The organism is Streptomyces sp. NPDC042336, from assembly GCF_055581985.1.
Genome location: NZ_JBVJEA010000039.1, coordinates 1 through 45,363, shown reverse-complemented (window position 1 = coordinate 45,363; position 45,363 = coordinate 1). Strand labels below are relative to the sequence as shown.

Sequence of the window (45,363 nt, the reverse complement as noted above, 5' to 3'; positions counted from 1 at the left end):
GACGTCAGACATCTCGATCAACAGCCCGGGGGCCTCGCTCGTTGCGCTTCACCGGCCATCACCTGATCGGTGGCCAACTCGAAGAAGCTCACTGATCAAGATGGAAAAGGCTCCTTCTCCCGTATGAAGAACTACAAGATCCTCCGTGACTGCCGACAACGCGGCCTGCCCAGCCCCTCTAGCAGGTCCCCTTGACGTCCTTTAAGACCTGCTGAGGCGCTGGACCGGCATCCGCACCACCTGCGGCCGACCACTCACGCCACGGACCGGGGAAGCCCTTTCTGCGAGTCCTTTCGCGCCCCATTGCCAAGGGGCTGGGCGTTGACCGAGGTCAGGCGCGGCGGACAGAGCGTCGTTGCAGATCTTGGCGGGGAACTTGTGGACGGGTTGTCGAGGCCGGAGTGCTAGCACCTTGCTCGGTCATGGAGCGGAGACTGCCGGGCGCTGATTGTGACCTGGTCCGGGTGGTAGGGGGTGCGGAGGTAGAGGGCGCTATGGGTGACCTGGGGAGAGACAGAGACACCCTTCCCGTGATCGGGTTGCGTGGTGTGTTGTGGCTCTTGGTCACTTCTGCCGCCCGACCGAAGGGCAGTCGTTGATTGGCCGCTTCCGCGACGGTGGTGCCAGGCACAGGCGCGGGTGCGGACAGCCTGGGCAGGGCCGTCTCCTGTCGGGTCGCCGGTCCGCTACCAGACTGTTCCGGAGTTGCCTCGAGCGGGGAATCCCGAGTGAGCGACTCCAGGTAGGGGTAGGTGAGCCGCGCGAACTCTGACAGAGCCACAGTTCCTGCGCCGGCAGCCTGCCACGAGTCGTTGTCCATCCCGGCACCGACCGCCCAGACGAGTGCGCCAGCCCCGTGGCCCACGAGGCCTTTGTCTCGCTCCTGCACCGCATCCCAGAAGAAACCTGATCCTGCGGCTGAGAACGCGATGGCGCGCGCCACGGGATTATCCGTCATCCCCGCGCCCGTGAACGCAGCCATCTCGGAGACATCAACCAAATCCCTGGCCCAACCAGCTTTGCCCTGACTATATTTCAGCGCAGCTGAGGTGAGGTTCGCCGCGGCATTCACAGCGGGTCCCACAGTGAGGGCGATCTTGCTTCCTGTTCCGATTCCGCCCGCCCACACAGCGGTACCGAGGGCATTGGCGATGCTCGTTGCCGCCGTCTCGCGATTCGGCCAACTCTCCGCTGCTTTTTCTGCGTTGTACGCAGCGAGATGCCCGAAACCAATGGCGCGATACACGCTATTTACTCTTGCGTAACCTCCGGACACCCAGCCCATGGTGGCCGTCAGGGTGAGTTTTTTGGCCAGGTCCCAGAGCTTACTCTTCTCCACGCTCGCTTCGTACTGCGACCCAGCACCGGTCGTCGCGGCCGAAGGCGCGCGCCCCTGTGGTGCTCCCGACTCCAGGTCCGGCTCCCGGTCGTCGCCCGCGTGATGTGTTGGGGTTGCGGAGTCAGTCATGACGGCACCTCTCGCGTTGCTTCTAAGCCAGGATTGCTGTTACCCCGCCCCGGAAACTGCGAATCCGTGATCAGATCATGATGACCACTGCTCGTCTGAACCGGTAGACCTGCAGAGCAGCTGTCCCGATACGTCGGCGAGCGTCGGTGGCCGACGCGGGGCATCGGTTCGGCCTCGCGCGCACGCTTGCCACGGCGGGCCAGGCGCTGTTCAGACAGGCGACCTCGCGGTGCGGGTGCCGCAGGGAGACTGTGCGGTGCCTTCGGCGACGAACGCCCCCCTGACGCAGCCCAGATGAAGCGGATCGCCGTGCCTGCCGCGTCCAGGGCGCAGATCATCGCTAATACCTCCTCCTCCGCCCAGGAGCGCCTCCACAGAGTCGTCTTCGGCTCCAGCCGGGCGATTGTCAGCGGCAGCCCCTGGGTTGCGCCCTGGTTGAGGGTGCGGCCTCCGACCCGCGTGCCGTCCTGCGGGATGCGAAGCGCTCTAGTGGCGGAAATTGTCACGGGTGTAGCCGTGCGCGCCTTCCTCCACGCCAGCAGCCGGTCGACCGTCACGGATCGCGTTCCCCGGGGCTGGCGTGGTGTGCCCTTGCCCGAGGGTCGGCGCAGCGGCGCTTCCGCGTGGAGCGAGCGCCGCCGCAGCAGTGACGCGAGACAACGGCAACATCACCTTCAACGACATGGAATGGCTGAATTGCGATCAGCACCACCACGGTCTGGTCACGGCGATCCAGGATGACTGGATCACTTGGGTGCAACCCGGTGAACGGCCGTGGTCAGACGATGGGCCCGAACGGGTCGATGGCGTCCACTTTGGGTATTTCCTTCGAGCGGTGGACTCCCGGTTTGCAGCCCGCGAACGGTCCCGTGGGGTTTCGTAGCGCGCTCATGATCGGCCCTAGGTAGTCGCGGTGCCAGTTGGCGGGCCCGGACAACTTCGAACCGGGACCGGTCAGCTCACCCCAGGCGAGCCACAGTCCATGGAGCTGCGCAACGGCCTCGGGGTGCTCCCACCAGCGGGAGCACCAAGGTTCCGCCGAGGTGGTCTCTCGGCCGTAGACAGGCAACAGCACATGATGCGTCCAGAGCGTCAGTTGTCTCAGCGTCTGCCCATACTCGTCGCCCTCCATATAGAGGATGAAGTGGGGTGGGCTCAGCAGCGATTCTTGGGATGGGTCGGCTTCCCCCTCCACGCCGGCTTCCTGGGTGACCGGGGCGCCTTCAATGGTTGGGTCGATCTCGCCAGCCTCAGTAGACATGGGCTTCCGCTTCTCACTCGGCTCAGACTTCGCCTGTTCAGCGGCCACAACGTGCACGCACCGCGTACGGTTCACCGGCGTTTCGGGCACGTGCCATGCCTCAACACGTGGAGCGCGCCGGGTGAACCGTTCAGATTGCTCACACGTCGTGCCTGCGCAGACAATCCTTCGCCCGAGAGGCATGCTCCATGCCCGTGAGATCACTTTCATCACGTCGATCATTTCAATCGATTCTGCTTGCTTTCCTCCTGGTCGTCGGTGTGTCGGCGGTGACCTTGTTCCGTGGGGAGGAACGCCCCCGGGAAGACCACGTCACGAGTGTCGCCGCCAGCGGCACCGAGCACACCGTCACGCTGAGGAACGAGACGGACGGCACCATCTGGGTCGGCAGTGTGGCCAGTGCAGACGGCTCGTCCCCGCTCGCCGGACTGCCGATGCTGGAGCGGGGCCAGTCCACCACCCTCACCATCCCCGAGCGTGCTGGTGCCGGCCACTGGCGCGGTACCTTCTTCGCCCGCCAGGGCTGTACCGGTGAGCCGGGCAGTACTTTCCATTGCGCAGTCGGTGACTGCGGACCTTACGTCGACCGCTGTGTCACCGGCGAACAACCCGTAAGCCTGGCGGAGTTCAATTTCGACACGGCCGATGCCGCGGCCCCGTGGTACGACGTCAGCTATGTGAACGCGGTCAATGTGCCCGTCACCATCACCCCTGACGGCGTCTCGCCACCAGTTGATGGGGGAGAGTGCGCTGAGATGGGCTGCCCCGGGGCACTCCTGTCCGCGTGTCCTCCTGAGGACCTGGTCAGGGAATCGGGATCGAACAAGCCCCTGGTGTGCGTGAACCCCAATCGGGACGCGAAGACTGCTTACAGCGAAGCGATCACGCAGCAGTGTCCCAAGGCGTACTCGTGGTCCAAGCACGACGCCGAGGCGGGCAACCAGGTCATGCGTCAGTGCAGCCAGTGCAGTGGACTGACCGTGACTTTCCATGGAGGTGACCCTTTCGGGAAGGCTTCCGACGGCCCTGACAAGACCAAGCCCGACGAGACCGGCCAGGGACAGCCACTCAGGCCGGGGGCTTCGCTGTCAGCCCAGAAGGGCGTCGCGCTGAACCCTGTCGGCAATGCCTCCCAGGCACTGGCCGACTCCGGTGCGTCCTGGTTCCATAACTGGGCGTCTTCCAGCGGCAACCTTGCCAAGCCGGGGAGTGTCGAGTTTGTCCCGATGATCTGGGGACCAGACTCGGTCAACGACGCGGAGTTGGCCAGTGCCACTCGGGAGGGTAGGAACCTGCTTGCTTTCAATGAACCTGACCACCCCGGACAGGCCGACATGACCGTCGAGCAGGCCCTCGACTTGTGGCCTCGACTGGAGGGCACCGGTCTGCGCCTGGGAGCTCCCGCGGTTTCCGCCGGCGCCGACAAGCCAGGAGGCTGGCTCGACCGCTTCATGATGGGAGCCTCAGATCGCGGCCTGCGCGTCGACTTCATCCCGGTGCACTGGTACGGCTCCGATTTCAGTTCCAACGCCACCGAGCAGTTGGTGGACTACTTGCAGCGCGTCCACGACCGCTACAAGAAGCCGGTCTGGCTGACGGAGTACGCACTCATCGACTTCACCGGGGGCACTCCCCGCTACCCAAGCGAGGAGGAGCAGAGCAACTTCATCAGCACATCGGCGGAAGGGCTGAAGGCCCTGGACTTCGTGGAACGATACGCGTGGTTCGCCCTCTCCACTGAGACAAGCCCGACCGGCCTCTATTCCGGCAGCAACGCGACTGACAGCGGCCGCGCCTACCGGGAGACGAGCTGACCAACCGCCCACCGAGGGTGCGGGCGGTGCCGTCCCAGCCGGACGGAGGATGCGAATCGTATCCCTTCGACGGCACGGTGGGCAGGCACCGGTACCGGTGCCTGCCCACCGTGCCGTCAGGGCAGTAGCAAGAGGAGTGGGCTGCCCGCAGAGGCCAGGTGTCGGGCCGAGTCGCGGGAGACTCTCCCTCCCCGTAGAAGTGCGCATTGTTCCCCTCGTCGAGTGACGAACAGGGCAGCTCCCGTGCCGTCCTGAGTTCAGCCGACGCGGTATCGACTCTACTTACCTGCTCCGCTTGGTTATGTTGACGTTCCGTACGCTTGAGGGGTCCGCGACCGGGCTGTGTGCACTGCTGCCCGAATCTGTGGCTCCAGTGGTCACCCGACGCTGATGCAACAGCCCCGTCGATTCGGGCAGCAGGGCGACGGCGGCTCGCCCTGGCGGATGCCATGCTGGGGAGGTCCGCTCGTTCTGGGCATCCGCCTCCTCTTGCAGCTCCTCGGGCCGGTTCGGCAGACCGCGGAGCTCCTCTGCAGGGGTCTGGACGTTGTGCCGGGGCAGTACTTGAGGTTCGTACGACGTCTGCTGGAGCTTGGTGAACGGCGTGGTGAGCGAACTGATTGCGCTGACAAGTGCGCCCACACCTTGGAGGCCCTGCGCCCAATGGGGGTCTTTTATCGAGCCGCTCGTACCGATACCATTCATTACGTCTCCGAATGTACCGATTACGTTCATCGCTACATTTAAGGAGTTCACGCCTGGCTGCGCTTGATCGGGGTGGCGGTAGATTCCGTAGGCCTTGGCTGCTTCCGTGGCCAGTTCGTTGATCCGGGCCAGCGCGGTCAGGGCCACGCCGAAACCGAAGACCTTCTGACCGGTCGTGTCGGGAGGCAGGTGCGCGGACTGTGCCAGGGCTCCGATCCCTCTGAGCGCGGGGGGAATGCCGCCTACGACCCCCTCCAAGAACTCGCCGCGGTGTTCCGCGGCCCACCGGGCTGCCGTTCCGGCTTTGCCGGCCGTAGCGGAAAGTATCTTGTAGCCCTCCGCCATGTAGTGCCATGCACCCGTCTGGGGCGAGTACCAGGGCTCGCCGTGCGGATACGACTCTCGGATGGCCGACTGCAGAGTGGGAGCCCCGGTCACGATGTCGGGCCCCGGAGGCCGCTCTGGCAGCGAGTCGAGGTTCTCGAGGGCGAGTTCGACAGTCGATGGAGCCGGCCCTTCGATGCCGCGCTCACTGTTCTCGGGGCGCGTGGACCGTGGGCTGTCAGCTGTAACGATGCTCTCATCGGAGCTACTGGTTGACGAGGTGGGGGAGTTCCGTTCTGGCTCCTGCATGCCGGCCATGTTGGGTTCCTCTCTTCGATGGCACCCTTGCCCCCGACGAAGGCGCCGACGGCCGAGGAACACTCCTTCGTGACCGGCGAGCCCCGTGCGCGGAGCGTCAAGTAGAACGGCTCACAGGCGCGAAGGGTTCAGGTGACATGGCCCCTCGGGCGCTCCTGCCTCTGGCCACCAGTACTCAACCGGATCCTCTTCAGAGCTCCCTGGTGCCGAGCGTGGTCCGTCGTTCCAGGAACGGGTAGGCGTGAGCGCTGCACGCCTGTCCGTTCCCCGCGGCATCGGCTGTTCGGCGCCGCGGGGAACGGAGAGCGTTTTTAGCAGGAGAGGTCGCTCCCGGGATCGACTCCGAGGATCCTGGTGAAGCCTGTGTAGGAGTCCACGCGGCTCTGCACCTCCGCAGGGTACTTCCCGTCGCACTCCAGGGCGCCGTTGATGGAGCGGATCGTCTGGCCGAAGCCTGCACCGTTCACGATGGCGTCGTGCGGTGTCGTCGAGCCGGGGCCGGTCTGTGTGTTCCAGTACCACAGACCGGTCTTCCAGGCGACGGACGAGTCGCTGGCCACGAGATCCGGATTATTCAGCAGGTCAATGCCCAGTGCATCACCTGCAGCTTTGTAGTTGTAGTTCCAGCTCAGCTGGATGGGGCCGCGGCCGTAATAGGCCGACTGGCCGGATGGGCAGCCGTAGGGCTGGCCGGCGTCGCAGTAGGAAGAGTAGTTGGCCGTGTTCTGCTCGACGATGTGCGCCAGACCGCCTGTCTCGTGGCTGACGTTGGCGAGGAAGGCGGCAGCCTCCTGCTTCTTCACCGTGTCGCTACCGGAGTTGGCGAAGGCGGGGTAGGCGCTCAGTGCCGCTCTCAGGCCGCCGTAGGTGTACACGGGATTGCGGTTCGGGAACATTTGATCGAACTGTGCCTCGCTGACGGCGAACTCGGATGCGGGGGCGTCGCTGTGGCGCTCTGGGAGCGGGGCGGGCTTTTCTCCCACGACCGTATCCGTACCGCCTCCTGCGACCTCCCACTTCTCGTTGGCGGCGCCCTGGCAGGGCCACAGCTGAAGGGGCGTGCGGTTCGCGCTGTTGTAGGCGCGTACGTCCAGGCACTTGTTCGCCGCCGGATTGACGATGTCCTTGGCCTGAGTGATCACCCACTGCTGGGCGGGGCTGCCGTTGCAGTCCCAGAGCTGCACGTCGGCCGCGTCGGCCGTGCTGCCGTCCCGGACGTCCAGGCACTTGTCGAGCGCTCGCAAGGTTCCGTCACCGGGTTCGGTCCACTGCTGGGCGGAGGTGCCGTTGCAGTCGTAGAGCTGGACCTGCGTGCCATTGGCGCCGTTCCCATCTGCCACGTCGATGCACTTGCCCGCAAGGCCGGTTATCTGCCCGCTCGCGCTGTCGCCCGCGAGGGTCATCCCGGAAGAGTCAGCGAACAGGAACCCTGCTCCGACGGCGCTCACCGCGAGCCCTAGGGCCGCGCCGGCCCGAATGTTCCGCGCGGTCAGGTTCGCTCTCATGCGTGAGGTGATAGAACTCATGGATGACGCTCCTTGGTCGGAGGTGTTGATGTCGGGCTGAGGACCGCAAGCACCGCAACGGACGCCGAGCAGGAAAGGGTTCAATGGAGGGCGGGCCGACGGGCGTGCCGCCGTCCTGGGCCTGTCTGATGTCCCAACCGGCGAGGCCGAGGAACTCGACGGGCCGTTCGTTGGCGGCTGCGGATGGGGCTCTCATGTGCCTGCCCGGACTTGCCCCTCAGCTCTGCTCAAGCCTGCCTGCTCGGCAACACCCTCATCAGCACCTCCGCCTACTTGTTCCACCGCTTGTTGGTGTTGTTGACTTCCAGCTCCGCGGCTGTCAGGTCGACGTGCAGGGGGATTCCGGGGCGGCTGCCCACTTTGATCAGGAAGTTGCCGAGTCCCGGTGGGTCGGCACGCCGCCCGCTCACGCCGTCCCACGCGGGCGGGGTGGACCAGTCGACCAGAAGACGTCTTTCTGCCTCGGTCAGCTCAACGACCTGGCTGAGCTGCGGCATCTCGGCTGGAGGCAGGCCCGCGCAGATCACCATGCCCGCGCGCTCCACGAAACCCTTCGCCTTGGTGCGGTCCTCCTCCGTGGGCAGGGCGAGGAGGTCGTCGATGCTGTGGGTGATCATGGCGAGGCCGACGCCTCGCTGCCGGTCGAGGCGGGTAAGAGCGTTGACGCGGTCGACCAGCCCTCGGCCCGCCTGGAGGACCCGCCACAGCTCGTCCATGACAAGGAAGTAGTTCCTCTGTGGCTCCAGACCGGCGTCCGCGAGCGCGTGTGCCGCGGAGACCGCGCCGAAGCCGTACGACCAGCAGGACAGGAGCGCCGCCGCCTGGAGCAGGACCTCGCTGTCGTCGATGCCACTGATGTCGAAGCAGACTGGACGGTCCAGCTTCATGGCCTCCGTCGTCGGACGGGCGAAGGTGCCGCCCAGACGGCCGTCGACCAGCAGGGCGGTGAGCGACGCCTCCAGATTCTCGGTGATGTCCCGGTAGCGGGTGATGTCTCCGCGGTCCAGCGCCACCGAGCGCACCGATTCCGGGGCGTCCTTGATGACCTGCACCAAGTCGCCGAGGACCGGGACGTCCCCTTTTGTGTGCCGGTCGTCCAGCACGTTCAGGGCCGCCGAGAGGATGGTCTCCTCACGGTCCGTCGGGGGCGCCGAGCGCAGAATGGTCACCAGCGCGGACACCATGTGCAGGCGGCGACCGTGGATGTCCGCGAGGAGGCGGTGGCGTGCTCCTCCGGTGAGGCGGGCGGCGGCCTGGATGGATTCACCGGGATCCAGGACGTTGAGGTTGCCTCGGCCTCTGCCCAGACTGATGACCTGGCCGCCGATAGCCCGGATCAGGTCCGCGTAATCCGGTTTGAGGTCGCCGAAGATGAGAGGGTGCACGCCATAGCCGGACAGGCCGAGGGCCATGCGGCGTACGACAGTCGACTTGCCGAGACCGGGACGGCCGAGAACGAACATTGAGGGGTTGGCGAGCAGACCTGTGCGCATGAACCACGACACGGGGTCGCAGCACACCGTGGCCCCCGAGTCGAGGTCGCGGCCCAGTGGCACCCCGACCATCGGCGTACCGGCTCCGGCGCCGAACGGCCACAGGCCACAGACTTGTACGGACGTGCCCCGCCACTCGGGAGCAGGGTCGACGTAGCCGACCATCCCGCCGCCGGGCCCGGTCCAACCCCGTGGGGTGGAGTGGGGCCGACGGCTCTCCTTGGTTGTGCGTACCACTTGCGTTCTCCTCCTCATGCGCTACATCGCGTCGCGTACCGTCTGCGGCAGCGCCGTGTGCAGTGGCAATACCAGTCCGAGGGGCAGCGCCGCCGCGAACGCCGCTGCTTGGGATCCGTAGACGGGCCTTACGGCAATACGGGCGGCCGGCGCGAGGTTGTCCACGGTGGCGGCTGCTTTCGTCAGTTCCTCGGCGGAGCTGACGGTCGCGGTGATCAGCAGCCCGAAACGGATCACTCCGTGGCCCTGAGCCTGTTCCTCGGTGGTCCTGCGTGCCGACGCGACCTCCGCATCGTCGCGTGCTTGCCCGATCTGCGACTGCTGGGCGTTGAACAGGGCATTTTTGTAGTCCTGTTGGACGACGCGCGCTCCTTCGGCACGGGTGTGCGGCCGGTAGAGGAGAGTGACCCGCTTGCGGGCGATGTCACGGTTGGGCTGGACCAGGCCGGTCAGGACGTTGGAGAAGACCTCGCCCTGCGGGGCCTCCGACATGGCCCAGGTAATGCTGAAGGCGCCGTCGTGGCGGTATTGGCCCCAGGTCTCCTGAGCTGCCATGGGTCCGGCCTGGTCCCAAGTGAGGCCCGTGCCGCCCGTTGCCCTGGCCTCCTCAACCAGGGATGCCACGGTTGGGTCGTAGGCGACGCGCACCGCCTCGGCGAGTTCGGTCGCGGTCATCGGTACGGCGGTTCCGGCACCGGTCATGGCCAGTCCCGCGGTCAGTCCCGGCAGGCGGGTGCCGATGTGCAAGGCCATGTCCTCGACACTGCGGCGGGACGCGCCGGGACGGGCGGCGCCTGAGTATGTCAGTGCGATGCGTGTGGTGATCTGTGCCGAGCCCGCTGGATAGGCGGACAGCACCTCCCGCAGCATCGCCCCGGCCAGTGGAGGGGCATCGGGCACCGCGTTGGCGGTGATCTCCTGCTGGAGTCTGAAGCCTGAGTCGGGAGCGGTTTCCACGGTGACGCTCGCAGCAACGAGGTCCGGCTCGCTACCCAGCGTGGACAGCCACTGGCCCCAGTGGGCCACCCAGGTGTCGACCTGCTGTTCGTCGACGAGCGCCGCGCCGTCGGCGTCGCAGGAGATGACGGCGGTATGGTGCCCGGTCGCCGGGATGGTGATCACGGCGAACGGACGTCCGTAGCCGTCCTGCGCCTCCGTCAGCACGGACTCGGCAGCCAGACCTGGCAGTCGGCACCTGCCGTGGCCGGACCGCCCGAGCGGGCCGGAGCGGTACAGGTGACCGCCGGAGGAGGTGGTGCGCCACCAGGCCAGGCGGACGGCGCCGCGCTGCATCAGGGTGCGGCCATGTCGGTCCTTCACGGCGAGCGGGACCGTGAGCACTCCCAGACCGGCTGCCAGGGCGAGCGCGACCCATATGGAGATCAGCGTGGCCAGGACCACGGCGACCAGCCCCGCAAACAGCAGCATGGTCGCTCCCAGTGACAGACCGCGCAGGCCCGAAGTGCGGGGCTTGCGGAAGTTGCCGTAGGTGCGGGGATGGTGTGTTTCACTGCCTGCCACGAGGCTTCTCCAGTTGGGCGTCGTCGGAATCATGGTCCGGTACCGGAACGGGGGACGCCGGGTCCTCCCATTCTTGGGGGTGTGTCCGTCCGGTATCCGTTGGGCGGGCTTGGCCGCCCAAGGCGCGTTCGGCATCCGGTACTCCGCGTGCCCCCTCCGCGCCACGCGCGGGCACCGGTACCGGTCGGGACGCGCCGCCCGCGCCGGCGCCGCCCGGCACCTCCCGGCCGACTGCTGCGCCCGACACCGACCGGCCGGCGGCCAGGTTGCGCAGGTGCGGTACGGGCAGTGCCCCGGTGACCGCGGTCTGTCCGCCTGCTCCCTCGGACGGTCTGGCCACGCGTCCCGCGCCAGAGGTCGCCGCCTGCACGACGGGGGAGGCGAAGCGCAGCAGCGCCGGCAGGGTGAAACAGGCCAGGACGATCAGTACGACCCCGGACACCATGGAGACGACCTCGTTGTCCTGTCTCCGGCCGGTCATCGCGAATGCGGCCGCATACACGACCGCCGCGGCCGGCTTGTAGAGCACGAAGGCGAGCAGCCAGCTCACGGACTTGCGGAACCACGTGCGCCCGCCGGCTGTGGAACTGGCAGCCGCCGACAACGGCAGCGTTCCGGTGAGAATCACCAGCACGGCTATGCGGGCGATCATCAGCGCGATCTGGCCCAGACTGCTCACGGTCACCAGAATGGCCATGATCAGGATGAGGAACGACGAGTCCGTGCCGCCCAGAGCCAGCATGGCGGAAGTACGTTCGTCGAACTCGGCAAGACAGCTTTCCACGGGAATGCCGGTGGCGCTGATCTGCCGGCATCCAGTGGACCGGTCGATGATCCACACGCTGAACTTGTCGCTCGCCACTGCCAGCAGGTTGACCGCAGCGACGCCGGCGGAGGAGACCACCACCAGGTTGAGCAGCCCCTGGAGGGCCTGCCGGGCGGGCTCGCCACGGCGTTGCCAGGCCAGCTGCCCGGCTGCGATGAGCAGGCACAGCACTGCCGTGAAGGAGGTGAACCACAGCGTGGAACCGCGCAGGAAAGCTACCGGGCCGCTGTCATCGGCCAAGTCGGGCACGCCCAGATCCATCCAGGCACTGCCGAGTGCCTTCACCGTGGTGCTCGCTGCCTGGGCAGCGCTTTCTGCGATGTCGTCGAACGCGCTGCCGCCGAGATCCTTGGCTGTGGCGCCTGTTCCGTTGCCCACGCAGTGGCCACCGACTGTCGGGGCCACCCATCCGAAGTCACAGCCGGCCATCACAGGCCTCCCCACTCGACGTATCCGGCGAGGGAGTCGACCGGGACAGGTGCTGTGGGGGCGGCCGGGTATTCCAGCTTCCAATCGTCGCGCTGCCACAGCACGGTCGTGGTGGCGGCCTGCATGCGACCGTCCGGGAACCGCCAGACGGTCTGGAGCACCGCTGTGGTCTCGCTGTAGGTGACGAACCTGAACCCGGCGATCTGCCCGTGGGCACTGTTTTCCTGGTTGGGTGACGCTGTCTGCTCCGCCTTGGTCCGCTCGGCGACATAGGCGTCGCGGCCCACGCCGACGGTCTGGGTGCGGGTCACCGAAGCCCAGTCCTCGGCGGCCAAGTAGCGCACGCTGATCTGGGTGGTTGCCAGGAGGGCGCCGACCGGGGTGCGCGCATAGCAGCGGGCCACGTCTCCGTTTGTCACCGCCGGGCCTGCCGCCTCGGAGGAGGGCAGGGCAACGGCGTGGTACAGGGCCCAGGTCACTCCACCGGGTGCGGCGTCCGGCACGTTCTGCTCTGTGTCGACCAGTGCTGGGCAGGACGCTCCGCTGCCGGTCGATGCGGGGCGCGGCGGGCCGTCCGTGTGGGCGCTGGAGGCCTGCGGCGTGGTGTCGCCGGTGCCAGAGCCGCTCGGGCCGAGGGCGACCGCCGCTCCGATGACGGCGACGAAGCCGACGAAGGCGGCGGCGAGGACGAAGCCACCGCGCAGCCACGGGCTGCGCGGCTCGTCGGCCGCGGCCCGGCTGGCGGGCTCTGTCATGATCGCTCCCTCATGCTCAAAGGTTCTGGGTGATCGACTGGGGGACTGCCGGGCGCCTTTCGCTCATCAGATCAGCGCGCCGACGATGCCCGAGGCGGAGCCGACGAGCATGCATGCCCCCAGGACGAAGCTGAGCCCTCGTGCATGTTCGCGGCTGCCTCCCCGCGAGTGGTCGATCGCCATCCTGGCGGCGACGCTCAGGATGCCGCCGACGCACAGAGCGGTGACGCTCCAGGCCACCCATCTCAGTACCTTGAGCAGGTCATCAGCGCCCGGCGGCGCCTCTCCACCGCCGACATCCGGTACCCCCGAGGGTTGCGGAACGGCTGCGGTGAGGCGGGCGAAGTGGGCTGCGTATGGTGAGGCGTCCGACAGAACGGCCGCCAGCAGGCTGGACAACGCGGTTCCCCTCTATGCGGGTTGGGTGAGTCGTGTCAGATCGTGCGCGAGCGGTGCGCATTCCTTCGGCTGGTGCGACGAGGGCGGCTCACCGAGCCGCCAGGCTTCGACCCACGGAATCTGCCACAGCCGGGGCACCGCACCGGAGACGAGCCGCACCAGGTCCTGCAGGATTTTGGGGCGCCGACCAGGTGCGTCGGCGACGACGACCAGGCCGAGCAGATCGATGCCGGTCACCATTCCTGACGCCCACTGCTGCGCGGCGCTCTGTGCGGCCTTGAGCCCGCCGGCGCTGGAACGGGCGACCAGCACGACGGAGTGGGAATGCGAGGAGGCGGGCCAGGCGCGCTCTGCGTCCCGGCCACCGGGTACGGCCTGTTCCAGCGTGCTGACCCCCGCGCCGCCGTGCACACCAAGCCACCACCAGGTCCGACCGGAGCCTGGGTGCGCTCGGGCGACGGGCAGTGAGCGCTCGGGCTGTGGAACTCCCGCACCCTGAGGAGCTCTCGGGCCCGTGAGGTCCGCCAGCGTGGCCTGAACCGTTCCTTGCGGTTTCCCGTTGGTACCCCCCGCAGGGTGCGGCGCCGGCAACCAGGGATTGACGACCGGTACATCCCTCATCACGGCACTCCCTCCCAATATTGGATCAACCGGACCGAGTATACATAAAAAACATTATCGAAGCACAAATGATGAAACATCAAAAGCGCGACGAATAAGGACACTTCGCGCCTATTTCGTAATGCCGTGCTTCTCGGATTCCATAACTCCTGGGGGTTGAACATGAGGGGCCACACCACACGGGCGAGACCGGCGCTGCTGGTCATGGTCTGTGGCGCGCTGGTACTGCTCGGTTCCCTGGTCGGCTTGGCCGTACTGGGAGGTCTCGAGAAACGGCAGGGCGCCGCCAAGATGGGACTCGTCACCACCCTCAACGCCAAGCCCGTACCGACCGAGTTCGTGCCGTGGATCGAGCGCGCCGCACAGCAGTGCGCGGAGGTCAGTGCGCCGTTGCTGGCCGCGCAAATCAAGGCGGAGTCCGGCTGGAACCCCACCGCGGTCAGTCCCGCCCAGGCCCAGGGACTGAGCCAGTTCATCCCCAGTACGTGGGCGACATGGGGCGTGGACGCCGCGGGCAAGGGCGGCAGCCCCCAACCGGACGGTGTGGCGGACCCTTTCACCCCGGGCGACGCCATCATGACTCAGGCCCGCTACGACTGCTGGCTCGCGGACAAGGTCAAGGACCTCGGCATCGGCGGCGACCCCACCCGGCTGATACTCGCGGCCTACAACGCGGGCCCGGGCGCGGTCCAGCAGTACGGCGGCGTACCGCCGTACCCGGAGACTCAGGCCTACGTCACCCGGATCATCACGTCGATGGCCGGCTTCTCAGCCGAAGCCTCGGCTGAGGACGGCAGCGCGTTCGGCGACCGAGTAGTGGCAGGCGCCAAGGAATGGCTCGGCACACCGTACTCATGGGGTGGCGGCGGGCCAGAGGGCCCCGGACGGGGGTTCGCGCAGGGCGCGAACACCGTGGGCTTCGACTGTTCCAGTCTCGTTCAGTACGCGGTCTACCACGCGAGCGGTGGCCGCGTACTGCCGCCACGCGTATCCCAGCTCCAGGTCACCGCGGGCGAGGCTGTGCCGCGCGAAGAGCTGCGGCCCGGTGACGTGATCGGCTTCAACCTGGGTGGCAGCTACGACCACATCGGCATTTACCTAGGCCGCGGGCAGTTCATTCACGCGCCGAAGACCGGGGATGTGGTCCGGATCAGCAACCTCAACGACCCCTATTACGCCTCAAAGCCTCAGAAAGCGAGGCGCTTCGGATGACTGTCCCCACGATACGCGCCGCCGCGGCAGCCGCGACGGCACTGGCGGTGGCCCTCGCCGCGAGCGGCTGCGCCTCCGGCTCCGACTCCGGACCCGGCTCCGACTCCGGCGCAGTGACGCGCGGGCACTCGTCGCCGTCGCCGCCCGCCGCGACCGGAAGCGGGCCATACCCCACTCCCTCCGATGCCATCGAGGCCGTGCCCCTGCCCGAGAGTCTCCGGGCTACGCCCCGGGGGAATGCCTCCCCGCCGGACACCATCGACCACACCGATGCCGACGCCGTCGGCAGAGGCGTGCTCACGATGATGTGGACTTTCGACACCACATCCGACACCGCACCGTTCGACGCGAGTGTGCGTGCCGCGCAGACGGGTTGGCTGACCGAGGCGTATGCAGCGCTCCTACGCACGCACCGGCCCCGTGCGGTGCCCGGCGCCCAGTGGCAGGAATGGGCCAGTCACCGGGCCCACACCACCGTCACCCTGCACAAGGCCGAAGACGCCGCGAAACCGGCCGACACCGCAACCGAGGCCTGGCGGCAATGGGTGGTCACCGCTACTCCGCACGGACGCGACCACTGGACGGCTGAACCCGTCACTGCCCTCGCGTACGTGCGTCTTATCCGCAAGGACACCGGCACGGCGTGGCTGGTCGACAAGGTCTTGACCCGGTAGCGGGTGCCAAGGCTCAGACCCGAGGCCGCACAGCCGCGCATCCGGAGGAACGTCACATGCATACGACCCATGCACTCGCACAGGTGCCGGCGTGGCCGGTCTACGTGTTGACCGCGCACGAAGACGGCCATTTCGTGGCCTCGGGGCCGCTCGTACCCGCCTCCAGGCACCTCACCCGAGCCGCAGCCGTCGGCACGGTGGCCGCCGCGGCCGCCCGGCTCGGCCGTCCAGTGCGGGCCCAAGCCACAGAGCAGAACGGCACCGTCTGGAACCTAGTCGTCTCACCTGACGGTGCAGTGGGGGAGCTTCCCGGAGGCGGGCACAACACCAGGGCGCTCAGGGGGCGTGACACGAAGTCTCCACCCCGATCCGCGGATGCGGCCCCAGAACCGGAACAGCAGCCGGAACACGGTGCGTACGCCGAGCCTCTGGCCCTGGTCGCACAACATCTTGAGGCCGGCCGCGAAGCACAGGCCGCCGCGCTCACCGTACGGCTCGACGAGGAGGCCGCCGACCGCTTGGGAGTCTCTCACCCCGATGCCCTGCACATCCGTGAGGTCCGGGCCCGCGTCACCGCCCTGGCCGGGGACGTCCTCAACGGCGTGCGGCTGTCCCGGGACGTCGCCGAGCGCTGGCACCACCGGGGCGAGCATGAGCGGGCCGAGGCTGCAGCCACCTACGCCGAAACACTGTGGATGGGCATCACCGACGTGGACACCGCGCTGTCTGTCGGCATAGCACTGGTCCGTCTGCGTCACCAGATCCCGGGTGAGAGCGGCGGAGCGCTCGGTGCAGTGCTGGAGCACCAGGCCTGGCTGACTTCTCTCCGTGACCAGAGCCGGCCACAGCAGCCTCGTCCAGTGGCACCGGTTCTGCCCCGGCGGGGACCGGCCAACCCGGCACGGCTACAGCGTTCCGGCCCGTCCTGGGAGCGCCCCGCGCAGGGCACCCAGGAAGCGACGTGAACGGAGAAGCCGGACATGTGTCACGCGGCGGGGGAGTGCGCCCAGTCGGGCTTTCCCTCAGCCCCCTCGCCGGCGGTCTCCGCGATACCCAGGGCCGCGCGCAGCGCCCGCATCGCATGGTGCAGACGTGACTTGACGGTACCCGGAGGCACGCCGAGCACGAGAGCCGCCTCGCGTGACGATCTGCCGGTGTAGTAGGTCTCGTAGAGCACTTCACGGTGTTTGGGCGACAGTTCCCGGATCGCCTCCTTGAGGATTATCGAGGACAGCATCCTGTCGACGCCGTCGGGCCGCGCCAGCAGTTCCTCCAGCCATGCGGCGCCGTCGATCTCCCGCGGACGGGCCATGCGCAGCCGGTGCTCATCGATGACGATGTTGCGGGCCACCCGGAACAGCCATGGCCGCAAGTGCTTGCAGTCGCCCAGGTCCTGCGTGCGCCAGCATCGCAGCAGGGTCTCCTGTACCACGTCTTCGGCCCGGTACCGGTCCCCGCCCAGCAGCCGCACCACGTAGGTGAACAGAGAATGCGCCTGTTCGTCATATAGCGTGCGCATCGCGCGCTCCCGTGCGCTGACCGCCCCCGAGGAACCCATTCCCGTCCAGCTCACGATTGCTCCCTCGTTCCGTGACCACATGGGTCAGTCCGTGAGGCCGGGTTTAGCGACCTTGCTTCGTGGGGAGTCTCACGACGGGAATTACACGTCGAATTGACGTTCTATGCATGACGGGAGCGGTGGCTTCGTAGCCGTTGAGGGTGGAGGTCGCGGCGACCAGAGCGTCCGCACCCTGTGCTCGTGCTCGCAGCCCCTTCGTTGACCTGTGCCTCTTCTCAAGCAGCGCCTGTTCGGTGGGCGGCCGCAGCAGCAGCCAGGGTGTATATACGGCGATTGACGCCGCGCAGCAATACAGCATCTTGGGCGGACGATTCGCCCCGCTCCGCGAGAACGGACCACACGGTGAGCAGGCTTCGGCCGAAGTCGACAGCCCACGGCATGTCGTCGGCCAACTGCCAGGCTGCGACGGCACGCCTCAGTTCCTCATGTGCCCGGCCGTCGCCCATGTCGCCGCGGAACCGAGCAAGTTCAAGGGACTTGGTCGCCGCGAATCGGTGATTGCCGCTTCGGTGGGCCACGAATGCTTCCAAGGCGTGTGCTTCGAGCGTCTGGGGATGCCCGGCGCCGAAGGTGCGCTCGGTGATCTTGCTCAACCGGAAGGCGAGTGCCATCGCGCTCTCCAGGTTGCCGGTGTCCAGCGCCGACGTGATCTGTCCGACGAGGTCTCCGAACTGCTCCGGTACTGCCGGGGCAGGGGTGTCCATCTCGGTGGGGGAGGCTGTGGACGGCAAGGCCTCGGGGGCCGGTGAGGCATCGGTCGCGCCACTGGCCGATGACGGGGTGACCGGCGGCGGTGACTGCGGTCCGACGTGCAACGGTTCGAGGCCGGGCCCCGAGGCAGCGAGGCCCAAGTCCGGTTCCTGTTCTTCTCCCTCGTGCCGCAGGACCCGGCTCGACCCGTCAGGAGCGACTTCAACGTGTGTGGTGTACCTCTCCTGCCTGTCATGGATCGTCGCTTGCACAGGCTCGCCCCGCGCTTGCGCCTGACGGTGCATCGCGTCGAGGACGGCGACATGCACCGGTTCGCCGTCCGGTACGGGGAAGCCGACGCCGTCGATGACCGCGCTGCCGTCACCAAGGATCAGTACCTCGCAAAGGAGCGAGGGCTGCATCGTCGTGTTCGTGTGATCTGGAAAGTTCTGCTGTTTGCCGCGGCTGCGTCTACCGAGCATGTGATGACTCCTTGCCCTGATGCCTGTGGTTGTCATGACTCAGGTTTCCGGGCTCCGCTGGGCCACGGTGGCGAGGTCATGCTGGGGTAGTCCTCTCCGTCCTTCGCCAGGGTGCCGGCGTAGTACGGGAAGGACGCCCGGATGGCTGTGACGTAGCCCTTCGCGGAGGCTCCCTCAGTGCCTTCCGGGAGCCCACCGGCCTGCTCGATGGTCTCGAACCCGATGTTGTAGGCGGCCAGGGTCAGATCGAGGGGGTCCCCCTCGATCGCGCCGGCGTCGAGCTGTGTCCCGACGTCCTTGCTGAGTGAGCACATGTACCTGCCCTGCGCCATGATCGAGTCCTCAGGATCCATGGCCGAGGTCTTGTCGTTGTCGTCCTCGTCCTCACCGAACTCCTCGAACTTGTCCGGTGGCAGCTGTGAGATGCCCTCCTCCCCGTCGTCTCCGACGAGAGTCCTGTTCCAGCCGGATTCCAGCTGGATTTGGGCAGCGATGACGACGGGGCCTATCTGCGTGCACTCCGCCCCGGCCTCGCGGATGGTCGTCGCGAGGTCCGAGGGCACGCTCGTGGAGTACAACTCCTCACGCCCGTCGCCGTTCATCACCATCGAGACCTCGTCCCTGGCCCCGCTGCCGCCGTGGTCGGTGCCGCAGAAGTTGAAGATGTCGCAGAGGAGCACAAGGGGCCAGAAGAAGAAGCCGATGGCGCAGACGATGAGCGTGGCGGCGATGAGGAGCAGGATGATCAGCGGAGAGAGAAGGCAGCCGACCGTCCCGCCACTGAGACCGATCCACATGAGCAACTGCTGCGTCCCCGACCCGCCGGAGGAGCCGGAGTCACGTCCACTCGCCACCAGTCACGCTCTCTTTCACTCGACCCTCGACCTACAGTGCGGCGCCCGCACGACGCGGGCGGGCAGAAACCTTGAACCAGGCCACCCGAATTCCCGTAGTGGCTGCCCGACGGATCACCGTCGGCTCGCACGCCCCAACGGCCACAGCGACCAATCAGTTCAAAGCGGGATCCGTCGTCCTAGCAAACCAGGCAAAACGAGGGAAGGGGGACGCACATGGGTATCCCGCCGACGGCATCCGCCGACTCGCGGATGTGGGTCCGGGGACCTACCGCCCGTCCGGCTGATACGGCGCCGATGGGACCGCCAGCTCCCGTGCCGGCACCGGTCACGCCCGCGCAAGGCCCGACTCCGCAGGCGCAGGACGCTCGGCTGACTCCTCCCGCGAGCACGGCACGGACCGGCTCGTCGTGGCCCTCCGCACCGTCCGAGCGGGTGCCGTTACAGCACAAGGGCCACAAGGTCTCTTGGGTCAGCGCGCACGGTGGATCGGGCGCGAGCACACTCGCGCGGGTGCTGGGCGGCGTGGACGTGGGTCGTCGGTGGCCTGTTCCCGGCCGGGGCGAACCGGGCCAGGTGCTGCTCGTCGCACGCACTCATGCCGAGGGCATGCGCGCAGCGTCCCAAGCACTGAACGCGCTGCGGCTGGGAGACCATCCCGCGGGGATTCAGCTCCTCAGCGTCGTACTCGTCGCGGACGCGCCGGGCCGTCTGCCGCGCAAGCTCGGCCAACGCGTGCGCGTCATGCGTTCGGCGGTCAAGGTGTACCGCGTTCCCTGGGTGCCGGCCTGGCGCTTCGGCGAAGAGGTGGATGCACCGCCCAGGGAAGTGCGAGCCCTGGACAGACTTCTCTCCGGCTCGACCGGACGCACGGGGAGACCTCGATGAGTCTGGTGTCCGGATCGATCCCGGAGGAAGTCATCGATCCAGATGACTTCGCCCCCGCAGGCGAGTTCGATCCGACTCGGCATGGGGGCACCGAACTGCTCGGCTACCTCTCCTGGGCGGTGACAGCCGCAGCCGTAGCAGGCCTGCTCATCGTCGGCATCCAGATGGCCATGCAATTGCGGCGCGGTGAAATGGGTGAGGGGGCAACTTATTACCGAGGAGTGGTTTTCGTCCTCGGTGCCTGCATCATCGGTGCCACTGCGGGACCGATTGTTCAATTCGTCATTGTGCCGTGGCTGGCCAAGTAGCCGTGACACGACTTGAAGCGGTGTGGCTCCGTTCTTCGTGCTGTATGTAGCACACTCTTTCTGAATCTTTATCGAACCGGAGAAATTCGTGAAGGACACCCTCCTCTCTCTCTACGTGAATGGCAACATCCACCTGGCGGCCGGTGATACCAGCGACGTGCCCGATGTGGACAGCAAGGCGCCAGGTGAGCTCAATGACGCAGTCGAAGTCGTCCTCGGGATCGCTGCGTGGGCCGGAACCGTGGCCGGGGTGGTGGGGATTCTGGCCACCGGCATCATGATGGCCGTGTCCGTGAAGCGTGGTGAATCCTCCGAACACTTCAGCCGGCTGGGCATGGTGTTGGGAGGCTGCATCCTCGTGGCCGCTGCCGGTCCCACGGTCACCTTCTTCTTCAAGAATGCCTAGGGACGCGCGGGGAGCAGGATCAAAATGTTCGGTGCGAGACGGAAACAGGCGCCCACCGACGGGCCGTTTTACAAACAGCGAGGCTGGCTGAACGCGGCCGGTTTCCTGGCGTTCCTCGTGACCATGTCGCTGGTGGCCTTTGCGATGGACGACGGCGAAGCTGCTGAGACCAGCACGGCTCCCGGAAGGGAAGCCCTCGCAGGGATCAGCGGTCCGCTGTCCCCAGGCGATCCCCAGCAGGCCCGGCGAGGCCCCGGCGGGCGCCCGGAGAACTGTCGCACCGACGACCGCAACACTGCGCAACCAGTTGCCGCGCCAGCGGATGTGCACTGGAAGAAGCTCGCCGCCGACATGGTGCCCACCTCGACGTCAGCCGGGCCCCTCCGGACCGACACGGGGGCATGGTGGTGCTTCGCGCACACACCCTTGGGGGCCGTGCTGGCGGCGCACATTATTCCTGTCCAGATGGAAGGTCCCGCCTGGCGTACAGTCGCGGAACAGCAGATCGCGCCGGGGGAGCGGCGTGACAGGCTCGTCGAGACGAAGATGGCCGACGATGAGACCCAACCGAAGAACGGAGCCATCGAAAGATTTACAGGCTTCTCCGTCGCGTCGTACTCGAAGAACGCCGCGGTGATACGTCTGCTCGTCGCGTCCCCCCTCGGCGGCAATCTCTCGATGTCGGTATCCATTCGCTGGCGGGAAGGCGACTGGAAAGTGGAGCCTCAAGGCGACGGTTCTCTTTATTCGCCAGCGAAAACAGCGACGCCCAACGACTTCGTCCTATGGGAAGGTTGACATGTACCTAGCCGCAGGCAACGGTTGCGGAGGTGGTATCGACTTCCTCGGGATGTTCGACGACCCCATCGGTGAGATGATCCGGATGGTCGCCAAACTAGCGGTGAGTGGCGCCCTCGAAATATTCGAATCAAATGGTGACGTAAAGTCGAATGACGTAGCCGCATCAAATGTGATCAGCGGTCAGATACGATGGCTCGTCATCTACCTCTCGATCGGATCGCTCCTCTTCGCAGCCGTCAAGATGGCCTTGGACAGGAAAGCCGATGCGGGCCAGACCGCCTTGAAAGGCGTCGTGCGCGTCGTCGTAGTCAGCGCGGCTGCTAGCACCGTGATCAGCACATTCGCCGTCCTCATGGACGACTACTCCGGGTTCCTGTTCGGCCGGGCCCTTGAGGAGCTGCTCGCGGGTATCGACTGCAACGACGAGATCCCCAACATGCTGCTGCTGATCATCGGAGCGCTGCTGATCATCGCCGGCATCATCCATGTCATCCTCATGTACATTCGGCTCGGCGTGATGATCATGCTCATGGGGACGCTGCCCCTGGCTGCCGCGGCGTCTGTCACGGACTGGGGCGGCACGTGGTGGCGGAAGCACCTCGGATGGATGATCGCGTGGCTGCTGTACAAGCCGACGGTTGCTCTGGTCATGTACTCGGGCGCTGTCATGATCAACTCCGCGGGCGGCGACAAGGTTGACACGCAGATCGCGGGAATGGGTGTGCTGCTGCTGTCGGCCATCGCCCTTCCGGCGCTGATGCGGGTGATCGTCCCGGCGACTGAAGCTCTTGGCGGCGACTCCGTCGGAAGCACCACGATGGGCATCGCCAGCAGCATCGCCACTGGAGCGACCGGTGCGGTCGCCGCGGGCGGCGGCAAGGCGATGACCGGTGCCATGGCCAGTGGCAGCGCCAGTGCGGGCAGCAGTGCCACTGGCGCCGACGGAGGCGGTCGCGCGTCCGGAGCGGGAGGCGGTACTGGCTCCGGTGGGGCTTCCACATCCGGTGGCGGTGGCGGAGGACACGGAGGAACCGGTGACAACGCACCCACGCCGGATCAGTCCGGTACCGGAACAACGGCGGCGCCTGTCCCCGCGATGATGGGCCAGCGCCTAAGGCGCAGGGCCGTCGGTCGCCCGAGCGAGGGTGAGGACAGCGGTGGCCCCTCCGGTTCCGCGAGTGGCGGCAGCCCTCAGAGCGGTGGTGGCAACGGTGGCCCGGCCGGGTCCCGTGGCGGTGGGCCGGCAGCTTCTCCCAGTGCGGTACCCGGCTCCACAGGCGGCGAGCCGCAAGGCGCGAGCGGGAGCAGCCCCCAGGGGGACGGGGGGCCCTCGGACCACAGGAGTCAAGCCGCCACGGGTGCCAGGGACGGAGGTGTCAGTGCGGCGGTGTTCGGCGCCCAGATGGTGGCCAGGACCGCCAAGGGGGCCGTGGACATCGCCCAGAGCGCGGTCGAGGGCGCCGACGGGGCCAAGGGCGCGGGCGGTCACTGACCGCCCTTCGGATGACCGGAGTGCCGACGTGCGCCGAGGGGCCGCGCGTGGCCATCCGATCCGACCGGCCCTGATGTGTCACGTGCTCGCCCCGCCCACGGAAAGCAACAACCACCAGAGGAAGGACAGGTGTGCCCATGGCTGCCGAAGCCGCCACAGTCGACCCCACATACGGGAACTGGCGCCGACCCAGGCGGCCCGGACTGGGACCGCTGGGCCTCGTCGGCACGGTCGCAGTTTTCGGTGCGATCGTGTTCGACCTGCTCGTCTCGCTGTTCTCGCTGCAACTCGTGATCGTCCTCGCCGTCCTGCAAGTACTGCTGCTCCTGCCACTGGCCGTGCGGACACAGGACGGACGCAACGTCTACCAGATGCTCGCCGTGCACATCGGCTGGCTCCAGCGCAAGTCCAAAGGGGCAACCACCTATTTGTCCGGTCCGCTGTCCCCCCGGCCGGGCGGCCAATTCCGGCCACCCGGACTGCTCAGCCGGGTCAAGGTCCTGGAAGGCAGGGACGCGTATGACCAGTCCTTCGGTGTCCTTCATCATTCCAGCCGCAATCTCTACACGATTGTGCTCGGCTGCGAGCCCGACGGCGGGTCGCTCGTCGACACCGACCAGGTCGACAACTGGGTGGCTTCTTGGGGGCATTGGCTGGCTCGGTTGTCCGGCGAACCCGCCCTGCGCGGAGCCAGCGTGATCGTGGAAACCGCTCCGGACACGGGCACGAGACTGGCCAACGAGGTCCTGCCCCGCATCGACGCCAACGCCCCGCCTGCGGCGCGGGCCGTGATGGAGGAGGTAGTGCAGCGCTATCCGGCCGCGTCGTCCGAGATGCACACCTACATCACGCTGACCTACGGGGTACCCACTGGTCAGAAGCGCAAGCCGGACGACATCGTCACCGACCTGGCAGCCCGTATTCCTGGCCTGCTGGCAGGAGTAATGAACGCGGGAGGCGGACCTGCCACGCCACTGTCGGCCGAACGTATCGCCGAAGTCCTACGGGTGGCCTACGACCCGGCCGTGGCGTCGGACATCCTCGAAGCCCGGGCGGTCCACGGGGGCACCGGGCTGAAGTGGGACGACGCCGGTCCTGCGGCGACCGTCGAAAAGGTCAACGCCTACCACCACGACTCGGGGGTGTCGCGCAGCTGGCTGCTGACCATCGCGCCCCGTGGCACTGTGCGCGCCCAAGTGCTACGCGGTCTGCTGGAGGACGCGCCCGGCACCCGCCGCAAGCGGGTGGCGCTGTTGTACCGCCCCATCGACCCGGCGACCTCAGCGCGCATCGTTGAGGCCGACCGGCGAGCCGCGCAGTTCATGGCCACCTCCCGCCGAGGCATGGTCCAGGCACGTGCCGCTACCGAGGTGCGCGCCGCCGAGCAGACAGCGGTGGAGGAGGCCACGGGGGCAGGCCTGGTGGAGTTCTCCTTGATGGTCACGGTGACGGTCGACACTGCCGAGGAGCTGGAGGACGCCAGCGTGACGGTGCGCAACCTGCTTGCTGGGGCGCGGCTGTTGATGCGCCCGGCGGACCGGATGCAGGCGGCGGCTTTCAGCTGCACGCTGCCGGCCGGGCTTCTGCCGTGGGAGTACACGCTGGTACCGCGCGAATTGAAGGAAGCACTGTGAGATTTAAGGGCGTACGCGGAGCAAGCAGGCCCAGTGACCCGCGTCAGGACGCTGTCGGCTATCCGGATGATGAGCTGGACGAGATCATCTACAGGGACGAGGGGCCGAACCCGGCGACCAAGAGCAACAAAAGGAGGAATACCGGCAGGCGGGCGGCCGTACCGTCCAGGGAGAAGATGCCTTCGCCTCGTGGCTGGCCCGGCCCTGGCGGCGGTGAGGTCGCCAACCTGGACCCGCCGACCATGTGGCGCGCCACCACCGTGCAGGCCTGCGGGCTGTGGCCGTTCGCGGCGGGATCGAGCGCGCCGATGACCGGCGTCCCGCTGGGGCAGCATCTGTACACCGGAGCCACTGTGTGTGGTGACCCACTGTCGTGGTTCACTCGCGCGCACTACATCTCCAACCCGTCTCTGTTCATGCTCGGCATGCCTGGTCTGGGCAAGTCCACCTTGGTCAACCGCATGCTTATCGGTCTGGCCGCCACCGGCGTAGTGCCGTTGGTCCTGGGCGATCTCAAGCCCGACTACGCCGACACCGTGCGCGCTCTGGGCGGCCAGGTCCTGTCCATCGGACGGGGCATGGGGGGCATCAACGTCCTGGACCCCGGCGCCATGGGAACCGCGGCCCGGCGCATCGGCGGTGAGGCCGGGCGCGTGCTGGCCTCAGAGACCCATGGCCGTGTCCTCAACATGGTCGCCGCACTCATCACCATCGTGCGCGACCATCCCATGGAAGATCACGAGCAGTCAGTGCTGTCCGCGGCCCTGCATCATCTCCGCGAGCGCACCCCACCGGATCAGGCACCGCTCCTGCCCGACCTGGTGCGGGTCCTTGCCGAAGGCCCCGACCGGGTGCGGGCGGTGACCCTGGACCGCGGGGACGAAGCCCGTTACCGCAACGCTGTTGATCCTCTGCACCGCTCGTTGCTGGGCATCCTGGACGGCCCGCTGGGAGACACCTTCGCCTCGGCAACGTCGACCCGCATCAACATCAATGCTCCCGCCGTCTGTGTGGACATCTCCCGGATCGGTGAGTCTGACACTCAGCTCACCGCGGCGGCGATGCTGGCGGCGTGGTCGGACGGGCTGGGCACCGTGGCTGCTTCGCACGCCCTGGCGGACGCCGGCCTCGCTCCGCGACGTTGGTTCTTCACCGTGCTGGATGAGTTGTGGAGGCCGCTGCGTGCCGCCTCCGGCATCGTGGACCGCATCGACGCCCTTACCCGGCTCAACCGCTCCCTTGGCCTCGGCGACGCCAAGATCACACACACCCTGAAGGACGCCGAGGCGCTGGGTACCAACGCAGACCGGGTCAAGGCCCGCGGCTTCGTCGAGAGGGCGGGCATGGTGGTGTGCGCGGGGCTGCCCCGCCAGGAGATGGAAGAGCTCGGCCAGGTTGTGGGCTTGTCCCGCCGGGAGATCGAGCTGGTCTCCTCCTGGTCATCACCGCCGGGCTGGGCCGCTTACGGCGACCGCGAGGAACCGCCCGGCCGCGGCCGCTTCCTGATCAAGGTCGGTGGACGGCCAGGAATCCCGATCAAGGTCGCCATCACTGATACCGAGCGGCATCTGCATGACACGAACAAGCGGTGGCAGGCCAACGAGCCCGCCACCGACCAGCTGTCCGCCCTTGACCTCACCAAGTACTCGGGCATCGACGGGGGGCGGACCGCGTGAGTGGAAACTCGGCCGCAGCCAAGGCCCGAATGCACGGCAACGACCTGCTGCCCTGGGCGATCGTACTGCTGGCGGGCATCTGCCTGGCCGTGTTCGGGTGCGTCTGGCTGGGCGGGACGCTCGGCGCAGCCCTCACCGGGGCTGGCTGGCATCCTCCGCCGTTCGCCTTGACGACGTTCGCCACCCTGCTGAGCACCGGTCCGGAAACGTTGTGGCCGGAGGCATCACCGGTCGCTGTGGGCGCCGGTATCGCCCTGCTCTTCGGCACCATCGTCACCCTCGGCGTCCTGGCAGTGCGTAAGGTGATGCGCTACGCAGCCCGGCCCAAGGGCCTTGCAGGACAGCGGGAACTGGCCGCCCTGGGCCCACAGGGCATCGCAGAACGGGCCCGTGATCTGCGCCCTTCCCTCAAGGGCCGGCAGAATCTTCACCCCGACGAGACGGGCAACCTCCTCGGCGACCTCGAACCGAACGGCCCAGAACTGCGCTCCTCCTACGAGGACGTGGAACTGGACCTGATGGCCCCGCGCGCCGGGAAGTCCACCGGCATCGCCGTCCCCCGGGTACTACGTGCCCAGGGCGCGGTGCTGCTGACCTCGAACAAGTCCGACGTGTACGCCGTCACCCGGGCCGAACGCGAGAAGGCCGGCCGGGTGTGGACGTTCGACCCTCAAGGCATCGCCCACGCCCCGCGCGAGATGTGGTGGGACATCCTCGCCGACTGCCACACCATCGAGGGCGCGAGGCGACTGGCTGGGCATTTCGTGGCGTCCGTCAACGACGATCAGTCGAAGAAGGACTTCTGGATTTCAGCGGCACAGAACACCCTCACTGCGTTGTTCCTGGCCGCAGCGCGCGGCAAGGCCACCGTGCTGGACTTGCTGGCCTGGCTCGCGGACCCCGCTGACCGCACGCCCGTCGACCTGCTGCGGGACGTCAACATGGTCGCCATGGCGGAGCAGTTGCAGGGCACGGTCCGGGGTGCGGTGGAAACCCGTGATGGCATCTATGAGACGGCCCGTCAGTGTGTGGCCTGTCTGCTCGACCCCGAGATTGTGGCCTGGGTGACAGAGGACCCACGTGTTCCGCAGTTCAGGCCGCACGAGCACGTGCTCGGCAGGGACACCCTCTACCTTCTGTCGAAGGACGGCGGAGGATCGGCCGCAGGCGTGATCGCGGGCCTCGCCGACGCCACGATGCGAGCGGGCGTGGTCGCCGCCGAGCGGATGGGTGGGCGGCTGGACCCACCGATGACCGCGGTCCTCGATGAGGCGGCCAACGTCTGCCGCATCTCTGACCTGCCCGACCTGTACAGCCACTTCGGGTCCCGAGGTATCAACGTCGTCACCCTGTTGCAGAGTTACCGTCAGGGGAGCCGCGTGTGGGGTGAGGCAGGCATGGACGCGATGTGGAGCGCAGCGACGATAAAACTCCTCGGCGCGGGTCTGGACGACGCCGACTTCGTGGAGAAGATCTCCAAGCTCGTCGGCAACCACGATGTACGCACACCTACGATCAACAAGGGCAAGGAAGGCACATCCCGCTCCTACTCGTACCGTCTGGATCCGACGCTGCCGGCCGACCGTATCCGGGCTCTTCCCAAGGGCACGGCGCTGCTTCTGGCCACCGGCGTGCGCCCCGCTCTCATCCGTCTGCGCCCGTGGTACAAAGAGCCCGGGGCGGCGTCCATCTCTGCAGCGGCCAAAGCAGAGACGGCGGCAATCACCGAACGAGCCACCCGCGCCTGGTCCGGTCACGTGTCGTCCGGGGACACGGACGGCGTGCACAGGTGGCAGCGCGATGCGGTGCCCCTCCAGAAGCCACCCGTCAGGTAAGTCATGGCCTATGTGCGAAGGTCGCAGTGCGCAGCAACCACTCGGCCGGCCCATAGCGGGCGTGGCGCAACAGCCACTTGCTACAGACCAGTTGCGCCACGTAGAGGCAGAGACACCCAGACAGCAGCACGGTGTTCCCGAAGCGGCCGTACCATCCCAACCCGTAGCCGGTGAACACCACTGCCGTCACCAGCGACTGGGTAAGGTAGTTGGTCAGAGCGACGCGCCCGGCCGGAGCCAGCGCGTCGCCCACCCAGCGTCCGGGGCCGGTGTGCACCAGAAGCAGCAGCCCACAGACGTATGCGGCGGTCAGCGCCGGGGCGGTGAGCACACCGACCGCCGATCCGACGTTGTGCCAGCGCCCGTCCAGCGGCCCATTGCGGCAGATCGCCATGACGACACCGCCGGCCAGGCCGATCGGCAGGCCGCCGACAGCGATGCGCACCATCTGGGCACGGTACTGCGAGCTTTTGGCAAGAATCCCGCGTCGGCCCGCGACCATGCCCACCAGGAAGGCCGCCAGCATGTCGGCGCTGTAGAGGAGGGTCCAGCCCAGCCCGTCACGCAGAGAACGCAGATGGGCCTGGACGACCGAGCCGGCATCACCTCGGTGGGCCGCCACCCGCTCCTGGAGGACGGCCGCGACCTCCTGCGATGGCACCAGCTTGCCGTAGGCCACGGCAAGCAGCCCCCAGGCCAGCAAACACGCTGCGCATCCGAGGACAAGCCAGGCCGCCGTCCACACCGCGGAGCGCGGCGAGATGTCCCGGACGGCGAACAGAATCAGACTCAACACGGCGTAGGTCATGAGGACATCGCCGGAGAACAGCAAGGCCCCGTGGACTGCCCCCAGGAGGAACAGACACGTAAGACGACGCAGGTGACAGGGGGCAAAGGGCCCGCCCGCGCGTTCGGCCGAGGCCCGCTGCAGTGTGAAGCTGTAGCCGAACAAGAATGAGAAGAGCAGATAGAACTTGGCGCTGACCAGGGCCGTGACCAGCCAACCCGCCGCTTCGTCCACCTGTGACATCACGGGCTGCCCTCCGCCGTCCAGGTGCGGCCCCGCCATGACCTGGATGTTGACCAGGAGGATGCCCAGCAGGGCGAACCCGCGCAGGGTGTCTATCTCCTGGATTCGTTCCCGCACGGGCACCAATTCGGAGTCGTGAGATGACTGTGCGGGGGGTGAGGGATGCAATCCGGGACTCCTTGTGCCGGTCGGGCGATACCGCGGAACTCGGACCTGATCGCCCGGCCCCATGGGCCGTCCGCCGGTCGTGGTCCAGAAGGCCACCACGGACAGAGCCTCGTGAAGGGTTCAGTCGAACAGTAGACCTCGCGCGAAAGCGAGACTGAGCGTGCCGGGAAGATCGCTCTACGTGGACACTGCAGGGCGCTCATTACCTTTACCGGTGATGCTGCGCGTCACCCGTAGGGATGGTAGTGAAGATTCCTATGAGGATTTTGACATGAGGGTTTGTGAAAGATGAATCGGCCCGCCGGAGGAATGACTGAGAGGCGTCGCCGTCAGATTCGCCTGGAGATTTCGAGAGAAGCGGCGCGGCTTTTTTGGCAGCAAGGTTTTGCAGCCACGAGCGGGGAGCAAATCGCCGAGCGGGTCGGATTGTCGTCGCGGACTATCTGGCGGCACTTCCGCAACAAGGGGAGTTGCGTAGAGCCTGTTGTGGAGGCAGGCGTGGAGTGGTTCGTCGCCTTGCTGCGCCGGTGGCCGCGTCAGGTGTCACTAGAGGATCACATCGCTGCGGAGTTGTCGGCGATGCAACGAATCCAGCCCGACCCCTGGGAAGTCTCCGATTTTGTGAGTGCCACACAAATGATCACCCTGGCCGAACGGGAGCCAGCGGTCCGCACAGCGTGGCTGATGACGTGTTACCGAGTGGAGAAACAATTGGTCCTGGTCGTCGCCGAGCGTCTGCGATGTCCGGTGGACGAAACCAAGACACGCCTACTGGCTGCTGTGGCGACGGCGGTCTTGAGACTGGCCAACGAAGAATTGGGGCGAGCCCTAGTGGCTGGATGGTCACCGAAAGACATGCGAGACGTGTCCCAGCGCATGGCGAGCGTCGTGAGTACGGTCGCCGTCGGCCGTCTCGGCGAGGCTGTAAGCACCTGAACCCTCCGCGTAGCACCCCCGGCGTAATCAACGGCCCCTGGCCCGGGGGCCCTGTCTGAGTGCCTGATGTGGTGCGGAGTGCTGTGCTCCGCGTTTCTGCGCGGCTTCTGCTGTGGAGTTACCGGCAAGCATCACGTCATCCATCGAGCTCATCACCTCCGCTGCCCACCCCCCCGAAGTCTCTCGCACGGGAAAAGGGAGGAATTCACGAACGGACGGAGCCAGGTCGTTGGAGGGCGTAATCGCTTGACCGCCGGGTTGAGAGCGGGCACTGGTGTGGTGACTGTTATGCCCCTGGGAGGGCAGAGGAGAGGGGGAAGAGTCCTTGTATGCTGTGTGATCTGGGGAGACCGCGTGTATTGCTTGAGACTGTGAGTGTGAAATGGGCACAGATCCGTATTGCAGTTTGGGTGCCGCTGCCCCGCCGATCGCGTATTGTGTATGTGCTACGATTCCCGCCTGTTCGACCTTTTCCATAGTGTGAGGGATTTTTCCACTGTCGTAGAGCTGCATGAGTCGTCGGTCTTTTGTGATAAGCGCCCATGCTGCAGATCCCACCTCTCGCTGTTTCTTGCGGCTCAGCCCATCGACTACCTGAGCGTAGCTGCGCCGTTCGTCGCGCGGACCCGTCCCCAGGCTGGTGATTCTGCGGATCATTCGCGAGGTGGCTGTCCGGACACGTTCGAGGCGAGTAGGGGGGAGTGAGGCGGAGGAGGTCGGAGGTCCCGCAAAAAGTTCCCTCCAGTCGGTTTCTCCTGTTCCCTGAGAGGCCTGCTCCTCCTTGATCAGGCCGGCAGCCAATTCCGTAGCGGAGGCGCGGGACCGCGCGTATGGCGGTGTATCGGGCAGGGTTTCTCCTGCAGGGGTGGTCATGGGGCCTCATCTCTCGCCTTCTGTATCGTCTGTTGTGACTGCTCCATACATGACGGTGGTCGCAGGCTGAGGGTTCAGGTCGCTAGGACAATGCGAGGTACCCAGATTGCCCACGGTCTGCGACCTGTCGTGAGGAGCGGTGGATGCTGTTTCAGTGCAGCATTACGAGGGGCGAAGGCCGGAGAGGACGTCGGGGGGCAGCGTCTGCAGGGGGCCGCAGTGGTGGTGGGGGGCCATGCGAGCCTGGGTGGTGTCCGCGCTGTGCAGGTACCAGTAGGCGAGCCGTTCTAGGGCCCGGTCGCGCTCTTGCGCCGTCTCCTCGGTGGCGACGCGTTCGGCAGCGTGGACACGCAGCAGGTCGTGCAGGGAATAGCGGCCTGCCGCATGCTCGGTGAGCAGGTGTGCGTGGGTGAGTTCTACCAGCAGGCTGCGGGTCTCTCGCAGAGGGAGCCCGGCGAGGGCTGCCGCGGCCGGCGCTGAGATGTCGGGGCCGCGGTGCAGACCCAACAGGTGGAACAGTCGGATGGCCGGGATGGACAGGCTGTCGTATGACGAGGTGAAGGCAGCGCGCAGATCTGTCGCGGTGTCGCCTCCGGCGAACGCGTCGAGGCTGTCCTCGCTGTCGTGCAGTTCCCTGGCGACGTCTTCAAGGCGGAACCCGGAGCGGGTGGCGGCACGGGCAGCGACGATGGCCAGGGCCAAAGGCAGTCGGGCACAGCGTGTGATGATCTCATCCGTTGCCTGAGGTTCCGCCGCCAGCCGTGCCGCGCCGATACGGAGCGCAAGGAAGCTGCGTGCCTCTGCGGGCGTCATCGGGTGCAGCGTCATGGGATGAGCCCCTTCACCGGTGATCAGGCCCGTGAGCTGGTTGCGGCTCGTAACGATGACTAGGCAACCAGCGGATCCCGGCAGCAGGGGGCGGACTTGCTCGGTGTCGCGAGCGTTGTCCAGGAGGATCAACATCCGCCTTCGGGTGAGCATGCTGCGCAGCAGTGCTGTCTGGCCGTCAAGGCGTGTGGGGATGCGGTGGGGAGCGACGCCGAGCGCGTCAAGGAAGGTGCATATGGCTTCGTTTGGTTTCAAGGGGGACTTGACCGGGTCGAAGCCGCGCAGGTTGATGTACAGCTGTCCGTCGGGATAGCGGTGCGCCACCCGATGGGCCCAGTGCACGGCCAGAGCGGTTTTGCCGATGCCCGCCATGCCGCCGATCAGGCTGATCACGGTGGGCTGCTTGTCGTCGTCGGGCAACAGGGCGTGGGCCTGGGCCAGCTCGGTTCGGCGTCCGGTGAAGGAGGACAGATCGGCGGGAAGCTGGGCGGGGCGGGGCGCCAGTTCGGTTACTGGGGTGATCCACGCCTCGGGCTCTCGTTGTGGTGGGGAGGGCTCCAGCGACGTGTCGGCTGCCAGTATGCGGTCGTGCAGCTCCCGTAGCGGCGAGCTCGGTTCGATGCCGAGCTCGCTGACCAGAGTGCTCCGGGTTCTACGGTAGGCCGCGAGCGCCTCGGCCTGCCGCCCGGACCGGTACAGCGACAGCATGAGCAGTCGGCACAGCTGTTCACGCAGTGGGTGTTTGCCAGTCAGTGCGGCCAGCTCGGCGATCAGTTCATGGTGATACCCAAGCTGGACCTCAGTGTCCAGGCGGGCCTCCAGCGTGGTCAGCCGCTCCTCCATGAGCCGGGAGCGCTCCGCCTCGGCCATGGGGCCGGGCAGCCCGGCCAGCGGAGTTCCTTCCCACCCGTCGAGCGCTGTGCGCAGCAGCTCCGCGGCGGCCAGCAGATCACCCGAGGCATGCAACGCCTTGGCTTCGGCGACCCGCCGTTCGAACACGCTCAGATCCAGGAGGCGTTCCGGGACGCGAGCCATATATCCGTCCCCCGCCGAGACGACCACCTGTGGAAGGTCACGGGCGCTACGCCACGGCTCCAGCACCTTGCGCAGCCGTGACGCGTAGGTGCGTAGTACGGCTACGGCGGTGGAGGGCGGCTCGTCGCCCCATACGGCGTCGACAAGTTCGGCGACCGTCACCGTACGCTCTCGTCGCAGCAACAAGGCGGCCAGCACTACTCTCTGCTGCGGTGAGCCGAGATCCAGTTCGCGGTCTCCGCGCCACGCCCTGAGCGGTCCCAGGATTGAAAAGCGCAGAGAGCCCTCGTCAGGCACCGCCACGGAGTCCAGCGGCGTGAGGATCGAGGTCATGACTGGCACGGGAGCCGCCAAGGGATGTGGCGGTGAGGTACTGGGGACCGCCGCGGTCCGTGTGATGCATGGACACTGGATCCTGCCGGCGAAGCACTGGTGCCGGGATAGAGGCCGGTGCGCGAGGCGTAAGGCCGTTGCGATGTCCATGGCTGCGCGTCGGTCCTGACGACGGCCGCGTCGTTTCTGGCGTTTCCGCGGGTGATCGGCGTTAAGACCGACGGGGCCGGGATGAGGGCCGCCGTGGGCCCGCTCGTTGAGGCTATAACTGCCGAAGACACGGGGAACCGAACCGCGTCGGGGCGGACGGATAGGTCGATGGACCGCTCGAGTGTGGCCGGCCGCCCTTGCGGGTTCGCTGCGGCGAGGTGAGAGAAGGACATGGAGGAACTCCTGGCGACGAGGTGCGGGACCTCGCTTGCAGCAGCACGCATACAGACAGACATGTCAGGCACATCTCGCTTCGTGGTGCGTGAGGCTGGGCTCTCAGGTGACGGGGTCGCCCAGCGCTCCACTGGTGGCTGTGCGGATCGCGTGGGAGAGGTGTCGGGAGAGGGCCGTCACATTGGTGAATTCTGTGGTGTCGGCGTCGGCGAGCAAGGCGGCGCCGATGTGCTCGTCCAGCACCCGTAAGACCGCGGCGGTCGCCGCGGCGTGCATGCGTACCGCCAGGTCGTCGGCCGAGCGCTGAAGTCGGTCGCCGATGATCACACACATCTCGCGCTCCACCTGGTCACAGGCCATCAACCATGCCGTGCGCAGCGGCGGCTCGGTATCGGCGAGCTTGATCATCTTCATGGCAAGCATCTCGTCGGCAATATCGACAGGTGGCCTCTCGTGGCCGAGTCTGGCCAGTTCCCTGGTCAGATGGTCTTCGAGGGAGGACTCCCGGGGCCAACTGCGCAGCACGCTCATCATGGTGACAACGCCCTGCACGATGATCGGCTCGGCACAACTCTCCTTGCTGCGGAAGTGCCGCCAGATGGTGCGGGTGGACAGGCCTACGGCTTCCGCGATCTGGTCGCCGCTGGTAGCAGCCACGCCCTGTTCCCAGAACAGGCGCGCCGCCTCCCTGGAGATCTCCAGCCGCAGTCGCGCACGTCGCTGAGCACTCATCCCCCTTCCGCCGTCCGGCACTGTCTTCATGCCACTCCCTCACCGTTCTATCGTGTCCTCAAGTGACAGTATGCCACTAAGTGACAGCAAGGGCGGTGCGGTTGCGTGGCTCGCCGTGGCTTGCGGGTAGCTCTCGAACAGACGCCTTCGGCATCCGGCGACCTGTCGGGCTCGCGATTACCGCGGGCAGGACCGACACTCCGACGTACCTTCCTGCCTGGTCGGGCAGGAGATCGCCACGGGGCCGCCAAAGTGTTGGATCGGGAGGGAAATCGAGGAGGCCATGACTGCGGGCGATCAGTCGGCGGCCGGCCGGCTGCGAGGCTTGACGGCCGACGCCCCGTTGGCGCCGGACAGGGAGACGACCAGGACTGCTACGACGGCCAGCAGCGTTCCGGCAACCGTGGTCCAGCCGACAGTGCGTCCGGACTGCGGGAATACCGTATCCAGCAGAAGAGAGACCAAGAGCTGTCCCGCCGTCGTTCCAATGCCGAGCAGTAGAACGCCCGTCTTCCGTACCAGGACCGAGGTCGCGGCGATGAAGAGGACCGCGGTCATGCCTCCCACATACAGCCACCACTGCCCGGGCAGTGCCGGGAAGTGGCCGACAGCAGTGATGTGCACCGCGGCGACCAGGATCGTGACGATTGCGCCGCTGAAGAAATTGATCACCGTGGCTGTCAGGGCAGACTCCGCAGCCAACCGGACCCGCCCATTGACGGCCTGCTGCCATCCGAGGCACAGCCCGCCGACAATCGGGAGTATCAGCGCAGCCATCGGGAAGTCCCCGCCAATGTCAGAGGACACCGACCAGGCCACCGCCCCCAAGGCGAGGAGCGAGCCCAGGATCCGCCCGCGGTCCATCGGCCGCTTTCCTCCAGTGCCGATGCCCAGGCGGTCGACGAGGAGGCCCCCCAAAGTCTGGCCGGCGATGGCGGCGATGCTGAAGACCGCGGTGCCCACCACGCTGGCCACGAGGCCCTGACCGAGCACGAACACGGAACCGACTGCTCCTCCCAGCAGTGCCCACCATGGCAAACGCCCCGCCCGCACATCGCCGTACACGCGTTTGAAGCCTTGCCGCGCCTTGTGGCTCGCGAGCAGTCCCAGCGAGGCCAGGACGAAGCCGACCGAGAATATGAGTGCGGCAGCCAGGAATCCGTCGTCGAGTTCCCGGCCCAATTCACCATTGAATCGTGTCTGCACGGCGAGAACTCCGCCGAGTATGACGAGAAGGGGAATGGCCGCGGCGAAAGCGGCCCGGCGCGGCCGAGGGGATTGGGTTGTATGTTCCATACCCGCGACTCTAAGAAGGTGAATTTCGCACAACCAGGACGCGATGCACCCAGGCTGCGTCTACCCGTCTACCGAGCTCGTGCACGAGACATCGAACTCTTGATCGTCGATCATGGTGATGTCGTGGGGAACGTGTCTCGTGCAGCGATCATCAGGGACCGGAGGGTCACGGGCTTGTCGACTGCTGTGATCGCTGAACTCGTCGCTGAGGTATGCCTGCCGTGGCACGGACGGCACCAGGCCGAGCCCGCGTCCCGGCCACGTAGGCGGGCGGTGGGCGCCGACGCGAAGCACCAGCTGATGTTCGTCGTCCGTCCCCTGGCCACGCCCGTGCATCTCTGTCACGCCGCTGCGCATGACGTGCCGGCCAGTTGGTTCGGCGTCGACCGCTCCACCATCACCCGGGCTATCGGCGAGGCGCGACCCTGCTCGCCGAGTGAGGCTGCATCATCAGCACCGGAGTGCGGCGGCGGACCTTCGCCGAGGTCATCGACCATCTCGTCGTCAGTGGAAAGACCGGCATCGTCGACGGCGCCGAGGTCTATCTCCGGCAGGAGCAAGCAGGACGCGGTCAAGACCATGGTCGTCACGGATGGTGACGGCCGGATGCTCTTCCGTAGCCCGGCTCAGCACGGCGGACGCGCGGACATCGCCAGGTCCGCCAGTCGGGGCTGGCCAGGCTCCTGGAGGGCGGCCGGAAGCCGAGATCCTCGCCGATGCCGGCTACCAGGGCCTGGGAGCCCAGACCGGCGGGCACGTGGTGACACCACCGCACCGAAAGTTCAAGAAGAACGCACATCAGCGACACCGTCCAAGCCGTCGCAGATCTGCTGCCCCACCAGCAGACCGCGGACCTGATCCCGGCAGGTGTGATCACCACACCCAGCTAAGGTCTCGACGCCTCCCCGCTTACCACGCACGAGCTCGTCGGAGCGGCAGATGACCGAAAGGGGGGTGTGACACACCCCCTTTTCGGAGTGGTCCGGGCACGTGCACGCTCCTAGCATCAAGACATGGACGGACAACGCCAGGGCGGCGGCAGCCTCGCGGAATTCCTCCGCGCCCGCAGGAGCGTGACCACCCCACAACAGGTGGGCCTGCTCCACGGGGGCAACCGCCGCACACCGGGACTACGCCGCGAGGAAGTCGCGATGCTGGCCGGGGTGAGCACGGACTACTACGTCAGGCTGGAGCAGGGTCGCGAGCACAATCCCTCGGCCCAAGTTCTCGATGCGCTAGGCCGAGTCTTCGCGTTGGACGCCGACGCGCTGGTGTATCTGCACCGTCTGGTGCACCGGTCCTCCCGCCCGCGGCGCTCGGCTCGTGCCCGCAGCACGGAGCGGGCCGGCACGGGCGTGCTCCGGTTGCTGGACGCCTGGCAGCACACCCCGGTGCTCGTGCTCGGACGCCGACTGGACGTACTGGCAGGCAGTGACCTGGCTCGAGCGCTCTTCTCGGTGATGGAACCGGACACCAATCTCATCCGCTTCACGTTCCTCGACCCGACCGCCCGCGACTTCTACGGCGACTGGGACGAAGTGGCCAGAAACGGGGTGGCGGCGCTGCGGGCCGGCATAGGGCACGACCTGGACGACCCGCGATTGACCAGCCTGGTCGGCGAGCTCTCCCTGAAGAGCCGGGAATTCTGCCGACTGTGGGCGCGCCATGACGTGCGCGCCAAAACGCACGGAACCAAGACCTTCCGCCACCCGCAGGTGGGCGGATTCACGCTCGCCTACGAGTCGTTCCGCGTGAACAGCGCGCCTGGTCAGCAACTGGTCGTCTACCGGGCGGAGCCGAACACACCGGCCGAGGAGGCGCTGCGCCTCCTCGACACGCTGGCCGCCGATCTCGGCACCACTGGCCCTAGTGAGCGTGGTCGGCAGTCGGCCGGGACGCCCGACGGGGCTTGACATGACAACCCGAACGAGAGGAAGTGCATCCGCTGTGAAGAGGACCATGCTGGGAGCCCTTGACGTGTCCGCCCAGGGCCTGGGCTGCATGGGCATGAGCGAGTACTACGGTCCGACCGACTGGGACACCTCCATCGAGACCATCCACCGAGCTGTCGAGCTGGGCGTGACCTTCCTGGATACCGCCGACCAGTACGGGGCCGGCCACAACGAAGTGCTGCTCGGCCGCGCCATTCACGACCGCCGTGAACAGGTCCAGATCGCCACGAAGTTCGGCATCGACCGCAGTGCCGGCGACGACGCCCGTGTCCTGCGCGGAGACGCCCCCTACGTCAAGCGCTCGTGTGAGGCGTCACTGCTGCGTCTCGGGGTCGAGGTGATCGACCTCTACTACCTGCACCGTCCGCCGCAGAACGCCGAGATCGAGGAGACCGTGGGAGCCATGGCCGACCTCGTGAAGGAGGGCAAGGTCCGCTACCTCGGGCTCTCCGAGGTCGATGGCGACCTACTGCGCCGTGCCCACGCCGTCCACCCGATCACAGCGGTTCAGAGCGAGTACTCCCTGTGGACCCGGGACGTCGAGACGGTCACCCCGACGATGGCGGAACTGGGTGTGGGCCTGGTGCCGTACTCACCACTGGGCCGCGGCTTCCTCACCGGCACAGTCGACCGGACCGGCCTGGACAGCTCCGACTTCCGCAGCAGCAACGAGCGAATCCAGACCGACGCCAACCAAGCCATCGCCGACACCGTCCGCCAGGTTGCCGAGCAGGCGGGTGCGGCACCCGCCCAGGTCGCGCTGGCCTGGGTGTACGCCCAAGCCGACCGCCTGGGTGTGCCGATCGTACCCATCCCCGGGACCAAGCGGACCCGCTGGCTGGAACAGAACGTCGCCTCGCTGGACCTCACCCTCGACGATGCCGCACTCGCTCAACTGCAACCCCTCGCCGACCAGGTCGCGGGAGAACGGTACGGCGTTACCCGCTGAGTGGAGCGTGTGGCTCGCCCCGTCGGCCCTGGGTTGTCCTTGGGTCTGCGGGGCTGCAGCGGAACGAGTATGTGTGGGCTGCGCTAGACGGCTGGTACCGAGCGCAGCCGTGCGTGCTGATCGACTCAGGCGGCCGGCGGTGGGCGGCCTGCTCGCCCGTGGGCCGCTGCTCCTGGCGGTGTGTCACGAGGGCGCGGGGGATTCCCGGGAAGCAAAGATCGGCGAACGGCCACAGTGACCGCATCCTGAACGCGTCCCCTGCCTACTCGCATCAGAAACCTGGCAACGGACCCGGAGGTGTTCTTCGGGCGTTTAGGGCCCTGATTGAGCCCATGTCGACTTCGAGCGACAGCCGATCGGCGCCGTGTCACGGACGTATGTAGCCCCTCGTTGTGACGCTGCTGGCATCTGCGGCACCGACGGGTCTCCTGGGGACAAGACGGATACCCGGCACGCCCTCTTCGGCTTTCCCGTGGAACGCGGGCGTCGATGTGCACCCCGCCGACGGCCCGGGGGAGCAGGAGAATCACGGCTCTTCGCAGCGCCTGCACATCCCAGGGGAGGGCGCCCGCCCTCCTGTAGCTTGTACAGGGCTGTGATCCCCTGCGCGCGTTGCTCCGTGGTCGTGTTGGCACGCATGTTCCATGCGATCCTCCGCCAGAAACCAGGCCGTCCAGTCACTTCCTGCTTCGACGGTTCGAACCGGCAAACGGTTCACCGCGCCCGAGTCGAACCCTGCACGGGGGCTGGGGAGTCAGTCCAGAGACGATGGTGACTGGGTGACCATAGGCATCGCCGGGCTTCCGGAGACGACCAGGTGCCCTGGGGTCGGGTTGTCGAGATTCGTCACGCGTCTTGGCCATGCACGCCCGCTGCCAGGGGGGAAGACGAAGGACGCCTCCGGGTCGCGGAGTCGCTCAGCACCTGGGTGCGATCGCTACGCTGTGTTGACCAGGCGCTGTCATGGAGTTTCGCGGCGGAGAACCGATGGGGAGGAGCAGGAGCGCCGGACGATGATGAGGTGGAATCTCGGCCTGCGACGCCGTGGCCCATCGGATTTGTGTCGGCAGATGTCGCCTCTGCGGCGCGGACAATCCTGGAGTCGCCCGGCAGCGCGATCGGCCTCAGCCCCGCATTCGTGAACGTGCGACGGGGCTGTAATTGCCCAGACCCAGCCCCTGCGTATGCACTACCCCTGACGCCTGCTCCGCCCCGCTGTCCTTGTAACGGGGGTATGCCCCTGCCGGTCCGGACAGCACCGGCCCGTACCGGCAGAACCATGCGCAGCTGGGAGGCGGGTACGCCACGGCGCGGCCGGTTCTGTGCGGCCTGTTTGCCGGCCAACGGTCGCGCTGTGGGAGTTTCCGGCCTGGAGCGCCGTGGCACCGTCAGATCGCGCCGGTGGGTTGCGGTTTGCCGACCAGGACTTCGCGCCGCTTGGTAGCGCGCCGGACCGCCCAGATTCCCACAATCGCGGCCAGGCCGTAGAGGGGGACGCCCATTGCGATCTTGGCGAAGGCGAGCCATCCGGTAGTAGACGCCTCGTAGAGCCACTGCTGCACGATGAACCGTGCGGCGAAGACAGCGAACAGGGTCAGCGTGGCGATGTCGTAGGCAAAGAGCGTCGCCTTGTCCCTTCGCCAGGATTGTCCGCCGCTGTTGACGAGATTCACCAGGACGCCCACGAGTGGCCAGCGAATGATGACGGAGAAGAGCATGATCCCGGCCTTGATAAGGCTGGCCCAGATTCCCACGAGGAAGAAGCCCTTGGCCGTGCCGGTCTGATATGCGATGTAGGAGGCGACTGCGACACCGAAAAGTCCCGAGACGGCCGGCATGATCGGCTCCTTGCGCGTCAGGCGCAGTACGCACAGGCCCACAGCGACTGCGATGGCGGACCCGATCGCTCCCCTCAGGCCGAAGAGAGAGTTGGTGAGGACGAAGACGAGGATGGGGAGATAGGTGTAGGCCAGACCGGTGGTACCGCCCATCCGGTCGAGCAGCGTCGGGGCCGTCTTGCTCTCAGTGAGGTGTATGGGTTCCTCGGTGGCGGAGGCGGCCTTCTCGGGTCCGGTCATGATGAGGTGTCCTTCTTGTCTTGATTTGTGGTGTGTTCCGATGCAATTCACTGTCGAGAACCCAGGTGTTGGGCGAGGAACTGTTCAGCCGCGCCGAACATGGCGATGAGATTCTCCGAGTTGACGAACATGTGTCCTTCGTTGTCGAAGACGAGGTACTCGACCTCGGCGCCGCGGGCACGCAGGGCTTCGACAAGGTTGTCGGACTCCGCTTTGACGACCCGGACGTCATTGGCTCCCTGGACAACCAGCAAGGGCGCGCGAATGTGGTCGAGGTGGCTGATCGGTGAGCGGGCCAGCATATCCGCCTCTTGGGCGGGGTCGTCCGGGTCGCCAACGAACAGATACCAATTGTTGGTCAGCTGGGCCTTCGAGTAGGGCGGTACGGTGCGCAGGAAGTTGGCCAGGTTGGAGATGCCGACGTAGTCGACGGCTGCGGCGAAGACGTCCGGGGTGAAGGTGAGACCGACCAACGCGGCGTAGCCGCCGTATGATCCCCCGAAGGCTGCGACCCGGTCCTGGTCGGCGAATCCCTCGGCGACTGCCCAGTTCACGGCATCGATGAGATCGTCGTGCATCTTGCCCGCGAACTCGCCGATGGCTGCCTTGAGGAAGGCCTTGCCGAACCCGGTTGATCCGCGGAAGTTGACCTGCAGCACTGCGTAGCCGCGATTGGCAAACAGTTGTACGGCAGGATCGTATCCCCAACTGTCGCGCGTCCAGGGGCCGCCGTGGATCATAAGGATCAGAGGCAGTCCGGCGGGCTCGATTCCGACCGGAAGGGTCAGATATGACGGCAGATCAATCCCGTCACGTGCCTGGATCGTGACGGGGGTCATGGGCGCCAGCGCCTCGGGACGCAGATGTGGGTACGGCCGGAAGAGCAGTCGGCTCTCACCGGTGGAATGGTCGTAGAAGTACGTGACCCCGGGGTCACGGTCGTTGGCGAAGCTCACCACCCACCGTTGACCGCTGTCGTCGGACGACAGGGCCGAGACGTCACCGCTCGACAATGCTTCGAGCTGTTTGAGAACGGCCGCGAAGTGAGGGTTGAGCGGGCGGATCACCTGCCGTTCCCGAAGATAGCGGGCACCAATGAGGTCTCCCGTTCGCCGGTCGAGGATGAGGGGCGAGGGATACCGGGGGAGGACCCCGGCCCGGGTGTCCAGGTCGAACTCCGGATGGCTGTCGATTTCGGTCTCGTGCCCCGTGGACAAGTCCAGCCGCACCAGTCGGGTCCGGTCCGTGCCGTTGTTCGATCCGGCCCACACCGCGGTCCCATCCGGCGTCAACTGCATGGGGAAGACGCCCATGGGGTAGCTGGACCCATCCCACAGGGCAACGGGGCGGAGCACGCGGGTGTCGTTGTCCCACTGCGAGAGTTCGATGTCGCCGCCGGATGTGAGCCTGGATGTGTACAAGGCGCCATCCCCGGCAACCAGCCAACCGGAAACGTGACCGGGGTTCTCGGCCATCATCCTCAACTCGCCGCTGGCGATGTCTACTTCATAGAGATCGAACTGCTGGGCCTGTTTGATGTTCGCCTGTAGCACGATCTTGCCCGGGCGGCTCGCCTGCGATGAGAAGGTCAGCACCGTCGCGGCAGGGAACGGAGTGAGATCAATCGCTGTTGTATCCGGAGCGTCGAGGTCGATCCGGTACAGATGCCAGTTCTCGTTCCCGCCGACATCCTGCAGATACACCAGCCAGCGGGGGGTGTCCGTCCAACTGTAGTTCAGCACACTGCGGTTCTCGTCTGCGGTGACGCGGCATGCGTCCGCTGCGGAGTTGAGGTCCTGCACCCACACGTTCAGTCGGCCCTTCCAGGGTGCGAGGTAGGCGATGCGAGTGCCGTCCGGAGAGATGGACGCCCGGGTGCGCTGCGGAAGTGCGAAGAGCTCATCAATCGTGAGGAGGTGCGGCAGGGGCATCGTGTTCCTTTCGGCGGCCAGATGGCTCACAAGCCGGCATCGTCAGAGAATGGACCCGGCCAGCTCAGGTATGTGATCACATAGCCGCGGTGCGCTTGGCCCGCCGAGCATGGTGAGACTGGTGCGTTGGGTGACGAAGCGGGCAGAGGTTGCCGCTGGCGCCGCGTGGAAGTGGACCCGGATGCCATTGACGTGGCCGGCGGCTGATGGTAGCGGCTGAGGCACTCCGCTCGCTATCACTCACGAAGAGCCGCTCACCGTGCCGCTCTACGCGGCCCAGGCGCAGACGGCATGCGGTGTGGCGCAGAAGACGACGAGGCCGGGGCCCCCAACCATTCCGTACCCTGCCCGGGCGGCGCAAAGTTGCCCGCGATGATAGGCGCCGGTAGAGGATGGATAGTGTCGGTAGTTACGGCTAGCCCAGGCGGCGAAATTTCCGGACTGCTGGATCGAGCTTCAGCAGCACTGGCTCGCTGCGAAGACAGCGGACGGTGGAACGAGACGGCTACTTCCTGAGCGCGCAGAGCACCCAGGACGCCAGCCTGTGGGGAATAGCCAGGTTCCACGGATCGCGCGCGCTCTGCCACTTGCTGTACACGCTGGTCGTCCTGATTCTGCTGATCAGAAAGCAGGGTTCCTCGGATTGACCCTCGCTGGTTCTGCGCCGCGTCTGGTGGCGCAGTCTGTGGTGCGAACGATTCCAATGAGTCTCTCCCGGCGTCCGACTGAGGAGGAAATTGGCTATCCTGTCCGCTCTGCTGTCCGGTCACCTGTGAAGCTGTGTGGCGCTTATAGCCCACGTACGCTGTGGCCGCACCTACGATCAGGCCAAGGCCGATTCCGCCACCGGTGAAGGCCATGACGAGGCCAGCAATCAGCAGTGCGCCACCGACGACCATTCTCTTTGCGCCTGGCTTTTCCATGAACTTGGAGAAGCTGGACGCTGCACCTGCCATCATGCCGCGGATCCTGGAACGCCACGGCTGGTCCCTCTGCCCGACGTCGGGGGAATCCTGTCCAATCATCTCTGGCGCATCGGCCATCTTGCTTCCCATCCCTGAGCCATTGAACACGGTAACCGGGTCGGCGCCGCGCGTCCCGGCTTACTGACGGCCGGTAGAAGACATTCAGCTACCGGCGCTGACCGCCGTTCCCGAAGGGCCCGGCCCCAGGCCACGGTTCAGGCCGTGGCCACGATTGGTGGACCTCACACCCGGCAACGGTCGTGAACCGCATTCGGTTCAACTACGTTCAGCCTCGGTGGCGCTACGCCGGCGCGTGAACAGGGCCAGTGCACCCCACGGCAGGAGAGCGCCTGTTCTTCGTCTGCCTGAAGGACAGCGGGGCGCCGTCGAGACCCCAGGTGACGGGACCGCGCAAGTCCCTTGCTGCCGGGCCCGGCGAAGCCGCGGATGCCGGATGCCATGGAACCGGCAGGGGCGGAGGCCGTTGCATGCCTGGTATCGCCAATGCTGAGGCACCCCTCCTCACCACCACGTTCCCGCACTGCACACAGCAGCCGGTTGGCCTGACCAACCCGCAGTCCTGTGAACGTCTCCACCCACACACTCGCTCGGTCGTCAACGCCTGTCTGTACAACGAATATGCGCAGGCCGCCTTCTTCAAGACCTTTTACGGCTCCTGCGGGTCTGTCAAACGATCGGGTCTGTTCCGTAGTCGGTGGTGACGGAGGGTGTGGTCAGCCCAGGAGGATGCGGTGGCGGAGGAGGGGGAAGCTCGCGCGGCCGTACATCTGGCGCTTGATCAGCTTGGTCTTGTTGTTCACGCCTTCGGTGCCGCCGTTGTGGTGCGGCAGGGTGAGGGCGGCGGCGACTGCGGCGCGGTCCTTCTCGAGGCCACGGGTGAAGGCATGCAGGTGGGGCAGGTCCTCGGCCTGGGCCGAGGTGATCCAGGTGCTCAACCGGGCTGCATTGCCGTCGGCGGGATCCAGCAGCACGGCGAAGCGGTGGATGAGGTCGGCCAGAGCGGTCATCTCGTGGCAAGTACCGCGGGCGGCCTCGATACGTTCCCGTTGGTAGTCCTTGAGGCGGTCGGGCCGGGTGAGCAGGTAGCGGGCCAGGCGCCGGGGGGAGAGGGCGGGCCGGTCGGCTTCGACGCGGCCCTGGTTGATGTAGCGGACGAGCAGGTTCGAGCTGCCGGTGTAGCCCAGTTCCCTGATCTCCTGGAGGAGATGAGTGACGGGGACGGTCGGGTTCTCCAGTCGGCGCTTGCGCAGGTGGTCGCGGTAGGGATCCACGAGGGTGGGCCGGTACTTTGGGGCGCGGATGAGGCGTTCGGGCTCGGTGACGCGGTCATAGCGCTTGACGGTGTTCAAGGCGAGGTTGAGGCGCCGTGCGCACTCCAGAAGTCCGACTCCGCGCTCGCGCAGGGTGTGGATCTGCTGCCAGCGCTCGCGGGTGGTGGCGGCCTGTCTCCCCTCGGCCGGGGGCGGGCCCGCTTTCGCCCAGCAGGTGCTGTGCGCGGAGACCTCCTTGCGGACGGCCTCGGCGAGGTTGTGCCACAGGTGCCAGCGGTCGCTGATCTGGACCGCGTCGGGCAGGGCTCGGCGGACTGCTTCGGCGTAGGTGGCCGATCCGTCCCGGCACACGG

Annotated in this window: 36 protein-coding genes and 1 pseudogene; 16 read left to right on the top strand and 21 right to left on the bottom strand. The window is 66.8% G+C overall.

Features of this window, described 5'->3' with window-relative positions; all coding sequences use genetic code 11:
- Positions 1 to 331: 331 nt before the first annotated feature.
- Positions 332 to 1,339 (bottom strand): hypothetical protein, encoded by a 1,008-nt coding sequence (locus ACZ6IM_RS39485; protein WP_319214902.1) that lies wholly within the window; start codon positions 1,337 to 1,339, stop codon positions 332 to 334.
- Positions 1,340 to 2,246: 907 nt separating this feature from the next.
- The gene (locus ACZ6IM_RS39480; protein WP_319214951.1) at positions 2,247 to 2,600 is read right to left on the bottom strand and encodes a DUF4913 domain-containing protein; all 354 of its coding nucleotides are present in this window, start codon (positions 2,598 to 2,600) and stop codon (positions 2,247 to 2,249) included.
- A 398-nt stretch (positions 2,601 to 2,998) separates the two neighbouring features.
- Between ACZ6IM_RS39480 and ACZ6IM_RS39475 the strand changes: the two genes are divergently transcribed.
- Entirely contained in the window at positions 2,999 to 4,543 is a 1,545-nt protein-coding gene (locus ACZ6IM_RS39475) for a glycosyl hydrolase (protein ID WP_319214904.1), read from the top strand.
- Between the two features lie 282 nt (positions 4,544 to 4,825).
- Here the strand turns inward: ACZ6IM_RS39475 and ACZ6IM_RS39470 are convergent, their stop codons facing one another.
- The 8 genes from ACZ6IM_RS39470 to ACZ6IM_RS39435 form a co-directional block, all read right to left on the bottom strand.
- On the bottom strand, positions 4,826 to 5,890 hold the full coding sequence (locus ACZ6IM_RS39470; RefSeq protein WP_319214906.1) for a hypothetical protein: 1,065 nt from the start codon (positions 5,888 to 5,890) through the stop codon (positions 4,826 to 4,828).
- A gap of 311 nt (positions 5,891 to 6,201) precedes the next feature.
- Positions 6,202 to 7,293, bottom strand: coding sequence for a glycoside hydrolase family 19 protein (locus ACZ6IM_RS39465; RefSeq protein WP_319214953.1), 1,092 nt, complete (start codon positions 7,291 to 7,293; stop codon positions 6,202 to 6,204).
- 392 nt (positions 7,294 to 7,685) lie between these two features.
- Positions 7,686 to 9,146, bottom strand: a complete 1,461-nt coding sequence (locus tag ACZ6IM_RS39460) for an ATP/GTP-binding protein (RefSeq protein WP_319214907.1) — start codon at positions 9,144 to 9,146, stop codon at positions 7,686 to 7,688.
- Between the two features lie 21 nt (positions 9,147 to 9,167).
- Positions 9,168 to 10,667 carry an SCO6880 family protein gene (locus ACZ6IM_RS39455; RefSeq protein WP_319214908.1) on the bottom strand — a complete coding sequence of 500 codons (1,500 nt, stop codon included), beginning with the start codon at positions 10,665 to 10,667 and terminating at the stop codon, positions 9,168 to 9,170.
- Complete coding sequence (locus ACZ6IM_RS39450) at positions 10,654 to 11,871, bottom strand: hypothetical protein (protein WP_319214909.1); 1,218 nt, start codon at positions 11,869 to 11,871, stop codon at positions 10,654 to 10,656. Before ACZ6IM_RS39450 ends, ACZ6IM_RS39455 begins: the two co-directional genes overlap by 14 nt.
- Before the next feature lie 50 nt (positions 11,872 to 11,921).
- Positions 11,922 to 12,677: a DUF8175 domain-containg protein gene (locus ACZ6IM_RS39445; protein ID WP_319214911.1), complete on the bottom strand. Its 756-nt coding sequence runs from the start codon at positions 12,675 to 12,677 to the stop codon at positions 11,922 to 11,924.
- A 66-nt stretch (positions 12,678 to 12,743) separates the two neighbouring features.
- The gene (locus ACZ6IM_RS39440) at positions 12,744 to 13,076 is read right to left on the bottom strand and encodes a hypothetical protein (RefSeq protein WP_052843184.1); all 333 of its coding nucleotides are present in this window, start codon (positions 13,074 to 13,076) and stop codon (positions 12,744 to 12,746) included.
- Between the two features lie 12 nt (positions 13,077 to 13,088).
- Complete coding sequence (locus ACZ6IM_RS39435; protein WP_319214915.1) at positions 13,089 to 13,697, bottom strand: DUF6668 family protein; 609 nt, start codon at positions 13,695 to 13,697, stop codon at positions 13,089 to 13,091.
- 126 nt (positions 13,698 to 13,823) lie between these two features.
- On the opposite strand from ACZ6IM_RS39435, the gene ACZ6IM_RS39430 reads away from it, so the two are divergent.
- From ACZ6IM_RS39430 to ACZ6IM_RS39420, 3 genes are all read left to right on the top strand, one after another.
- On the top strand, positions 13,824 to 14,909 hold the full coding sequence (locus tag ACZ6IM_RS39430; RefSeq protein ID WP_319214917.1) for a bifunctional lytic transglycosylase/C40 family peptidase: 1,086 nt from the start codon (positions 13,824 to 13,826) through the stop codon (positions 14,907 to 14,909).
- Positions 14,910 to 15,106: 197 nt separating this feature from the next.
- Entirely contained in the window at positions 15,107 to 15,583 is a 477-nt protein-coding gene (locus ACZ6IM_RS39425; protein WP_319214919.1) for a hypothetical protein, read from the top strand.
- A gap of 56 nt (positions 15,584 to 15,639) precedes the next feature.
- Positions 15,640 to 16,548 (top strand): hypothetical protein, encoded by a 909-nt coding sequence (locus ACZ6IM_RS39420; protein ID WP_469563781.1) that lies wholly within the window; start codon positions 15,640 to 15,642, stop codon positions 16,546 to 16,548.
- A gap of 20 nt (positions 16,549 to 16,568) precedes the next feature.
- Here the strand turns inward: ACZ6IM_RS39420 and ACZ6IM_RS39415 are convergent, their stop codons facing one another.
- From ACZ6IM_RS39415 to ACZ6IM_RS39405, 3 genes are all read right to left on the bottom strand, one after another.
- Positions 16,569 to 17,156 (bottom strand): sigma-70 family RNA polymerase sigma factor, encoded by a 588-nt coding sequence (locus ACZ6IM_RS39415; RefSeq protein ID WP_398918683.1) that lies wholly within the window; start codon positions 17,154 to 17,156, stop codon positions 16,569 to 16,571.
- A gap of 221 nt (positions 17,157 to 17,377) precedes the next feature.
- Complete coding sequence (locus ACZ6IM_RS39410) at positions 17,378 to 18,334, bottom strand: hypothetical protein (protein WP_319214923.1); 957 nt, start codon at positions 18,332 to 18,334, stop codon at positions 17,378 to 17,380.
- A 32-nt stretch (positions 18,335 to 18,366) separates the two neighbouring features.
- The gene (locus ACZ6IM_RS39405; protein WP_319214925.1) at positions 18,367 to 19,131 is read right to left on the bottom strand and encodes a transglycosylase SLT domain-containing protein; all 765 of its coding nucleotides are present in this window, start codon (positions 19,129 to 19,131) and stop codon (positions 18,367 to 18,369) included.
- Between the two features lie 492 nt (positions 19,132 to 19,623).
- Here ACZ6IM_RS39405 and ACZ6IM_RS39400 point away from each other — a divergent pair, with 492 nt between their 5' ends.
- The 8 genes from ACZ6IM_RS39400 to ACZ6IM_RS39365 all read left to right on the top strand — a co-directional run bounded on the left by ACZ6IM_RS39400 (position 19,624) and on the right by ACZ6IM_RS39365 (position 28,228).
- The gene (locus ACZ6IM_RS39400; protein WP_398918685.1) at positions 19,624 to 20,076 is read left to right on the top strand and encodes a DUF6668 family protein; all 453 of its coding nucleotides are present in this window, start codon (positions 19,624 to 19,626) and stop codon (positions 20,074 to 20,076) included.
- A complete protein-coding gene (locus ACZ6IM_RS39395) occupies positions 20,073 to 20,384 on the top strand; it encodes a hypothetical protein (protein WP_319214927.1) in 312 nt (103 codons plus the stop codon). The genes ACZ6IM_RS39400 and ACZ6IM_RS39395 overlap by 4 nt, the downstream gene beginning before the upstream one ends.
- An 88-nt stretch (positions 20,385 to 20,472) precedes the next feature.
- Positions 20,473 to 20,790 carry a hypothetical protein gene (locus tag ACZ6IM_RS39390; RefSeq protein WP_052843192.1) on the top strand — a complete coding sequence of 106 codons (318 nt, stop codon included), beginning with the start codon at positions 20,473 to 20,475 and terminating at the stop codon, positions 20,788 to 20,790.
- A gap of 24 nt (positions 20,791 to 20,814) precedes the next feature.
- Entirely contained in the window at positions 20,815 to 21,588 is a 774-nt protein-coding gene (locus tag ACZ6IM_RS39385) for a DUF8175 domain-containg protein (RefSeq protein WP_319214929.1), read from the top strand.
- A 1-nt stretch (position 21,589) separates the two neighbouring features.
- Entirely contained in the window at positions 21,590 to 23,083 is a 1,494-nt protein-coding gene (locus ACZ6IM_RS39380) for a hypothetical protein (RefSeq protein ID WP_052843194.1), read from the top strand.
- A 137-nt stretch (positions 23,084 to 23,220) separates the two neighbouring features.
- Positions 23,221 to 24,717: an SCO6880 family protein gene (locus ACZ6IM_RS39375; protein ID WP_469563775.1), complete on the top strand. Its 1,497-nt coding sequence runs from the start codon at positions 23,221 to 23,223 to the stop codon at positions 24,715 to 24,717.
- 176 nt (positions 24,718 to 24,893) lie between these two features.
- On the top strand, positions 24,894 to 26,393 hold the full coding sequence (locus tag ACZ6IM_RS39370) for an ATP/GTP-binding protein (RefSeq protein ID WP_319214961.1): 1,500 nt from the start codon (positions 24,894 to 24,896) through the stop codon (positions 26,391 to 26,393).
- Positions 26,394 to 26,422: 29 nt separating this feature from the next.
- The gene (locus ACZ6IM_RS39365) at positions 26,423 to 28,228 is read left to right on the top strand and encodes a type IV secretory system conjugative DNA transfer family protein (RefSeq protein WP_319214933.1); all 1,806 of its coding nucleotides are present in this window, start codon (positions 26,423 to 26,425) and stop codon (positions 28,226 to 28,228) included.
- A gap of 1 nt (position 28,229) precedes the next feature.
- Here ACZ6IM_RS39365 and ACZ6IM_RS39360 read toward each other — a convergent pair whose 3' ends face one another.
- Positions 28,230 to 29,375: a DUF418 domain-containing protein gene (locus ACZ6IM_RS39360; protein WP_319214935.1), complete on the bottom strand. Its 1,146-nt coding sequence runs from the start codon at positions 29,373 to 29,375 to the stop codon at positions 28,230 to 28,232.
- Between the two features lie 339 nt (positions 29,376 to 29,714).
- On the opposite strand from ACZ6IM_RS39360, the pseudogene ACZ6IM_RS39355 reads away from it, so the two are divergent.
- Together ACZ6IM_RS39355 and ACZ6IM_RS39350 are read left to right on the top strand one after the other, a co-directional pair.
- Positions 29,715 to 29,894, top strand: a pseudogene (locus ACZ6IM_RS39355) (helix-turn-helix domain-containing protein); the annotation flags it as partial.
- A 30-nt stretch (positions 29,895 to 29,924) separates the two neighbouring features.
- Entirely contained in the window at positions 29,925 to 30,362 is a 438-nt protein-coding gene (locus ACZ6IM_RS39350; RefSeq protein WP_319214937.1) for a hypothetical protein, read from the top strand.
- 1,035 nt (positions 30,363 to 31,397) lie between these two features.
- Here the strand turns inward: ACZ6IM_RS39350 and ACZ6IM_RS39345 are convergent.
- The 4 genes from ACZ6IM_RS39345 to ACZ6IM_RS39330 all read right to left on the bottom strand — a co-directional run bounded on the left by ACZ6IM_RS39345 (position 31,398) and on the right by ACZ6IM_RS39330 (position 36,433).
- Positions 31,398 to 33,431: an AfsR/SARP family transcriptional regulator gene (locus ACZ6IM_RS39345; protein ID WP_319214939.1), complete on the bottom strand. Its 2,034-nt coding sequence runs from the start codon at positions 33,429 to 33,431 to the stop codon at positions 31,398 to 31,400.
- Positions 33,432 to 33,917: 486 nt separating this feature from the next.
- Positions 33,918 to 34,577, bottom strand: a complete 660-nt coding sequence (locus tag ACZ6IM_RS39340; protein WP_319214941.1) for a TetR/AcrR family transcriptional regulator — start codon at positions 34,575 to 34,577, stop codon at positions 33,918 to 33,920.
- Between the two features lie 267 nt (positions 34,578 to 34,844).
- Complete coding sequence (locus ACZ6IM_RS39335) at positions 34,845 to 35,843, bottom strand: DMT family transporter (protein ID WP_319214943.1); 999 nt, start codon at positions 35,841 to 35,843, stop codon at positions 34,845 to 34,847.
- Between the two features lie 341 nt (positions 35,844 to 36,184).
- Positions 36,185 to 36,433, bottom strand: a complete 249-nt coding sequence (locus ACZ6IM_RS39330) for a hypothetical protein (RefSeq protein WP_052843201.1) — start codon at positions 36,431 to 36,433, stop codon at positions 36,185 to 36,187.
- A gap of 423 nt (positions 36,434 to 36,856) precedes the next feature.
- On the opposite strand from ACZ6IM_RS39330, the gene ACZ6IM_RS39325 reads away from it, so the two are divergent.
- Complete coding sequence (locus tag ACZ6IM_RS39325; RefSeq protein WP_052843202.1) at positions 36,857 to 37,756, top strand: helix-turn-helix domain-containing protein; 900 nt, start codon at positions 36,857 to 36,859, stop codon at positions 37,754 to 37,756.
- 46 nt (positions 37,757 to 37,802) lie between these two features.
- Positions 37,803 to 38,744 (top strand): aldo/keto reductase, encoded by a 942-nt coding sequence (locus ACZ6IM_RS39320; RefSeq protein WP_319214946.1) that lies wholly within the window; start codon positions 37,803 to 37,805, stop codon positions 38,742 to 38,744.
- Positions 38,745 to 40,132: 1,388 nt separating this feature from the next.
- Here the strand turns inward: ACZ6IM_RS39320 and ACZ6IM_RS39315 are convergent.
- The 3 genes from ACZ6IM_RS39315 to ACZ6IM_RS39305 form a co-directional block, all read right to left on the bottom strand.
- Positions 40,133 to 40,822: a DUF3159 domain-containing protein gene (locus tag ACZ6IM_RS39315; RefSeq protein WP_319214947.1), complete on the bottom strand. Its 690-nt coding sequence runs from the start codon at positions 40,820 to 40,822 to the stop codon at positions 40,133 to 40,135.
- A gap of 47 nt (positions 40,823 to 40,869) precedes the next feature.
- Positions 40,870 to 42,783 (bottom strand): S9 family peptidase, encoded by a 1,914-nt coding sequence (locus ACZ6IM_RS39310; protein WP_398918690.1) that lies wholly within the window; start codon positions 42,781 to 42,783, stop codon positions 40,870 to 40,872.
- A 1,669-nt stretch (positions 42,784 to 44,452) separates the two neighbouring features.
- A partial coding sequence (locus tag ACZ6IM_RS39305; protein WP_469563766.1) for an ISL3 family transposase occupies positions 44,453 to 45,363 on the bottom strand: 911 nt, incomplete at its 5' end.

What these genes read in the sequence shown, in the direction of transcription:
- ACZ6IM_RS39480 (WP_319214951.1), bottom strand. Translation starts at nt 2,600, where the DNA reads ATGGAGGGCGACGAGTATGGGCAGACGCTGAGACAACTGACGCTCTGG.
- ACZ6IM_RS39470 (WP_319214906.1), bottom strand. Translation starts at nt 5,890, where the DNA reads ATGGCCGGCATGCAGGAGCCAGAACGGAACTCCCCCACCTCGTCAACC.
- ACZ6IM_RS39465 (WP_319214953.1), bottom strand. Translation starts at nt 7,293, where the DNA reads ATGACCCTCGCGGGCGACAGCGCGAGCGGGCAGATAACCGGCCTTGCG.
- ACZ6IM_RS39445 (WP_319214911.1), bottom strand. Translation starts at nt 12,677, where the DNA reads ATGACAGAGCCCGCCAGCCGGGCCGCGGCCGACGAGCCGCGCAGCCCG.
- ACZ6IM_RS39435 (WP_319214915.1), bottom strand. Translation starts at nt 13,697, where the DNA reads ATGAGGGATGTACCGGTCGTCAATCCCTGGTTGCCGGCGCCGCACCCT.
- ACZ6IM_RS39420 (WP_469563781.1), top strand. Translation starts at nt 15,640, where the DNA reads ATGCATACGACCCATGCACTCGCACAGGTGCCGGCGTGGCCGGTCTAC.
- ACZ6IM_RS39410 (WP_319214923.1), bottom strand. Translation starts at nt 18,334, where the DNA reads ATGCTCGGTAGACGCAGCCGCGGCAAACAGCAGAACTTTCCAGATCAC.
- ACZ6IM_RS39405 (WP_319214925.1), bottom strand. Translation starts at nt 19,131, where the DNA reads ATGTGGATCGGTCTCAGTGGCGGGACGGTCGGCTGCCTTCTCTCTCCG.
- ACZ6IM_RS39395 (WP_319214927.1), top strand. Translation starts at nt 20,073, where the DNA reads ATGAGTCTGGTGTCCGGATCGATCCCGGAGGAAGTCATCGATCCAGAT.
- ACZ6IM_RS39385 (WP_319214929.1), top strand. Translation starts at nt 20,815, where the DNA reads ATGTTCGGTGCGAGACGGAAACAGGCGCCCACCGACGGGCCGTTTTAC.
- ACZ6IM_RS39380 (WP_052843194.1), top strand. Translation starts at nt 21,590, where the DNA reads ATGTACCTAGCCGCAGGCAACGGTTGCGGAGGTGGTATCGACTTCCTC.
- ACZ6IM_RS39375 (WP_469563775.1), top strand. Translation starts at nt 23,221, where the DNA reads ATGGCTGCCGAAGCCGCCACAGTCGACCCCACATACGGGAACTGGCGC.
- ACZ6IM_RS39370 (WP_319214961.1), top strand. Translation starts at nt 24,894, where the DNA reads ATGCCTTCGCCTCGTGGCTGGCCCGGCCCTGGCGGCGGTGAGGTCGCC.
- ACZ6IM_RS39365 (WP_319214933.1), top strand. Translation starts at nt 26,423, where the DNA reads ATGCACGGCAACGACCTGCTGCCCTGGGCGATCGTACTGCTGGCGGGC.
- ACZ6IM_RS39345 (WP_319214939.1), bottom strand. Translation starts at nt 33,431, where the DNA reads ATGACCTCGATCCTCACGCCGCTGGACTCCGTGGCGGTGCCTGACGAG.
- ACZ6IM_RS39340 (WP_319214941.1), bottom strand. Translation starts at nt 34,577, where the DNA reads ATGAAGACAGTGCCGGACGGCGGAAGGGGGATGAGTGCTCAGCGACGT.
- ACZ6IM_RS39335 (WP_319214943.1), bottom strand. Translation starts at nt 35,843, where the DNA reads ATGGAACATACAACCCAATCCCCTCGGCCGCGCCGGGCCGCTTTCGCC.
- ACZ6IM_RS39325 (WP_052843202.1), top strand. Translation starts at nt 36,857, where the DNA reads ATGGACGGACAACGCCAGGGCGGCGGCAGCCTCGCGGAATTCCTCCGC.
- ACZ6IM_RS39320 (WP_319214946.1), top strand. Translation starts at nt 37,803, where the DNA reads ATGCTGGGAGCCCTTGACGTGTCCGCCCAGGGCCTGGGCTGCATGGGC.
- ACZ6IM_RS39315 (WP_319214947.1), bottom strand. Translation starts at nt 40,822, where the DNA reads ATGACCGGACCCGAGAAGGCCGCCTCCGCCACCGAGGAACCCATACAC.